Annotated in this window: 46 protein-coding genes and 1 tRNA gene; 23 read left to right on the top strand and 24 right to left on the bottom strand. The window is 68.2% G+C overall.

Annotated features, from left to right (window positions below; genetic code table 11):
- Positions 1-556 precede the first annotated feature (556 nt).
- Positions 557-775, top strand: a complete 219-nt coding sequence (locus ACFE71_RS06600; RefSeq protein ID WP_375428015.1) for a hypothetical protein — start codon at positions 557-559, stop codon at positions 773-775.
- Complete coding sequence (locus tag ACFE71_RS06595; protein WP_375428014.1) at positions 772-1,032, top strand: type II toxin-antitoxin system RelE/ParE family toxin; 261 nt, start codon at positions 772-774, stop codon at positions 1,030-1,032. Before ACFE71_RS06600 ends, ACFE71_RS06595 begins: the two co-directional genes overlap by 4 nt.
- Positions 1,033-1,042: 10 nt before the next feature.
- Here the strand turns inward: ACFE71_RS06595 and ACFE71_RS06590 are convergent, their stop codons facing one another.
- Both ACFE71_RS06590 and ACFE71_RS06585 read right to left on the bottom strand, forming a co-directional pair.
- Positions 1,043-1,342, bottom strand: coding sequence for a BrnA antitoxin family protein (locus tag ACFE71_RS06590; RefSeq protein ID WP_375428013.1), 300 nt, complete (start codon positions 1,340-1,342; stop codon positions 1,043-1,045).
- 66 nt (positions 1,343-1,408) lie between these two features.
- Positions 1,409-1,618, bottom strand: coding sequence for a DUF433 domain-containing protein (locus ACFE71_RS06585; RefSeq protein ID WP_375428012.1), 210 nt, complete (start codon positions 1,616-1,618; stop codon positions 1,409-1,411).
- A 225-nt stretch (positions 1,619-1,843) separates the two neighbouring features.
- Here ACFE71_RS06585 and ACFE71_RS06580 point away from each other — a divergent pair, with 225 nt between their 5' ends.
- The 8 genes from ACFE71_RS06580 to ACFE71_RS06545 all read left to right on the top strand — a co-directional run bounded on the left by ACFE71_RS06580 (position 1,844) and on the right by ACFE71_RS06545 (position 9,864).
- Entirely contained in the window at positions 1,844-2,923 is a 1,080-nt protein-coding gene (locus ACFE71_RS06580; RefSeq protein ID WP_375428011.1) for a hypothetical protein, read from the top strand.
- A gap of 234 nt (positions 2,924-3,157) precedes the next feature.
- The gene (locus ACFE71_RS06575; RefSeq protein ID WP_331005116.1) at positions 3,158-3,367 is read left to right on the top strand and encodes a cold-shock protein; all 210 of its coding nucleotides are present in this window, start codon (positions 3,158-3,160) and stop codon (positions 3,365-3,367) included.
- A 104-nt stretch (positions 3,368-3,471) separates the two neighbouring features.
- A complete protein-coding gene (locus tag ACFE71_RS06570) occupies positions 3,472-3,720 on the top strand; it encodes a hypothetical protein (protein ID WP_375428010.1) in 249 nt (82 codons plus the stop codon).
- A gap of 295 nt (positions 3,721-4,015) precedes the next feature.
- Positions 4,016-6,826 (top strand): VCBS domain-containing protein, encoded by a 2,811-nt coding sequence (locus ACFE71_RS06565; protein WP_375428009.1) that lies wholly within the window; start codon positions 4,016-4,018, stop codon positions 6,824-6,826.
- A 499-nt stretch (positions 6,827-7,325) separates the two neighbouring features.
- Complete coding sequence (locus ACFE71_RS06560; RefSeq protein ID WP_375428008.1) at positions 7,326-8,132, top strand: PA2169 family four-helix-bundle protein; 807 nt, start codon at positions 7,326-7,328, stop codon at positions 8,130-8,132.
- Between the two features lie 82 nt (positions 8,133-8,214).
- Positions 8,215-8,982, top strand: a complete 768-nt coding sequence (locus tag ACFE71_RS06555; RefSeq protein ID WP_375428007.1) for a hypothetical protein — start codon at positions 8,215-8,217, stop codon at positions 8,980-8,982.
- Complete coding sequence (locus ACFE71_RS06550; protein WP_375428006.1) at positions 8,979-9,410, top strand: hypothetical protein; 432 nt, start codon at positions 8,979-8,981, stop codon at positions 9,408-9,410. Before ACFE71_RS06555 ends, ACFE71_RS06550 begins: the two co-directional genes overlap by 4 nt.
- Positions 9,411-9,420: 10 nt before the next feature.
- Positions 9,421-9,864: a DUF3597 domain-containing protein gene (locus ACFE71_RS06545; RefSeq protein WP_375428005.1), complete on the top strand. Its 444-nt coding sequence runs from the start codon at positions 9,421-9,423 to the stop codon at positions 9,862-9,864.
- Positions 9,865-10,001: 137 nt separating this feature from the next.
- On the opposite strand, the gene ACFE71_RS06540 is transcribed toward ACFE71_RS06545, so the two are convergent.
- From ACFE71_RS06540 to ACFE71_RS06485, 12 genes are all read right to left on the bottom strand, one after another.
- A complete protein-coding gene (locus tag ACFE71_RS06540) occupies positions 10,002-10,196 on the bottom strand; it encodes a hypothetical protein (protein ID WP_375428004.1) in 195 nt (64 codons plus the stop codon).
- Positions 10,197-10,411: 215 nt separating this feature from the next.
- Positions 10,412-13,240, bottom strand: coding sequence for a M16 family metallopeptidase (locus ACFE71_RS06535; RefSeq protein WP_375428003.1), 2,829 nt, complete (start codon positions 13,238-13,240; stop codon positions 10,412-10,414).
- Positions 13,237-13,440 (bottom strand): hypothetical protein, encoded by a 204-nt coding sequence (locus ACFE71_RS06530; RefSeq protein ID WP_375428002.1) that lies wholly within the window; start codon positions 13,438-13,440, stop codon positions 13,237-13,239. Before ACFE71_RS06530 ends, ACFE71_RS06535 begins: the two co-directional genes overlap by 4 nt.
- Positions 13,421-14,584 carry a tRNA guanosine(34) transglycosylase Tgt gene (gene tgt / locus ACFE71_RS06525; RefSeq protein WP_375428001.1) on the bottom strand — a complete coding sequence of 388 codons (1,164 nt, stop codon included), beginning with the start codon at positions 14,582-14,584 and terminating at the stop codon, positions 13,421-13,423. Before tgt ends, ACFE71_RS06530 begins: the two co-directional genes overlap by 20 nt.
- A gap of 21 nt (positions 14,585-14,605) precedes the next feature.
- Positions 14,606-15,088, bottom strand: coding sequence for an EF-hand domain-containing protein (locus ACFE71_RS06520; protein ID WP_375428000.1), 483 nt, complete (start codon positions 15,086-15,088; stop codon positions 14,606-14,608).
- 298 nt (positions 15,089-15,386) lie between these two features.
- Positions 15,387-16,412, bottom strand: coding sequence for a tRNA preQ1(34) S-adenosylmethionine ribosyltransferase-isomerase QueA (gene queA / locus ACFE71_RS06515; protein ID WP_375427999.1), 1,026 nt, complete (start codon positions 16,410-16,412; stop codon positions 15,387-15,389).
- 172 nt (positions 16,413-16,584) lie between these two features.
- On the bottom strand, positions 16,585-17,310 hold the full coding sequence (locus ACFE71_RS06510) for a peptidylprolyl isomerase (protein WP_375427998.1): 726 nt from the start codon (positions 17,308-17,310) through the stop codon (positions 16,585-16,587).
- A gap of 47 nt (positions 17,311-17,357) precedes the next feature.
- On the bottom strand, positions 17,358-17,900 hold the full coding sequence (gene coaD / locus ACFE71_RS06505) for a pantetheine-phosphate adenylyltransferase (RefSeq protein ID WP_375427997.1): 543 nt from the start codon (positions 17,898-17,900) through the stop codon (positions 17,358-17,360).
- A complete protein-coding gene (locus ACFE71_RS06500; RefSeq protein WP_375427996.1) occupies positions 17,897-18,790 on the bottom strand; it encodes a polyprenyl synthetase family protein in 894 nt (297 codons plus the stop codon). Before ACFE71_RS06500 ends, coaD begins: the two co-directional genes overlap by 4 nt.
- A gap of 4 nt (positions 18,791-18,794) precedes the next feature.
- On the bottom strand, positions 18,795-19,034 hold the full coding sequence (locus tag ACFE71_RS06495) for an exodeoxyribonuclease VII small subunit (protein WP_375427995.1): 240 nt from the start codon (positions 19,032-19,034) through the stop codon (positions 18,795-18,797).
- Between the two features lie 101 nt (positions 19,035-19,135).
- Entirely contained in the window at positions 19,136-21,475 is a 2,340-nt protein-coding gene (gene clpA, locus ACFE71_RS06490) for an ATP-dependent Clp protease ATP-binding subunit ClpA (RefSeq protein ID WP_375427994.1), read from the bottom strand.
- A 132-nt stretch (positions 21,476-21,607) separates the two neighbouring features.
- Positions 21,608-21,802, bottom strand: a complete 195-nt coding sequence (locus ACFE71_RS06485) for a DUF1192 domain-containing protein (RefSeq protein WP_375427993.1) — start codon at positions 21,800-21,802, stop codon at positions 21,608-21,610.
- A 96-nt stretch (positions 21,803-21,898) separates the two neighbouring features.
- Here ACFE71_RS06485 and ACFE71_RS06480 point away from each other — a divergent pair, with 96 nt between their 5' ends.
- Entirely contained in the window at positions 21,899-22,876 is a 978-nt protein-coding gene (locus ACFE71_RS06480; RefSeq protein ID WP_375428016.1) for an NAD(P)H-quinone oxidoreductase, read from the top strand.
- Between the two features lie 46 nt (positions 22,877-22,922).
- On the opposite strand, the gene ACFE71_RS06475 is transcribed toward ACFE71_RS06480, so the two are convergent.
- The gene (locus ACFE71_RS06475) at positions 22,923-23,201 is read right to left on the bottom strand and encodes a hypothetical protein (RefSeq protein WP_375427992.1); all 279 of its coding nucleotides are present in this window, start codon (positions 23,199-23,201) and stop codon (positions 22,923-22,925) included.
- Positions 23,202-23,413: 212 nt separating this feature from the next.
- Between ACFE71_RS06475 and ACFE71_RS06470 the strand changes: the two genes are divergently transcribed.
- The 4 genes from ACFE71_RS06470 to ACFE71_RS06455 all read left to right on the top strand — a co-directional run bounded on the left by ACFE71_RS06470 (position 23,414) and on the right by ACFE71_RS06455 (position 27,149).
- Complete coding sequence (locus ACFE71_RS06470; RefSeq protein WP_375427991.1) at positions 23,414-24,250, top strand: UDP-2,3-diacylglucosamine diphosphatase; 837 nt, start codon at positions 23,414-23,416, stop codon at positions 24,248-24,250.
- On the top strand, positions 24,247-25,281 hold the full coding sequence (locus ACFE71_RS06465) for a glycosyltransferase family 4 protein (protein WP_375427990.1): 1,035 nt from the start codon (positions 24,247-24,249) through the stop codon (positions 25,279-25,281). The genes ACFE71_RS06470 and ACFE71_RS06465 overlap by 4 nt, the downstream gene beginning before the upstream one ends.
- A 115-nt stretch (positions 25,282-25,396) precedes the next feature.
- Entirely contained in the window at positions 25,397-26,080 is a 684-nt protein-coding gene (locus ACFE71_RS06460; RefSeq protein ID WP_375427989.1) for a cell cycle transcriptional regulator TrcR, read from the top strand.
- A gap of 19 nt (positions 26,081-26,099) precedes the next feature.
- Entirely contained in the window at positions 26,100-27,149 is a 1,050-nt protein-coding gene (locus tag ACFE71_RS06455) for an MBL fold metallo-hydrolase (protein ID WP_375427988.1), read from the top strand.
- Between the two features lie 10 nt (positions 27,150-27,159).
- On the opposite strand, the gene ACFE71_RS06450 is transcribed toward ACFE71_RS06455, so the two are convergent.
- Positions 27,160-27,504: a hypothetical protein gene (locus ACFE71_RS06450; RefSeq protein ID WP_375427987.1), complete on the bottom strand. Its 345-nt coding sequence runs from the start codon at positions 27,502-27,504 to the stop codon at positions 27,160-27,162.
- Positions 27,505-27,517: 13 nt separating this feature from the next.
- On the bottom strand, positions 27,518-29,566 hold the full coding sequence (locus tag ACFE71_RS06445) for an NAD(+) synthase (RefSeq protein ID WP_375427986.1): 2,049 nt from the start codon (positions 29,564-29,566) through the stop codon (positions 27,518-27,520).
- Between the two features lie 86 nt (positions 29,567-29,652).
- Between ACFE71_RS06445 and panB the strand changes: the two genes are divergently transcribed.
- The 5 genes from panB to ACFE71_RS06420 all read left to right on the top strand — a co-directional run bounded on the left by panB (position 29,653) and on the right by ACFE71_RS06420 (position 34,551).
- Positions 29,653-30,513, top strand: coding sequence for a 3-methyl-2-oxobutanoate hydroxymethyltransferase (panB, locus tag ACFE71_RS06440; RefSeq protein WP_375427985.1), 861 nt, complete (start codon positions 29,653-29,655; stop codon positions 30,511-30,513).
- A 69-nt stretch (positions 30,514-30,582) separates the two neighbouring features.
- Entirely contained in the window at positions 30,583-31,284 is a 702-nt protein-coding gene (locus ACFE71_RS06435) for a tetratricopeptide repeat protein (RefSeq protein ID WP_375427984.1), read from the top strand.
- A complete protein-coding gene (locus ACFE71_RS06430; RefSeq protein WP_375427983.1) occupies positions 31,281-32,600 on the top strand; it encodes a PQQ-binding-like beta-propeller repeat protein in 1,320 nt (439 codons plus the stop codon). The genes ACFE71_RS06435 and ACFE71_RS06430 overlap by 4 nt, the downstream gene beginning before the upstream one ends.
- 31 nt (positions 32,601-32,631) lie before the next feature.
- On the top strand, positions 32,632-34,005 hold the full coding sequence (gene der, locus ACFE71_RS06425; RefSeq protein WP_375427982.1) for a ribosome biogenesis GTPase Der: 1,374 nt from the start codon (positions 32,632-32,634) through the stop codon (positions 34,003-34,005).
- A 105-nt stretch (positions 34,006-34,110) separates the two neighbouring features.
- Complete coding sequence (locus tag ACFE71_RS06420; RefSeq protein ID WP_375427981.1) at positions 34,111-34,551, top strand: Hpt domain-containing protein; 441 nt, start codon at positions 34,111-34,113, stop codon at positions 34,549-34,551.
- Here ACFE71_RS06420 and ACFE71_RS06415 read toward each other — a convergent pair.
- The 3 genes from ACFE71_RS06415 to ACFE71_RS06405 form a co-directional block, all read right to left on the bottom strand.
- Positions 34,542-35,741, bottom strand: a complete 1,200-nt coding sequence (locus ACFE71_RS06415; protein ID WP_375427980.1) for a DUF418 domain-containing protein — start codon at positions 35,739-35,741, stop codon at positions 34,542-34,544. The genes ACFE71_RS06420 and ACFE71_RS06415 overlap by 10 nt on opposite strands.
- On the bottom strand, positions 35,738-37,396 hold the full coding sequence (gene recN, locus ACFE71_RS06410) for a DNA repair protein RecN (RefSeq protein WP_375427979.1): 1,659 nt from the start codon (positions 37,394-37,396) through the stop codon (positions 35,738-35,740). The genes ACFE71_RS06415 and recN overlap by 4 nt, the downstream gene beginning before the upstream one ends.
- Positions 37,397-37,596: 200 nt before the next feature.
- Positions 37,597-38,565 carry an outer membrane protein assembly factor BamD gene (locus ACFE71_RS06405; RefSeq protein ID WP_375427978.1) on the bottom strand — a complete coding sequence of 323 codons (969 nt, stop codon included), beginning with the start codon at positions 38,563-38,565 and terminating at the stop codon, positions 37,597-37,599.
- Between the two features lie 95 nt (positions 38,566-38,660).
- Here ACFE71_RS06405 and ACFE71_RS06400 point away from each other — a divergent pair, with 95 nt between their 5' ends.
- Entirely contained in the window at positions 38,661-39,482 is an 822-nt protein-coding gene (locus tag ACFE71_RS06400; protein WP_375427977.1) for a class I mannose-6-phosphate isomerase, read from the top strand.
- A 381-nt stretch (positions 39,483-39,863) separates the two neighbouring features.
- Here the strand turns inward: ACFE71_RS06400 and ACFE71_RS06395 are convergent, their stop codons facing one another.
- The 4 genes from ACFE71_RS06395 to yajC are packed head-to-tail and all read right to left on the bottom strand — an operon-like array spanning position 39,864 to position 43,153.
- Positions 39,864-40,232 carry an Mth938-like domain-containing protein gene (locus ACFE71_RS06395; protein ID WP_375427976.1) on the bottom strand — a complete coding sequence of 123 codons (369 nt, stop codon included), beginning with the start codon at positions 40,230-40,232 and terminating at the stop codon, positions 39,864-39,866.
- Positions 40,232-41,209: a protein translocase subunit SecF gene (gene secF, locus ACFE71_RS06390; RefSeq protein WP_375427975.1), complete on the bottom strand. Its 978-nt coding sequence runs from the start codon at positions 41,207-41,209 to the stop codon at positions 40,232-40,234. Before secF ends, ACFE71_RS06395 begins: the two co-directional genes overlap by 1 nt.
- A 10-nt stretch (positions 41,210-41,219) precedes the next feature.
- The gene (gene secD / locus ACFE71_RS06385) at positions 41,220-42,818 is read right to left on the bottom strand and encodes a protein translocase subunit SecD (RefSeq protein ID WP_375427974.1); all 1,599 of its coding nucleotides are present in this window, start codon (positions 42,816-42,818) and stop codon (positions 41,220-41,222) included.
- Positions 42,818-43,153, bottom strand: a complete 336-nt coding sequence (yajC, locus tag ACFE71_RS06380; protein WP_375427973.1) for a preprotein translocase subunit YajC — start codon at positions 43,151-43,153, stop codon at positions 42,818-42,820. Before yajC ends, secD begins: the two co-directional genes overlap by 1 nt.
- A gap of 124 nt (positions 43,154-43,277) precedes the next feature.
- Here yajC and ACFE71_RS06375 point away from each other — a divergent pair, with 124 nt between their 5' ends.
- The gene (locus ACFE71_RS06375; protein WP_375427972.1) at positions 43,278-43,586 is read left to right on the top strand and encodes a putative quinol monooxygenase; all 309 of its coding nucleotides are present in this window, start codon (positions 43,278-43,280) and stop codon (positions 43,584-43,586) included.
- Positions 43,587-43,773: 187 nt separating this feature from the next.
- Positions 43,774-43,850, top strand: a tRNA-Pro gene (locus ACFE71_RS06370).
- Positions 43,851-44,345: the final 495 nt, after the last annotated feature.

Here is a 44,345-nt window from a genome sequence, read left to right as displayed (position 1 = left end):
GGCGTGGCGCTCGCCACCGCGCTCGCGTTCTGGCTGTGAACGAGTCTGGAGCCTACAAAGCTTGGCCGACCCCGGGCGGCAGCAGCACTTGGCTGCTTATGTCGCTGAGCTTAAAATGCGAAACGAGATTGCATCCGCCATACCAAGCCGAGACGATATGATCCAAGCTGGAAACGGCCAGATTAACTTACAGGTAACGTCGCCTTTTCAAGATGAGCTTGTACGCTTACAAGGTTTAATTACGAGTAGTGATTTAACGGCAATAATCGCTAAGTATCCAGTGCGAGAAAGTCCAGTACTTTCCGCTATCGCAGCAGCTTTGCGGTTTAGAGATCGCGGTGATTATGAGCGCGCGGTCTTAGCCCGTGTTGGAACGGATCAGAGTTTCGCAATGGCTATGAAGAACCGATTGCAACCACTCACCAGCGCCCTAGAGTAGTGCAAGAAAACGGTTGTTTGGCGAGAATGACACTAAGATGCAAAGGAATTGTCCACTACGCGCATTATACAATGCGGGTCTAGCGATGATTGTCTTTGTACGATAAGTTACTAGTCTGTGCCTGACCTTCTTCTCACCACCGAACTCGAACTCACCCTCGCGGCTATCGCCGCGCGCATTGGCGACGCGCCGGGCGACCTCGCCCGTGCGGCGCTCCTGAAATGTCTTGAGGATTTGGAGGATTACGCTGTCGCCGCTGAAGGCTGGCGCGCGAACAATCCGGCGCGGAACATATCCAGCGAGGAGATGCTGCGTGAGCTCGGCCTGGACGGTTGAGTACCAGCCCGGCGCGCAAAAGCAGCTCAAAAGATCGACCGAACCGCCGCCGAGCGGATCGTCCGTACGCTGCGAAGCAATCTGGAGCGCCACGGCGCCACGGCGCCCCGCGCGCCTTCGGCGAGGCGATGGTCGGCGACTGGACCGCCTTCTGGCGCTACCGCGTCGGCGACTACCGCGCGATCCGCCGCATCGAGGACGCGCGCATCACCGTCGTCGTGATCGAGGTCGCGCACCGCCGTGAGGTGTACCGCTAGCGGCGGGTGCTCATCCCAACCCCACCGCCTTGCGCAGCGCCTCGTTGATCCGCCCCTGCCACCCCGGCCCGTCCGCGCGGAAACGGTCGATCACCTCCACGTCGAGCGCCAGCGTCACTTTCTCGCCCGTCTGCGATCGCGACGGCGGCGTCCCGTGCACCACGCCGTCCGGGCCGAGATAGCCCGTCGCCGGACGGATCACCTTGCCGCCGATCGCGATCTCGGCGGCGTCGAACATCTCGTCCGTCCACTCCGGCGCGTCGTCCGGATCGATCCAGTTGCCATCCGCGTCGCGCTCGATTTCCGCCATTACCGTGCCTCCGCCACCCGCTCGCTTGCATAGGGAAGTAACTCACCCGGCGGCGAGCGCCACTGGCTAATCAGCCAACGCCACCGCGTAGGCCAACATAGCGCGCACGTCTGGTTCACCGACATACGGAAAATCCTCCACGATCTCCGCCGCGCTCGCGCCGCCGGCGAGCATCTCCAGCACGTCGGCCACGCGTAGCCGCGTGCCCGCCACCACTGGACGACCGCCGCACACCGCTGGGTCGATCGCGATACGGGAGTGGCCGAGTAGGGTCACATCCGTAGGGTCACATCCGTAGGGTCTCGGAAATTCCCGGAACGGTCAATCAGGCAGCGCCGCGGCAAAGCCGCGTCGTCGGACGGGGCTTGAGCCCCGCCGGGCGGCCCCGCCTAGTTCGCTCGAAATCTGCTCCGCAGATTTTTTCGCCGGCGGGGCTGTCCTACAAGCCTCCTCCCTGCATAAACCCCCAGTCACCTTTTGTTCTCGCATCGGGAGACGCCCATGTCCGACTCGCACGCCCTCGCCCCCGCCGCCGACGAGCAGTCGATCCTCGACCACTTCGCCGACTTGGTCGTCCCCTCCACCCGCATCGACGGCTGGACCGGCGCCAGGCAGAAACGCTTCCTAGAGGCGATCGCCGACGGCTCCACCGTGACGGACGCTTGCGCCCTCGTCGGCATGTCCGTCCCGTCCGCCTACGCCTTCCGTCGGCGGGCGCGGGGTCAGGCCTTCTCGCTCGGCTGGCGCGCCGCCGACCTCCTCGCGCGCGAGCGGATCGCGGGCGTGCTCCTGTCGCGCGCGCTGCAAGGGCAGGAGACGCGGATCACCCGTCCCGACGGGTCGGAGCTGGTCAGGCACGGGCTCGATAATCGCCTCGCGGTGCAGATGCTGAACCGGCTCGACCGCTATGCCGACGCGTCAGATCGCACCGCCCCCGGCCAGTCCGCGCGCCTCGTCGCCGCCGAGTTCGATGCCTTCCTCGACTTGGTCGGCGCGGAGGGCGGGCCCGCCCGCGCGGGCCTGTTCATGCTCGCGCGCGAGGCGGGGGAGGATGCCGCCGCCGAACTCGCGCCCGTCATCGCGCTCGCCCGCGCCGATCGCCTGATCCGCTGCGGCACCGCGTTGGGCGGCGACGTGCCGACGGCCGACCTCGATCTGGAGAAGCGGCACGAATGGACCGGCGAGCAATGGGCCAGGGCCGAGGCCGCGGGGCTGGTCGCGCTCGCCCCGGCACCCACGCCCGTCAAGCCCGAAGCGGACGAGGCCGAACCCGCGTCCACGCCTATACTTCCCTCAACTTGTTCATCTTCGGAGCCCGATCCGCTCGTGAATCCGCCCGTCTGGTGGGACGAGGATGCATACGAATGGCGAACCCACTTCCCACCGCCCAACGACTTCGGCGGTTACGAAAGCCACGACTCCGATCGCTGCGGCTATGAGCGCGCCCTCACGTCCAAGGAAGCGAATATCGCGATTGAGCGGCTGGGCGAGGTCTTCGGGCTGCAAACGGTGGAGGACGCGGAAGCCGAGCGCGATCGGTGGTTCGGCTTCGCGCAGGCTGAGCCGGTGGATGGGGAGTAGGAGAGGCGGGAGCGCCGCGGGCAAAGCCCACGTCGTCGGTCGTCGCCCCCGGCGACGCCGGCCGGCCCGTCATATGTGGGGTTGCGCGCTTGCGCGCTCCGCCCCACATATGACGGGCTAAGTCGCATATCGACGGTCTACGGCGCTTTGCGGCACCTTCTTCCTCCGGTCTCTGCTGCCACGGCACCAGGCTATCCGACACGCGGGCAGCCCCTGATCAGAAGGAACATCATCATGACCATCGGCACCGTCAAATTCTTCAACGCCGACAAGGGCTATGGCTTCATCGCCCCCGATGACGGCGGCAAGGACGCGTTCGTTCACATCACCGCCGTCGAGCGCGCCGGCATGGTGACGCTGCGCGAGAACCAGCGCGTCGGTTACGAGCTCGAGGAGGATCGCCGCGGCAAGATGTCGGCGATCAATCTTCAGCCGCAGGACTAACGGTCCGACCGTGGGGCGGCTCCGACCGGGGCCGCCCCGTTTCGTTTCGCGCCTGGAACCTTTCGGCTTCCCGATACGTTGCGATGGTTAAAGGGAACCATTTCATGCGCGAATCCGAATTCTTCGCTGCCCGTGCCGATGCCGCACAGGCGGAGGCCGATACCGCAGTCCTCGACAATGTCCGCGAGCGTAGCCTACGCGCGCAGCAGGCCTGGAACACCATGGCTCAACGCTCGCTTCGTTCCGAAGGCGCGCGCGACGCCCGCGAAGCCGCTTCCGCCTCCGCGCAGGCCGCCGCCGCCGACTCCTCCCGCCCCGACTTCATGCTCGGCGTCGGCGACCCCGCCGCCTGATCGTCGTCCCCTTATTGGGACCATGCCGTCGATCCTTCGGCGGTCGATCCGTTCGCCCTCGGGAACTTGGCCGACCTGACGGCAAAGGATTGGATCCATAGGTGCTGGATACCTGATCTCCGATCCCATCGTAACGCCAGCAAGATTGATCCTTAACGATTACATCAGACCGCCCACGGTAAGTGACGAATCGCGGAAACTGTATCGTTTCGGGTCTGAAGAACTGATTGCGTAGGGTCAGTTTTCAATGGATGTCCCGCCCCGGGGTTACTGGTTTCTTGGGGGGTAAGGCACGATGGCGAACTACAATGGCGGCGCGGGCAACGATGTCCTGCGCGGCGGCGGCGGCGCGGACTGGATGAACGGCGGCGCGGGCGACGATACGCTTCACGGCATGGGCGGCAACGACGCGCTGTTCGGCGGTGCGGGCCGTGATACGCTCGATGGCGGTTCGGGCGGCGACTATTTGGATGGCGGCATCGGCGACGACCTGCTGGTCTACCGCGCGTTTGAGAACCGCGGCGTCTACGACGTCTATAACGGCGGGGTCGGCGCCGACACGCTCCGCCTTGTCCTCACCGCCGCCGAGTGGGAGCAGGGCGCCGTCCGCCAGGACGTGCACCGCTTCCTCGCCTACCTGCCCGATTATAACGAGCCGCTGGGCTGGATCACGAACCCGGTCTTCGCCTTCCAGGCGCTCGGCCTCGCGGTGGTCGGGATCAACAAGCTCGAGGTCGTGGTCGACGGCAAGCTCGTCGACCCCGCCGACCGGCCCGTCATCCTCGCCGGCGACGCGGTGGGGACAACCGAGAACGAGGGCGTCACCGTGGACGTGCTCGCGGGCGACCGCATCGCCGACGGCGTGCGCTCGGTCAGCGTCACCCAACCCGCCCGGGGTTCGGTCGAGCTCGTCTCCACCGACTTCGCCGCCGTTCCGCCCTCGGCGGTCTTCCGCTTCCTTCCCGGCACGGCCTTCGACGCCCTGGGCGAAGGCGACACCGCGACGCAGGTCTTCACCTACACCGTCACCGACAAGGACGGCGACAGGAACACGGCGACCGTTCAGGTGACGATCACCGGCACGAACGACGCGCCGGTCGCGGTGGCCGACATCGCCGCGGGTTCGGAGGACGGCCTGATCTCCGGCGACGTCGCCCGCAACGACTCCGACATCGACGGCGGCGACTTCCGGTTCTTCGCGACCAACTCCTTCGACGCTGCCGCCGGGTTCCAGATGAACGACGACGGAACCTGGACGCTCGACCCGGCCGCCGCTGGCCTGGACGTACTTGCCGCGGGCGAGACGCGGACGATCGAGATCGCCTACGCCTATTACGACGATCGGTTCGCCGTCTCGCGGTCGACGCTCACCATCACCGTCACGGGCGTCAACGACGCCGCGACGATCGCCGCGCTTTCCGGCGACACCCTGTATGAGGATGAGTTCGAAGGATCTTCCGCCGCCATCCTGTCCCAGGACGGTGTGATCGGGCTGTCGGATCCGGACGGCGCGCCCGGCGACGCGGTGGTCACGCTCAAGGCGCCGCCCGCCGGCCACCTCGGCACGTTGACGCTGACCGGCTGGAACCCCGAGCGCGAGGGGTACGGCTTTCGCTTCGAAGTCGACGCCGCCGCCGTCCGCGCGTTGGGCGAGGGCGAGACGATCGTCCAGACCTACGAGGTCGTGATCGACGACGGCGCGGGCGCGGTCACGACCGAACGCTTCGACGTCACGATCGTCGGCGACGGCGAGGATCCGGTCACGGACGACGGATATTACCAGGGCGAGGGCCCGTTCGACGTCGACGGATTCCGGACGGGCACGTTCCGGCTGTATTTCAACGATCAGGACGCGAACGATACGCACGCGGCGACCGTCGAATGGATCAGCGATCGGCCGCTGGGCGACATCGCCGTGACCGAGGTGGGCCGCGACGACGAGGGTCGCCGCTTCGCCGAGGTCGCCTACCGCGTTCCGCTCGAGGTCATCGACGCGATCGAGTCGGGCGACGTGCGGCAGGCGTTCCGCGTCACCGTCTCCGACGCCGCCGGCTCGTTGATCGGGATCGAGGAGGAATTCACCTTGTTCAGCGACGCTTGGCACGTGTCCGGTGCCGCGGGCAACGTCGTGTTCGGTTTCAGCGGGGCGTCGGGCCGTGACGTCATCGTGGGCGGCTCGGGTTCGGACCGCCTTGTCGGCGGCGACGGCCGCGACCGGCTATTCGGCGACGAGGGACCGGCTCTACCGGCGGATGAGGACAACAACCTGTTCGAGGAGAATATCTGGAGCGAGCCGGTCGCCGGTTTCGATGACGAGTTGAACGGCGGCGCCGGTGCGGACCGCTTGACGGGCGGCGCGGGCGCGGACCGCTTCGTCTTCGCCGTCGGCGAGGCGGACGGCGACGTGGTGGCGGACTTCGGTCGCGCGGACGGCGACAAGCTGGTCTTCTTCGAATGGGGACCGGGCGCGATCCTCACCAATGTCGAGGGCGACAAGTGGCGGATCGCGACCGCCGACGGAAAGGTCGCCCAGACGATCATCGTCGCGGGCGCGACCGACCTCACCGCCGCCGACCTGATCTTCGAGGAGCGCCAGGTCGACTGGCTGATCGGCGACGACGGCGACGGGCCCATGCGGGGCACCGCGTTCGGCGACTCCGATCACGCATTCGTTCTTGTGGGCAACGGCGGGCGCGACAGGCTCCGCGGTGGCGATTTCGCCGACCGGCTCTATGGCGACGAAGGGCCGCCGCTGCCCGCCGATGAAGACAACCTGTTCCCGTCGAATTTCCAGGATCCGTCCGACGGATCCTTCGACGACGAATTGGACGGCGGCCTCGGTGCCGACCTGCTGGTCGGTGGCCGCGGCGCGGACGTCTTCAGGTTCGCGCCCAGGGAGGCCGACGGCGATGTCGTGCGCGACTTCAACGGCGCGGAGGGCGATCTCCTCGACCTGAGCAACTACGGACCGTTCGCCGTCCTCACGCGGATCGACGGGAGTCGCTGGTCGATCGACGCCGGCGACGGGCTGGAGATCATCACCTTCGCCAACGGCGCGGAGATCAGGCCGGAATACCTCATCTTCGCGGGCGAGATCGTGATGTAGCGAAGCGGGCGGGCGGGCGCCTGCGTCATAGCGGCCAGGGGCTCGGACCGGCGTCCGGGTCCCGTTTCCCATGATCGTAGCGGGTCCGCGCGGATCGTCCGCCCCGCGCCGCCTCCCCGATCGGGCGACCACCATCCGGCAGCATGATCGTCGCTGCGGCCGCGTCGAAAAAGACCGCTGTCCTACAGTCCGCGGCCCGGCATACATCATCGGTTCCCCCCTAATTCCTTCGGGAGCGAATCGAGGATTTTCTCACCTATTGATCAAGATCTCGACCCGCTCGCCGACCTGGCGGCCGATGGAGCCCCCATGCCGCGCGGCCCGCGCGTGGCTCTGCCGATCCGGTCCGACGGCTGGACCAGCGAGAAGTGATGCGGCATGGCGTTGCGCTGGCGGGCGACGTAGCCCAGGGGCGATCTCGATCCTGCCCACCGCGAACGCTGGACCGTCGAGCAATGGACCTGCGCCGACGCCGCCGGCTTACGGCTTCCTCGGTCTGATGGAGGGCGAACCCGGCGAGGACGATTACTTCCGCTTGCTTTCCGATGAGGAGCAGGAGCTCGTCGGCGAGCCGGAACGGCGCGACCTCGTCGCGCAGGTGGCGTTGGACATGATGGCGCGTGACCGGTGGTTCGCGGAGTTGCGGGCCGAGCTGGACGGCGATGACGGCCTGAAGACGGCCAAAACAAGCTTCGGCCGTGATGCCGAACGGGAAGAGTCGACCGGCGTCGTCGCGCCCCTCGGCCGGGTCGGCGCTCCGTCGCCGCGCGACCGTACTGACCCATGCACCCTTCCACCGACTCGCGCGTTCCGGGGGTTCCAATCTGACGATAGGGAGCATCACATGGCCGACACCGGCAATGACGTCACGGTCCTCAACTCACTGATCAAGACGATCAACGACTCGATCCAGGGTTATCAGGAGAGCGCCAAGGACATCGGCAACCAGCGCCTCGCCTCCATGTTCCAGGACCGCGCGATGGAGCGCCAGAAGGTCGCGACCCAGCTGCAGGCGGAGGTCGGCCGGCTCGGCGGCGATCCGTCGGACGGCGGTTCGATCCTGGGCTCGGCGCACCAGATCTTCCTCGATATGAAGTCGGCCATCACCGGCAAGGATGACGACGCCATCCTCGCCGAGGTCAAGCGCGGCGAGGAGTATTTGCGCGACAAGTTCGATACGGCGCTCGCCGAGACCAACCTCGGCGCGTCCACGCGCGAGGTCGTGAACCAGGCCGCGCAGTCGGTCCGTCAAGGCGCGGACTCGGTAAGGGGCTTCAGCACCGCGGGTGCCACGAACGCGATGTGACCGATCAGGAGCGCGGGCCGGCACGGTCCGCGCTCCACCCACCCCAGCAGCGGCCGCGTCCATGCGGCGAGGAACCAGCGTCATGACCAGCCGACCTACCGACAGCGACAGCGTGGCGCTCGACTCGACGCCCCCGACGGGTGGTGCCGCCGTCGACGACACCAGGGTGGTCCCCGCCACGCGGACGGAGACACAGGCGACGGAGACACAGGCACCGACACGCATCCGGCTCGGCCGCGACCGTCATGTGGAGGTCGATTATCGTGGTCCCGCGATCGCCGCCGGGGTGCTCGGCTTGGGTGTGCTCGCCTACAAGGGCGTGACTGCCATCCTCGGTCGCCGATCGAAGGACGGCGGGATCGCCAAGAGCGCGGCCGAGCCGTTCCAGCGCGATGACGGCACTAGGACCGCGCCCGCCGCCACCCGACCCGCTCCCACCTTCATCCCGGCCGACACTGGTGCCGAGTTCATCGGCGAGCCGGCGCGCGCGCGATCTGATACGCCCTTCGTCGCCGCTTCCGGAGCCGATGACACCGCGGGCCTGCTCGTCGATGTGACGGAGATCGACATCGTCACGATCACCCCGGTCGGCGGCGCATCCGCCGATACCGTCGACGGCGATGCCGACCGCAGCGTGCTCAGCCCCGAGCATGTCCCGACCGACCTGATGGGCGATGCGGCCCCAGGAGCGGGCGATCGCGCGATCGACGCGTTCCGCCCCGACCCCACCGCATCTGTCCCACCCGAGATGCGCGACTCGTTGCGTCCCGCCACGGGTCCGGCGACCGGCTTCGCGGGTAATCGCGGCGATTTCGCCTCGGGTCTCAGCCAATCGGACGGTTCGAAATGACCAACACCACGATGACGGTCTCCGACAAGCAGGCCACCGACAATGGCGGCCTAGTCTGGAAGAAGGTCAGCTACGGACTAGGTATCTTCAGCTTGGTACTCGGCGCGGCCGAGCTCCTTGCGCCCAAACGGATCGCCAAGGCGCTATCCTCTCAGGGTCACGAAGGCCTGATCCGCGGATTTGGCGCGCGCGAGCTAGTCGCGGGTGGCGGGCTCGTCACTGACCAGGGTCATGGCCTGCGCGTCTGGAATCGCGTCGCGGGCGACGCGATGGATTTGACCGCGCTTCACTTCGCCCGGGTACGTGCGCCCGACAACCGCACCATCTGGGGCGCGATCGCCGCGGTCGCCGCCGTCACCACGCTTGATATCTGCACCGCGATCGGCCTCGATCGCCGCACGGGCAAGTCGCTCCCCATCGGCCGCTAGGAACACCTGCATGAGCATCTTCGGCAAGATCAAGTCCGCCATCTTCGGCAATAACGGTCCACTCGGCGGCGGCGTGTTCGGCGGCTCCAAGCCCGCCGCGCCTGCGGCTCCGCAAACGACGCAGGCCCAGCCTCAAGTCGCCCCGCGCACGCCGCAACCCCAATCCGTGCCGGCCCAGGTGCCTGCCGCTCAGCCGGTCGATGTGGAGCAGGTCCTGACCGGCATCGCGAGCGGGAAGGGAAATCCCGACCTGAACTGGCGCACCAGCATCGTCGACCTGATGAAGCTGCTCGACCTGGACTCCAGCCTGACGAATCGCAAGGAACTGGCCACCGAGTTGGGCTACACCGGCGCGAAAGACGGCTCGGCCGAAATGAACATATGGCTGCAAAAGGCTGTGATGCGCGAGCTGGAAAAGAGCGGCGGCAAGGTACCGGCCGGCTTGAAGGACTAGCCGAACTTCCCGTCGCCCCGGGTTTGATCCGGGGTCCCGCTTTCTCCCACTCAAACACTACCTGATCCGGTAAATAAGAAGAACGCCCGCGATGTTGGAAAACGCCCGTTATCCTTCATTGGATAACGGGCGTTCCTTCACTCCCCAAACAGCAGCGAGGACTTGCGCCCGCCGTCATCCTGCGGCGCGTCCTGTTCCTTGTCGAGCGTCGCAGGCGCGTCGGCCGCGTTACCCTTCTTCAGATGCTGCATCGACATCGTCTGTGGCTCCTTGTCCACATCAAGCCGTGGCTCCGTGCTCTTGTCCATCTTGGGCTGAATATCGTCGTTCATGGCGCATTCTCCTTATTCGGACAGAACGTGATCGCCGGGCGGGGGTTGCACCTGCTCCAGCGCAGTCCCCGAATCCTTCCAACAATCCAGGACCGTCGACGCGGGCGCGAGAAGCACTGGCGATATCGCCAGTGCGTCGCCGGTCCGACCGGCGCATATACCCCGCTGGCCAGCGCCCCCGCAGCGCTACCTGTCGCCCGCGCCCACCCGATCGTTCACCTGAGCGTCGGACTATCTAGGTTCAGCTCGGAAGCGGGGATCACCTCCAGTTTAGGGTAGCGCCGGCGGAGCGCGGCGGCGAACTGGCGGGCATCGCCGACCACCACCACGCTGGCGCGTGCGGGGTCGAGCAGCTCGACGGCCGCAGCCCGCACTGCGCGCGGACTTACGCCCTGCACCAAATTCGTGTAGTGGCCCAGTTCGGACAGCGGCACCGACTGGACGATGTACTCGCCCAATATGTCAGCGATTCCGTTGGTCGTCTCGATCGTACGGCCGAACCCGCCGATCAGTGACGCCTTGCGCGTCTCCAGTTCGGCGGCGGAGGCGGGAGCTTCGCCCAGCTTGCGCATCTCGTCGACGATGATCGCGACCACGTCGGGCGCTGTCGGGTTCTTGGTCTGAGTCCGCGCCTCGACCATGCCGCCCAGGAGCCTTGCCGACAGGCCGCTGCTCGCGCCATAGGCCAGCCCGCGCTTGATCCGGATCTCCTGGTTCAGTCGCGACGAGAAGCCGCCGCCCAGTATGGTATTCGCGACCGCGAGCGAGTAAAAACGCGGGTCGATTCGCGCGACCGCCGGCCGCGCGACGATCACGGCTGCTTGTCCGGCATCTGGCATGTCGACCAGCACGACCCGCGGCACGGCGGCCGCGGCGGTCGTCGCCGTAGGAGCCTGCGCCGGTCCGGTCGTGCGCCATGCCCCGAAACTTCGCTCGGCCAAGGCCTGAGCAGCGGCGGGCGCGATGTCACCCACCATCAGCAACGTCGCCGAGGCCGGGCTCCAGGTCGAGCCATAGGACCGCTGCACGTCCGCTCGCGTGATCGCCTTGAGCGAAGCGGGTGTCCCTTCGGCGGGCGCGCCGTAAGGAGCCGACCCGAATACCGCACGCGCAGCGACCAGACGGGCGAGCTGGGCCGGACTCTTCAGCTCCACGGTGACCGCGTCGGACGCCTGGGCGCGCGCGCGCTCGATCTCGTCGGGCGCAAAGGCGGGGTTAGCCGCTACATCGGCCAGAATCTCGATCGCCGGGGCGATCTGGTCCGATTTGACCGTCACGTCGATTGACGCGCCGTCGTGGCTCGACCCGCTCTCGATCGACCCACCAAGCGACTCGACAGCCCGCGCGATCTGTGTTGCCGAGCGCGTCGTCGTGCCCTTGGTCAGGAGCGTGGAGGCGAGCGCGCCCGTCCCCGCACGCTCCTCGACATCGAGCGACGCGCCGCCGGTCGCGACCAGCGAGGCTGTGACGATCGGCAGGTCGTGCCGTTCGACCGTGACCACGCGCATTCCGTTGGCGAGCCGGGTCTCGATGGGTCGGGGCAGCGCCGCTGCGATCGGCGCGGCAGGCGCCGGCGGCAAGATGCGCTGCCCGACAGGCGCGGGCGTCACGACCTGAACATCGTTCGGGGCGCGCAGATCGGCGACGCGGACCGTCGCCGAGACCGGCACCGCCTCGCTGACGGCATTCACCGGCTTGGATTCGATGGGCAGGTAGCGGATCGTCGCCGACTGTTGGTCGCCCAAATACTTGGCCGCGACGCGCCTGACGTCGGCGGCGGTGACTCGCGACACGGCCGTGAGTTGCCTTTGCGATGCGTCCGGATCGCCGTCGACGATGGTCGAGCTGGCGAGCACGAAAGCCTTGCCCTCGGCCGTCTCGCGTTGCCGGATCGCGGCGGTCAGAATTTCGTTTCTCGCTTCCGCCAGCTCGGCTTCGGTGACGGGCTCGGTCCGAAGCCGCGCAATTTCATGCTTCAATGCCGCCTCGCCCTGCTCCACGCCCTTTCCACCCGCGACGATGGCATATGCGACCAGGTTGCCCGTCGACTGCTTGGTGTCGAGGAAAGCCGCCGCGGATTGCGCCACCTGATCGCGGTAAACTAGGCTTTGGTACAACCGCGAGCTCTCACCCGTTGCCAGGATCGCCTGGAGCACCGTCAGCGCGGGCGTATCGGCGTCGCGGTCGGGCGGGACATGATAGCTGACGAGCACAGCCGGAAGCGGCGTGTTGGGCTCGTACACCGTCCGCGCGACCGCACGGGTCCGTGCGGGTTCGGCGACGGTGACGCGAGGGATAGGCCGGTCCGGCTTCGCGATCGGGGCGAAATAGCCGTCGACCCAACGGTCGAGCTGCGCGGGATCGAAGTTCCCCGACACGACCAGGATCGCGTTGTCGGGACGGTAGTAGGTCGCATGGAACGCGCGCACGTCGTCGATCGACGCGGCTTGCAGGTCGTTCAGGCTGCCGATTCCCGGCCGGGCATACGGATGGACGCTGTAGGACAGCTGTGGATAGTAGATTGAATAGAGCTTGCCATAGGGGCTGGCGAGCGTGCGCTGGCGCAGTTCCTCCTTCACCACATCGCGCTCCGACGCGAAACTCACCGGCTCGACCACCAGGCTCGCCATCCTGTCCGCTTCCGCGAACAGCAGACGCTGAAGGTGGTTGGCTGGCACGACCTCGAAATAATTGGTGTAGTCGTCGCCGGTGGACGCGTTGTTGTAGCCACCGACGTCTTCCGTCAACCGGTCCACCTGTTCGGGCACCAGGTTGCGCGTCGCCTTGAACATCAGGTGTTCAAACATGTGCGCGAAGCCGGACTTGCCTTTGGGGTCGTCTTTGGATCCGACATCGTACCAGACTTGGACCGAGACGTTGGGGGTCGAATTGTCCCGGATCGCGAAGACGCGCAGGCCGTTCGCCAGCGTGCGCTGGGTGTACACGATCGGCTTCACCGTCGCGGCGGTCGGCGCGGCTTGGGCTAGGGCGGAGGCGGGGAGGCCAACCGTCCCGAGCAGCAGCGCCATGCGGACGAAGCTCATTCGCCGCCCTTGGAACGGGTGGCGTAGATCACGGCGGCGGCGATCGCCGCGGAGCCGATGCCGACGCCCACCCCGATCGCGCCGAGCGGCCAGCTCTTGGCGCGCGCGGTCATGCTGCGCGCGGCGGCCTCGCTGCGTTCCTTGGCGGCGCGCGCCACCGCCACGATCTCGTTGGGCTCGTCATCCTGAGACTGGGTCATTTCCGCTCTCCTTTTTCTTGGCATAGCGCGCGCGGAAGGCGTTTGCGAAGGCCTGCAATCGCCGAGCCGCGATCGCCGCGCGCAGATCGGCCATCAGCGTCTGGTAAAACCAGATGTTATGTTCCGTCATCAGCATCGCGCCCAAGATCTCGCCCGCGCGGACGAGATGGTGGAGGTAGGCCCGGCCCCAAGTCCGGCATACGGGGCAGGGGCATTCGGCGTCGAGCGGTCCCTGATCCTCCGCGAACCGGGCGTTGCGCAGATTGAGCGGACCGTCCCGCGTGAACGCCTGGCCGGTGCGGCCCGAGCGGGTGGGCAGCACGCAGTCGAACATGTCGATACCGCGCTCCACGGCACCGACGATGTCGGTGGGCTTGCCGACGCCCATCAGATAGCGCGGCTTGTCGGCCGGCAGCTGGCCGGGCGCGAAATCGAGACAGCCGAACATCGCCTCCTGGCCTTCGCCAACCGCGAGCCCGCCCACCGCATACCCGTCGAAGCCGATATCGATCAGCGCATCGGCCGACGCCCCGCGAAGCCCTTCGTCCAGCGCGCCCTGCTGGATGCCGAACAGCGCCGCACCCTCGGCATGCTCATGCCCCGCGTCGAAGGAGGCGCGGCTGCGCCTGGCCCATCGCATCGAGCGTTCCATCGCGGCCGCTTGCACCGCGGGCGTCGAGCTGGTCGGCACGAGCTCGTCGAAAGCCATGACGATGTCGGACCCGAGCAGTCGTTGGATCTCCATCGAACGTTCGGGCGAAAGCAGGTGACGCGTCCCGTCCAGGTGCGACTTGAACGACACGCCCTCCTCCGACCGCTTGGTCAGGTCGGCAAGGCTCATCACCTGGTACCCACCCGAGTCGGTCAGGATCGGCCGCTCCCAGCCAGAGAAGCGATGGAGCCCGCCCAGCCGCGCCACCCGCTCCGCGCCGGGACGGAGCATCAGGTGATAGGTGTTGCCCAGGATGATGTCGGCCCCGGCCGCGGCGACGTCGCCCGGCTTCATCGCCTTGACGGTCGCGGCGGTGCCCACGGGCATGAAGGCGGGTGTGCGAATCACGCCCCGCCGCAACGTGATCTCCCCGGTCCGCGCGAGGCCATCGACGGCGTGGATCGTGAAGCGGAAGCGAGGTGGGATCGTCATGAAGGCCGACCGGTGCCGTGCTCAGCGCTGTCCGCGCGGCGCGCGGTCACCGCGACGACCGCCGCGCGGGTCCCCCGCCTGGAACACTGCGGCGCGGATGGTGACGAGCTCCGCGCGGGTGAGCGACCCGTCCTTGTTCAGGTCGTACCGATCGAACAGCGCCGTGAAGCGGCGGGTCAGCTCGGCCAGCGAGATGCGATTGTCGCTGTTTCCATCGACCTCGTACGGGCTGGGCAATGCGTTCCGGTCACCCAGCCAGCGCCCCGCCCAGTCGGCATAGGCGATATAGCCGACCCGTTCCGCCGCCGCGCCGTCGGCGGTGGCGAAAGCGCGCGCGAGACCCGCATCGCGCTCCGCGCGGGTGACCAGCGCATCGCCGTTCGTGTCGCACGCGGCCAACAGCATCGCGGCGGGTTCGACGAGGATGGTGGCGGGCGGCTGCGGGACCGGAGGAAGCGGCGTGGGCGCGGCGGCCTGGACGAGGAGGACGATCGAGAAGAGCATGGATCTCCAATGGCAGCAGCATGAAGAGGCCGCCATAGTCGAAAAGTCCGCGGCATCGAGTATGGCGGATCAACCTGCGTTGACGTTCGCTCGACGCGGATGGCGGTGGTCGTGGAGGACGGGGTGATGGAAGTCGGCGAGCGGCGCGAGAGAGCATTGGTCATCGCGGCCCTGGTCGCGACGGCGATTGCGTGACGATGGCGAGTATCGAGCTTGCATCGAACAATTCAAAACCGCGCAGAGGATCGCATGGCGAGCGCTGCGGGATAGAGCCAAGGTGGAATAGATCGCGCTCGCGTCACGGCAAGAGCAGCGAGGCGTCGCCATAGCTGTAGAAACGGTACCCCTCCGCGATCGCGTGTGCGTAGGTTTCGTGCATGCGCTCGCGTCCCATCAGCGCGGAGACGAGCATGAACAGGGTCGAACGCGGCAGGTGGAAGTTCGTCAGGAGACCATCGACCGCGCGGAAGCAATAGCCCGGAGTAATGAAGATCGCCGTGTCGCCCTCGAACGGCCGAACCCGGCCGTCCTCGCCGCACGCGCTTTCGAGCAGTCGTAGCGAGGTGGTGCCGACGGCGATCACGCGCCCGCCGCGCGCGCGCGCCGCGTTCAGGCGGTCGGCGGTGGCGGGGTCGATGCGGCCCCATTCGGCGTGCATGCGATGCGCGTCCGTATCGTCCGCCTTGACGGGCAGGAACGTTCCCGCGCCGACATGGAGCGTCAGCGTAGCGCATCCGACGCCCGCCTTGGCGAGACGCGCGATCAGATCGGGGGTGAAATGCAGGGCGGCGGTGGGCGCGGCGACCGCACCGGGTTTGGCGGCGAACATCGTCTGATAATCGTCGGCGTCGCGCGCGTCGGTCGGACGGCGCGCGGCGATGTAGGGGGGAAGCGGCATGACGCCCGCGCGATCCAGGAGCAGCTCGACCGGTTCGTCGCCCAGGAAGTCGAGCGCGAGGGAGCCGTCGGCGGCGCGGTCGGTCGCGATGGCGGCTACGTCGCGGCCGAACTCTATGCGGTCACCCTCGCGCAGGCGTCGGGCGTTGCGGACGAAGGCACGCCAGCGGCGAGATCCCTCGCGTTTGTGGAGGGTGGCGCCGATCCGGGCGTCGCCGCGTCTTCCCTCCAGCCGGGCCGGGATGACGCGTGTGTCGTTGAAGACGAGGAGGTCGCCCGCGCGAAGCTGATCGGCCAGCTCGCGGACCTGGGCGTCGCGGCGCCCTTGCTCGTCGATGATCAGCAGGCGGGCGGCGTCGCGCGGGACGGCGGGGCGCAGCGCGACGCGATCCGGTGGAAGGTGGAAGTCGAAAAGGTCGACGTTCATGGTTGGATCGTCCTCGGTCCCAAGCCGTCGTTCCACCCATCCGTTATCCCGGCGGAGGCTGGAATCTCGTCGTCCGGATAGCCTGGCTTCGAAGGGAAGCCGCATCGTGGGGCTATACCCGCCTTCGGCTCCGCCGGGATGACGGACTTGGGCCAGGCGCGACGTAGCGGGGTCAGCGCCTGGTCGGTCGCCTGGTGATGGAGGAGCGGGCGGGTCGGCGGGCCGGAACGGGCGCGGCGCGCGGGATGGCGGCCGTCGTGCCGGGCAGCGTCGCCGGCTCGCCGAGGCCGGCGGTCGCGGCCGCGACCGGCGCTGGCTGGAACGCGGGCGGGTCGTCGCTGGCGATGTAGGCGCGCACGATGCGGGACGGCGCGGCGGGCGGCTCACCGCGCTCGATCAGGTCGACGTGACTCATGCCGTCGATCACGCGGCCGAAGACCGTATAGTCGCGGTCGAGCTGAAGGCGCGGCTGGAAGATGATGTAGAATTGGCTGTTGGCGCTGTTCTTGTCCTGAGCGCGCGCCGCGGACACCGCGCCGCGGACGTGGGGCAGGTAGTTGAACTCGGCCTCCAGGTCGGGGAGCGTCGAGCCGCCGGTGCCGTCCCCCTTGGGATCGCCGCCCTGCGCCATGAAGCCGTCGATCACGCGGTGGAAGGGTAGCCCGTCATAGAAATGCTGGCGGGTGAGCGTCTTGACGCGTTCCACCATCTTGGGCGCGACATCGGGGCGCAGCAGGATCGTGACGCGCCCGCCGGTCGACAGGTCGAGCACCCAGATGTTTGTCTTGTCGGTCGGCAACGGCGGCGTCGCCCGAACGGCGGGCGTGACCAGCTGGGCAGCGGCGGGCGGCGCGAACAGGCAAGCTAGCGCGGCGGCGACGCGGGCGAAGAAACGCATGAGCGGGTCCTGGATTACGGGTTATGCTAGTGGTCGGTCGGGGCGACTTAGACCGGATCGTCCGTGTCGCCAATCTGAACGGATCGGACGCGCGCGACCTTGGCGAGCATCGCGTTCCGCACCGCGGGAGTGACGAAGGGCGCAATCTCGCCGCCATACATCGCGATCTCCTTGACCAGCTTCGATGCGATCGGCTGGAGCGCGACATCGGCCATCAGGAACACGGTCTCGATATGGCGCGCGATCTGCTGGTTCATGCCCGCCATCTGATACTCATACTCGAAGTCGGCCACCGCGCGCAGGCCGCGTATGATCACCTCCGCGCCTTGTTCCTGCGCGAAATGCATCAGGAGCGCGTCGAACGGCACCACCTCGATCGCGCCGTCGATCCGTGTCACCTCGTCCTCGACCATGGCGAGGCGTTCGTCGACGGAGAACATGGGCGATTTGGACGCGTTGGTCGTGACGCCGACCACCAGCCGGTCGACGAGGCGGGCTCCGCGCCGGATGATGTCGACATGCCCGAGCGTGATCGGATCGAACGTGCCAGGATAGACGCCGATGCGTTCCCGAGGGAAGGCGGGGGTCACCGGTCGCGGTCCAGCACGAACCGGGCAACCTCGCGTAGCAGGTCGGCCTCCGGCCCATAGGCGTGGAGGTGCCGTATCGCCTGATCGACCAGCATGGTCGATTGCGCGCGGGCGCGATCGGGGCCCAGAAGCGACAGGAACGTCTCCTTGCCCGCCGCGCCGTCCTTGCGCAGCTTCTTGCCGACGGCCGCCTCGTCGCCGTCCGCGTCGAGCAAATCGTCGACGATCTGGAAGGCGAGCCCCAGATCGTGCGCATAGCCGCGAAGGCCCAGGCGACCCTCGGGCGGCACGCGGCCGAGGATCGCGCCCGCCTCGACGCTGGCGGAGATGAGCGCGCCCGTCTTCATCCGCTGAAGCCGGGTGACGGTCGCTAGGTCGAAACCCGCCTTCTCCGCGGCCAGGTCCATCGCCTGTCCGCCCGCCATGCCCGACGGTCCGGCGGCGCGCGCGAGATCGAGCACCAGCTCAGCGCGGACATACGGGTCGCCGTGCGTGTCGGGATGCGCCAGCCATTCAAAAGCGAGCGCGTGGAGGCAGTCGCCCGCCAGGATCGCGGTCGCCTCCCCGAACGCGCGGTGAACGGTCGGCTTGCCGCGACGGACATCGTCATCGTCCATCGCGGGCAGGTCGTCATGGACCAGCGAATAGACATGGACCGCCTCGATCGCGGTGGCGACGCGGACGGCGGCATCACGGTCGACGAGGTGCAGGTCGGCGACGGCGAGGACCAGCAGTGGGCGGAGCCGCTTGCCCCCGCCGATCGCGGCGTGGCGCATCGCCTGGTAAAGCGGCGCGCGCGGGTCGTCGGGCACGGCGAGGAGCGCCGCGAAGCTCCGGTCGATCGCCTCGCCGGTCTCGGCGAGCGCGTCGGTCAGGGACCGGGTCGACACCGCCTCAGCCGGCGGCGAAGGGGCGCGTACCGGCGGGCCGGCCCTCGGCGTCCAAGCGGATCGCCTCGATCCGCGCCTGCGCCGCATCCAGCCGTTCGGCGCATTTGGCGCGAACCCGGTCCCCGCGCTCATACAGGTCGATCGACTCGTCGAGCGACGCATCGCCGCTTTCCAGCCGGCCGACGATGCGCTCCAGCTCCTTCAGCGCATCCTCGAACGACAGGTCCTGGGTGGAGGTCTCCATACCCCTGCTATGGCGCAGGGCCGCGCAAGGGGTCAAGGACGCGTCCTCCGGCTTAGTCGATCGCGATCTCTTCATGCCCGCGACCGATCTATGACGTCTTTCTATTCGGTGACGTCCGCCGCGTCGGCGGTGGGCTCCGGCTCGGCCTTGCCGCCCTTCTTCTTCGTCTTTTTGGGGGCACCCGGCTCGATCTCGAACGACAGCGCCCCATCCTTCATCTTCACCGTGACCTCGCCGCCATGGACGAGCTTGCCGAACAGCAGCTCCTCGGCGAGCGGCTGCTTGATCTTTTCCTGGATTAGGCGGCTCATCGGTCGCGCGCCGTACAGCTTGTCGTATCCCTTGTCGGTGAGCCACTTCTTCGATTCGTCGTCCAGGCGGATATGGACCGACCGATCCGCCAGCTGGAGCTCGAGCTGCAGGATGAACTTGTCCACCACCCGCGCGACGACCTCGGGCGGGAGATAGCCGAACGGCACGATCGCATCGAGGCGGTTGCGGAATTCGGGCGTGAACATCTTCTGCACCGCCTGTTCGTCCTCGCCCTCGCGGGTCAGCTGGCCGAAGCCCAGCGTCTCGCGCGCCATGTCGGACGCGCCCGCGTTGGTGGTCATGATCAGGATGACGTTGCGGAAATCGACCGACTTGCCGTGCTGGTCGGTGAGCCGGCCGTTATCCATCACCTGGAGCAGGATGTTGAACAGGTCCGGATGCGCCTTCTCGATCTCGTCGAGCAGGAGGACGCAATGCGGGTTCTGGTCGACCGCGTCGGTCAGGAGCCCGCCCTGATCGAATCCGACATAGCCCGGGGGCGCGCCGATCAGGCGGCTGACCGAGTGCCGCTCCATATATTCCGACATGTCGAACCGCTGGAGCGGGATGCCCAAAATCGACGACAGCTGCTTGGCCACCTCGGTCTTGCCGACGCCGGTCGGGCCGGTGAACAGGTAGTTGCCGATCGGCTTCTCGGGTTCGCGCAGGCCCGCCCGGGCGAGCTTGATCGCGGAGGAAAGCTTCTCGATCGCCGAGTTCTGGCCGAACACGACGCGCTTCAGATCGGTCTCCAGGCTGGCGAGCGCGGCCTTGTCGTCGGTCGACACCGACTTCGGCGGGATGCGCGCCATGGTGGCGATGACCTGTTCGATCTCCTTGGGCGTGATCACCTTGCGGCGCTTGTTCTCGGGCACGAGCATCTGCATCGCGCCGACCTCGTCAATGACGTCGATCGCCTTGTCGGGAAGCTTCCTGTCGTTGATGTAGCGCGCCGACAGCTCGACCGCTGACTTGATCGCGTCAGGCGTGTACTTGACCGAGTGGTGCTCCTCGAAGGCGGATCGCAGGCCGGCGAGGATTTTGATCGTGTCCTCAATCGTCGGTTCGTTCACATCGATCTTTTGGAACCGGCGCAGCAACGCACGGTCCTTCTCGAAGTGGTTGCGGAACTCCTTGTAGGTCGTCGACCCGATGCAGCGGATCGAGCCGCCCGACAAAGCAGGCTTCAGGAGGTTGGACGCGTCCATCGCCCCGCCCGAGGTCGCGCCCGCGCCGATCACCGTGTGGATCTCGTCGATGAACAGCACCGCGTGCGGCAGCTTCTCGAGCTCGTTGACGACCGCCTTCAGCCGCTCCTCGAAATCGCCGCGATAGCGCGTGCCCGCGAGCAGCGCGCCCATGTCGAGCGAATAGATGACGGCGGGAAGCAGCACCTCGGGCACCTGACCCTCGACGATCTTGCGCGCGAGCCCCTCCGCGATCGCGGTCTTGCCGACGCCGGGATCGCCCACATAGAGCGGGTTGTTCTTCGACCGGCGGCACAGGATCTGGATCGTGCGGTCGACCTCGGGCCCGCGGCCGATCAGCGGGTCGACCTTGCCGGCCTTGGCCTTCTCGTTCAGATCGACGGTGAACTGCTTGAGCGCGCTCTCGCTCTTGCCTTTCTCGCCGGGCTTGGCTGGCTTCTCATCGTCCGCGCCCTTGGGAGCCGACGCCTCGGTCTGCGCGCCGCCCTTGCCGACGCCGTGCGAGATGAACGATACCGCATCGAGGCGGCTCATATCCTGCTGTTGCAGGAAATAGACCGCATAGGACTCCCGTTCGGAGAAGAGCGCGACGAGGACGTTGCCGCCCGTGACCTCGTCGCGGCCGGACGACTGGACGTGCAGGATCGCGCGCTGGACGACGCGCTGGAAACCGCTGGTCGGCGAGGGATCGGTCGCCTGCTCGACTTTCAAGGCGTCGAGCTCGGTGTCGAGATAATGCGCGACGGTGGTCTTGAGATCGCCGAGATCGACCTTGCAGGCGGTCATTACCTTGGACGCATGCTCGTCATCGATAAGCGCGAGCAGCAGATGCTCAAGCGTGGCGTATTCGTGACGGCGCGACGACGCGGCCTCGAGCGCCTTGTGGAGGGTGGTCTCTAGGGCTGGGGCGAAGGAAGGCATGTAATCACTCCATCCGGGCCACGTGCGACGACCCGTTTACCGATATGTCGGAGGTCGCGACCTCCGCATCAAGCACTTGAATGTCCGCGCTCCCGGTCCCGGCTTCAAGCGTCACGGGAAGAGCGGCGATGTTCACCGCCTGAACAGCGCGTCGGCGCTCGCGCGGTGGCTGACGGCGTGATCGATTCGGCGACGCGCGCGGGCGATCTCTCCCTCCAGCGTCGCCACCCGCGCCTCTAGCTCGGCGACCGAGAGCGGGTCCAGATCCTGGACAATGAGCTGCCTCAGCACGTCGTCGGCGCGCAGCGGCGGATCGTCCGGCTCCATGGAAATGAACGTTGACCGAGTACGCCGCGCTGTCAATGAGGGCGTGGTACCCGGCGCAGTGAGCCCAGGAGGGAATTTGTGACCATCCCGGTAACCATGCGCGCGATCGACCCCGCCACGCCCGGCGGACCGGAAGTGCTGGAGGTGGTCGAGCGTCCCGTTCCCGCCCCCGGCGCGGGCGAGGTCCTGGTCCGAGTCGCCGCGGCCGGGGTGAACCGACCGGACATCCTGCAGCGGCTGGGCGGCTATCCGCCGCCGCCGGGCGCGCCGACGATCATGGGGCTGGAGGTCGCGGGCGAGGTCGTCGGCGTGGGTGCGGGGGTCGGCGCGATCACGGTCGGCCAGACCGTCTGCGCGTTGCTGGCGGGCGGCGGGTATGCCGAGTACGCGGTCGCGCCCGAGGGGCAGTGCCTGCCGGTCCCCGCTTCGTTGACGGCCGTCGAGGCGGCGGCGATGCCCGAGACGCTGTTCACGGTGTGGACCAACCTGTTCGAGCGCGCCTACGCGACCGAGGGTGATACGGTGCTGGTTCATGGCGGTACGAGCGGGATCGGCACCATGGCGATCGGCTTGTGCGGCCTGTTCGGGATCGGGATCATCGTCACCGTCGGCTCGCCGGAGAAGGCGCATGCCGCACGCGAACTCGGCGCGACGCATGCGATCGACTACAACGCCGAAGATTTCGTCGAGCGCGTGCGCGAGATCACGGGCGGGCGCGGGGTGGCGGCTGTGCTCGATATGGTTGGGGGGGATTATGTGGGGCGGAACCTACAATGTCTCGCCGACGATGGGCGGCACGTTTCGATCGCGGTGCAGCGGGGCGCGGTCGCGACCATCCCGGTCTTTGAAGTGATGCGCCGTCGCCTGACGTTGACCGGATCGACGCTCCGGCCCCGCGACGCCGCGTTCAAGTCGCTGGTCGCCGACGAGCTGTCGCGTACCGTTTGGCCTCATGTCGAGGCGGGGCGCCTGAAGCCGGTGATTGATCGGACGTTCGCGCTGGAGGACGCCCCCGATGCGCACCGCCGCATGGAAGCGGGGACGCATGTCGGTAAGATCGTGCTGACGATGTGAACGGCGCGCGGTCCCGCCCGAAAGGAGTCGGGACCGCGATGGACGCCTAGTTGCTATCGGCGTCGTCGTCGCCGCCCGTGGTCGTCGCGACCAGCACGCCGGCGACGATCGCCGCGAAGATGCCCAGGTTTATCAGCGTCGCGTTCCCGCCGCGAAGCCGGCTTACGTTCGTCGGCGCGGAACCGGTGCGCGCGCCCGCGATCGACAGCTTGGCGGCCGGGCCGGACGAGGCACCCCGAGCCGGACGGGCGCTCGCCGCCACGGGCGTCGCCATCATCGCGAGCGCGGCGACGCCGGCGGCCAGATGCTTGAACGAAGAATTCATTGAACGCGCTCCCTTTGACGTTGCCGGCGATGCGGGGCGGCTTCACCGCCCCTCGATATGGCCGATGCCTCCAAAGCACGGCTATGTGTCTAATTCGTTGCAGTCCGCGCTTCTTGCATCGCGCCAGCCGTTCGATGACGCTGTTCCGTCACGCGTCCGCGATGCGGGCGTCACAATCGGCTGTCATGGCATTCGGGCGAGGGAGTGCCGCCATGCCCGAGCCGACCGACATCGCCGAATACGTCCAGCGCCGCCCAACCCAGCCGGTCGTCAAGCGAGTCCGATATCGCACGATCTGGATCTCCGACGTCCATCTCGGGACCCGTGGCTGCAACGCCGCGATGCTTCTCGACTTCCTGGACCACGTCGACAGCGAAACGCTCTATCTGGTTGGTGACATGATCGACGGATGGCGGCTGAAAAAGCGGTTCTACTGGCCGCCGCTCCATAACGACGTGGTCCGGCGGCTGCTGAAGCGGGCGAAGCGCGGCACGCGGGTCGTGTATATCCCCGGCAACCACGACGAAGTGTTCCGTCAGTTCTCGGGCATGGATTTCGGCGGTGTCGCGATCCGGCGCAAGGCGATCCATCTATGCGCGGACGGGCGGCGGTTGCTCGTGCTGCATGGCGACGAGTTCGATGCGATCACGCTCGCCCATCGCTGGCTCGCGCATCTGGGCGACACCGCCTATACACTGCTGATGATCGCCAATCGCTGGGTGGCGGGCGCGCGACGGCGGGCGGGGTTGCCTTATTGGTCTTTGTCCAAGCACGCCAAGGCCAAGGTCAAGAACGCGGTCGCCTTCGTATCGCGCTTCGAGGAGGTGGTCGCGCAGGCGGCGGGGTCGCGCGGGGTGGACGGCGTGGTCTGCGGCCACATCCACACCGCCGAGACCCGCGAGATCGGCGGCGTCGCCTATTATAACGATGGCGATTGGGTGGAGAGCTGCACCGCGCTGGTCGAACATACCGACGGGCGCATCGAGCTGCTCCATTGGGCGGACGAGATCGCCAAGCGGTCCGCTCCCGTCGCGGCGCTCGCGGCGTGACCCGGCCGCGACGGATCGCGATCGTCACCGACGCGTGGAGCCCGCAGGTCAACGGCGTGGTCCGGACGCTCGGGGCGGTCCGCGCCGAGCTGGAGGCGATGGGGCACGTGGTGCTCGTGGTTGCGCCCGACGCGTTCCGATCGGTGCCGTGCCCGACCTATCCGGAGATCCGGCTGGCCTGGGCGTCCTCGGCCAAGGTCGGCGCGCTGGTCGAGACGTTCGGGGCGGATGCGATCCACCTCGCCACCGAGGGGCCGCTGTGCCTGGCCGCACGACGATGGTGCCGGGCGCATGGGTTGCCCTTCACCACCGCGTATCACACGCAATTCCCCGATTACGTCGCCGCGCGCACGCCGCTGCCCGCGTCGTTGGTCTGGCAATACATCCGCTGGTTCCACCAGCCCGCCAGCGCCGTGCTCGCCGCCACGCCGACGATCGGCGCGACGTTGCGTGCGCATGGATTGCGGCAGGTACGGCCTTGGGGACGAGGGGTCGATCGCGGGCTGTTCCACCCCGACGGGCCGCTCGATCCCGCGATCCTGGCGCTTCCCCGTCCGATCCGGCTGTATGTCGGGCGGGTCGCGGTGGAGAAGAACATCGAGGCGTTCCTGGAGGTCGCCTCGCCCGGCGCGAAAGTGGTGGTCGGGGACGGGCCCGCGCTCGCGTCGCTCGCCCGCCGGTTCTCGGACGTGCATTTCCTTGGCGCGCGGTCGGGCGAGGCGCTCGCGGCCGCCTATCGCTCGGCGGACGTGCTGGTGTTTCCCAGCCGTACGGACACGTTCGGCCTCGTCATGGCGGAGGCGCTGGCCTGCGGGTTGCCGGTCGCCGCCTATCCGGTGACCGGGCCGATCGACGTGATCGACGAGACGGTGGGGGCGCTGGATGCCGACCTGGACGCCGCGATTACCCGTGCGCTCACCCGCGACCGGGACGCGTGCACCGCCTATGCCCGGCAGTTCGACTGGCGGGCGAGCGCGAAGCAGTTCCTGGCGGCGCTGGCGCCGCTCGCGCGGGACCGGCTGGCCGCCTGACTTCCGCGCGGCCGAGCCCGCTTGCCGTTCGGGGGTTATTAGCCTACGTCGTGGGTATGCGCGGCCGCTCCGGTGAGGGGCGGCCCTTTCTGTTTTCGACGGAGTTCCCCACGCCGTGGCCCAGCCGCTCATGCCCCATGCGACCGCCTCCTGGATGGTCGACGAGACCGCCTTGTCCTTCGAGCAGATCGCCGAATTCTGCGGTCTTCATATCCTGGAGGTGCAGGCGATCGCCGACGATACCGCCACCTCCAAGCTGACGGGCCGCGATCCCGTCCGCGCGCACGAGGTGACGCAGGAGGAGATCGACCGCGCGCAAGCCGACCCCGCCTACCGGATGAAGATCATCAAGGGTCCCGAGCAGATCCGTCGCACCAAGGGCCCGCGCTATACGCCGGTATCCAAGCGTCAGGACAAGCCCGACGGCATCGCCTGGATCATTCGCAATCACCCCGAGATCACCGACGGCCAGATCGGCCTGTTGATCGGCACCACGCGCACGACGATCGCCGCGATCCGCGATCGCAGCCATTGGAACATCGCCAACATCACGCCAAAGGATCCGGTGACGCTGGGGCTGACAACGCAGCGAGACTTGGACGCCGCCGTCGCCAAGGCGGTCAAGTCGGCGGGACAGGAGATGCCGGCCGATACCCGGCTGGAGGGCGACCGCGAGGCACTAATCGATCAACTCCGCGCCGAACGCGCCGCCGCGATCCGGGGCGCGGACACCGAGGGTCAGGCGAGCGCCGCCGAGGCGGACGCGCGCGCGCTGTTCGGGGACGTGTTCAAGCGGTAGTCCGCTTGGACGTCGGCCGATGATCGCACCCGCTGCCGATCCGCGCGTCCGCGCCGGGCTGACCTATCCATTCAGCGGTATCGAGGACGGCGCGCCGTTTCCCGTCGCGCCCGGGGTGACGCTGGTGCGGCTCTCGGTTCCGGGGCCGCTGCGGCATGTGAACTGCTACTTGCTTAATGATGAGGGCGGGGTGGCGCTCATCGATACGGGCATGAACACCGACGCGGCGCGCGAGACGTGGAAGTCCGTGTTCGACGGTTCCTACGCCGGCGTGCGCGTGACGCGGATGATCGGGACGCATTTCCATCCCGATCATATCGGCTTGACGGGTTGGATGTGCGATCATCACGACGCGCCATTGCTGATGACGCGCGGCGAGTGGCTTACCGCGCGCATGTTGATCGCCGACGCGCGCGATGCCGCGCCGCCCGAAATGATCGCCTGGTGGCGCGGCGCGGGCTGGTCGGAGGAGCAGGTCGCGCATGCGTCCGAGCGCGGTTGGGCGGGGTTCAAGAAGATCGTCCAGCCCCTGCCGCTTGGTTTCACCCGGCTACAGGACGGCGACACGCTCCGCATCGGGGCGATCGATTGGCGCGTCGTTGTCGGGTCGGGGCACAGTTTGGAGCATGCCTGCCTGCTCGACGAGCGGGGTGGCGTGCTTATCGCGGGGGATCAGGTGCTGCCGCGCATAAGCCCGAATGTCTTGCTCGGCGTGACCGAGCCCGACGCCGATCCGTTGGGCGAGTGGTTCGCCTCGATCGAGAAGCTGCGCAACCTTGACGCCGACCTCCTCGTATTACCCGGACATGGCGACCCATTCACCGGGATCCATGTCCGCCTGCACCAGATGGACACGGAGCATCGCGAGCGGCTCGACATGCTCGAACGGTTCCTGGCCGAGCCCGCGCGCGCGGTCGACAGCTTCCCCGTGCTGTTCCACCGCCGGGTCGGGCCCGACATGCTCGGCATGGCGACGGGCGAGGCCCTGGCGCATCTCCGCCGGCTGGAAGTGGAAGGCCGCGTCCGCCGCGAGGAGCACGACGGCGTGTGGTGGTGGCGGGCGGCCTAACGGTCGCGGGTCAGCCGCGCACCCGGTCGCCGGAGACCTTGGTCACCTGCGCCACGCCGTCGGCACCGATCGCGATCATATAAGCCGACCCTTCGGTGCAGCGTGAGGACCAGACCGGGCGACCGTCCTGGTCGGCCTCGCGCGCGGTCGCGGCGACGCCCTGGCACTCGGCCCCGCCATCGCGGATCGCGCGGAACAGTACTCCGTCGCGAAGCTGCGGCGACAGGTCGATCACGCGTTGCTGGACGGCGCTGAGGCGGGCCGGGGCGTCGGCGTTCGCGGCCGCAGCCGCATTCGTGTCCATCGCCTGGTCGCAGGCGGCGAGCACGAAGGGGAGCATGATCAGGGCGCGCATCGGTGATCTCCAATCAGGGGACATTGGCGTTCAGTTCGTCGAGATAGACGCGCGCGGTCGCGTCGGAGGGCGCTCGCCAATCGCCGCGCGGCGACAGCGCGCCGCCGGGCGACACCTTGGGGCCGTTCGGCATCGCGGTCCGCTTGAACTGGTTGGCGAAAAAGCGCTCGAGGAAGCGACCGAGCCACAGCTTGATCGTGGGCAGGTCGTAGCCGGTGCGCGCGTCCTCCGGATAGTCGGCTGGCCAGCGTCCGGCCTCCACGTCGCGCCACGCGTGCCAGCATAGGAACGCGATCTTGGACGGGCGCAGGCCGTGGCGGATCAGGTAATGCGCGAAGAAGTCGTTGAGCGGGTAGGGGCCGACCTTCTCCTCCGTGCTTTGAAGGTTGCCGCCTTCGTCGGCGGGCACCAGCTCGGGGGAGATCTCCTGCGCGAGGATCGCGAGCAGCACCCGGTCGGTGGCCTCGTCATACTGCTCCGACCGGACGCACCAGCGGATCAGGAACTGGATCAGCGTCTTGGGGACACCGGCGTTGACGCCGTAATGGCTCATCTGGTCGCCGACGCCGTAGGTGCACCAGCCCAGCGCCAGTTCGGACAGGTCGCCCGTGCCCAGCACGATCCCGCCGCGCTGGTTCGCGAGACGGAACAGATAGTCGGTCCGCAGCCCCGCTTGGACGTTCTCGAACGTGACGTCGTACACCGGCTCGCCGCGCCCGAACGGGTGACCCATGTCGGCGAGCATTCGCGTCGCGGCCGGACGGATGTCGATCTCCTCCGCAGTCACGCCCAGCGCGCGCATCAGCGCCCAGGCGTTGGCGCGCGTGCCCTCACCCGTCGCGAAGCCGGGCAGCGTGAAGCCGAGTATTTCCGAACGCGGACGGCCAAGCCTGTCCATCGCCTTGGCCGCGACGATCAGGGCGTGGGTGGAGTCGAGCCCGCCCGACACCCCGATCACGAGCGTCTTCGCATGCGCGGCGACGAGGCGCTTGGCGAGTCCCTCAACCTGGATGTTGAACGCCTCGAAGCAATCGGCATCACGCTTGGCCGGGTCATTCGGGACGAAGGGGAAGCGGCGGACGGCGCGCTCCAGGCCGATGTCGGCGCGCGTGAGCCGGTGCTCGAACGCGATCCGCCGGAATTGCGTTTCGGGTTGGCCGTGAAGCCGGGCGGCGTCGTTGAAGGTGCCCACGCGCATCCGCTCCTGCTCGATCCGCTCAAGATCGATGTCGGCGACCGCCAGCTCGGGCTCGCCCGCGAACCGGCTTGACTCGGCGAGCAGTTCGCCCAGTTCGTACACGCTGCCCTGGCCGTCCCATGCGACATCGGTCGTGCTCTCCCCCGGGCCCGACGCCGAATAGACATAGGCGCACAGTGCGCGCGCGGATTGCGAGGCGGAAAGCAGCGCCCGCTCGCGCGCCTTGCCGATGACGATGTTCGACGCCGACAGATTGCAGCAGACGGTCGCTCCGGCAAGCGCGCCCAGCGTCGACGGTGGGAGCGGCGCCCAATAGTCCTCGCAAATCTCGGCATGGATCACGAAGCCGGGCAGGTCGGCAGCGGCGAAGATCAGGTCGGTCCCGAACGGCACCTCCCGCCCCGCGACGGTGATCGAGAGGCCGGTCAACCCGGCCCCCGGCGCGAAATAGCGCTTCTCGTAATATTCGCGGTAGTTGGGTAGGTAGGTCTTGGGCACCACGCCCAGCACGCGGCCGCGCGCGACCACGGCGGCGCAGTTATAGAGACGGCCATTCCGCGGCAGCGCCACGCCCATCAGCAGCACGGGCGACAGGTCCGCGCTCGCCGCGACCACCCGCTTCAGCGCGGCGAGGCTTGCATCCTGCTGCGCCGATTGCAGGTGCATGTCGTCGATCGCGTAGCTCGTCAGGTTTAGCTCGGGATAGACGACCAGGTCGACCCCGCGCGCGTCCGCCTCCCGCGCCAGCGCGATCGCCGCGTCGGCGTTGGCGGGCGCGTCCCCGACCGTCCCGATCGGCGTGGCGGCGGCGACGCGCGCCATGCGGTGCGTGTGGAACGCATGAAAGGGATGCGGGTCGGTCATCCATCGATCATAACGCGTGCGACGTGAAACGGTGGCGAAAAGCGCCTGTTCTTGGCGCATCACCGAGATCGGCGTAGAGCGCGTCCATGTCCACCACCTTTACCGTCGACAGCGCGACCAGCCGCGCGACCCCGGTCTCCGCGCCGATGAAGCGGCTGACGATCCCCGCGATCCGGCGTGCCAAAGGCGGAACGCCGCTTGTCATGCTCACCGCCTACACGGTCCGAACCGCGCAGCTGCTCGATCCGCATTGCGACCTGCTCCTGGTCGGGGATAGCCTGGGGCAGGTGGTCTACGGCCTTCCCTCGACGGTGCCCGTGACACTGGAGATGATGGCGGCGCACGGGGCCGCCGTGGTCCGGGGAAGCCATCACGCGGTCGTCATCATCGACATGCCGTTCGGAAGCTACGAGGCGTCGCCCGAGCACGCTTTCGCCAGCGCGTCGCGGCTCCTGAAGGAGACGGGCGCGGCGGGGGTGAAGATGGAGGGCGGCGAGGCGATGGCCCCGCAGGTCCGCTTCCTGTCGGAGCGCGGGGTTCCGGTGATGGGGCATGTCGGGCTGACCCCGCAGGCGGTGAACATACTCGGCGGCTACGGCGCGCGCGGGCGTACTCAGGAGGAGGCGTCGCGGATCATCGACGATGCGCACGCGGTATCGGGAGCGGGAGCCTTCAGCATTGTTGTCGAGGGCGTGGTCGAGACGATCGCGGCCGAAATAACCCGGATGATCGACGTCCCGACGATCGGCATCGGCGCGTCGGCGACGTGCGACGGCCAGGTGCTCGTGACCGAGGACATGCTTGGGTTGTTCGAGCGCACGCCGCGCTTCGTCAAGCGTTACGGCGACATGGCGGGCCAGATCTCGACGGCGGTGGAGGCCTATGCCGACGAGGTCCGGTCGCGCGCCTTTCCGGGCGCGGACCAGGTCTACGCGCCTAAGTCCTGACACTTCCGTTTCGGTGCGCGTCCGGCTAAGTCCCCGCATCACCCGCAATCCTGCGTTCCGGAGCGAAGCTTGGCAGTTCCCCCCGCCACCGACCAGGAGTTCCTGCGCGAAGTCGACGACGAGCTTCGCCGCGACAAGCTGACGGGCGTCTGGTCGCGCCACGGCCGCTGGATCGTCATCGGCGTCCTCGCGGCGCTCGCGCTGCTCGGCGCGTACCTGTTCTGGCGCAATCAACAGGAGAACGCCGCCGGGCGTGAGGGCGAGCAGCTCCAGTCCGCCTATGACGCGCTCGGCGCGGGCAGCACCGCCGAAGCCGCCGGTCCGCTGGAGGCCCTGACCAAATCGTCGAGCGAGGGCAATCGCGCGCTGGCGCTGTTCACCCAGGCCGACGTCCTTTTGCAGCGCAACGACTATAAAGGAGCCGCCGCGAAGTTCGGCGCGATCGTGGGCGACGACGGGGTGGCCCCGCCCTTTCGCGACCTGGCGCTCGTGCGTCAGACCAGCGCCGAATACGACACGCTTGCGCCGCAGGTGGTGATCGACCGCCTGCGCCCGCTCGCGGTGCCCGGCAATGCCTATTTCGGCAGCGCGGGCGAGATGGTCGCCACCGCATACCTACGCACCGGTCGCCGCGATCTCGCGGGCCGGATGTTCGGGCAGATCGCCCGCGACGGGACCGTGCCCGCCACGATCCGTCAACGCGCCGTTCAGATGGCCGGCCTACTCGGGGTCGACGCGGTCGTGCAGAATGAGGACCAGAAGGCTCGATGAACAAATTCCGGACCGGCGTGGCGCTCGCCGCGCTGATGTCGCTTAGCGCCTGCGGCGTCTTCAGGGGCGGGCAGAAGCGCACCCCCACCGTCGGTGAGCGCATCCCCATCCTGGTATCGGAGAACGCGGTCGAGGCGGACGCGGAGATCGCCGCCGTCCCCGTCGCGGTTCCCGCGCCGACCCCCAACGAAAGCTGGACCCAGCCGGGCGGCAACGCCGAGAAATCGGTGCCGCATCCCGCGCTTGGGGCCTCGCCGGTGCGCGTCTGGGCCGCGCAGATCGATGGCGGCTCGAACCGCCAGCGGCTCGCCTCGCCGCCGGTGATCGCCGAGAACAAGCTGTTCGTCATCGACGTGACCGCGACCGTTCACGCGTTCGCCGCCGACACCGGCGCGAAATTGTGGAGCAAGCAGATCGCCGAGGGCGACGAGAACCGCCCCGCGCGCTTCGGCGGCGGCGTGTCGTACGATGCGGGCCGCGTGTTCGCGACCAACGGCGTGGGCGATGTCGTCTCGCTCGCGGCCGCCGACGGTGCGGTCGGCTGGCGCGCCAAGCCGGGCGGTCCGCTTCGCGGCAGCCCGACGGTCGCGAACGACACGGTTTATGTGCTGACGCAGGACAACCAACTCTTCGCGCTCGGCCAGGCCGACGGCAAGGTGCGTTGGGCGCAATCCGGTACGTTGGAGAGCCAGGGCGTCTTCGGCGTCGCCGCCCCCGCGTCCGCGCGCGGCACGATCGTCGCGGGCTTCTCCAGCGGCGAGCTGAACGCCTACCGGTACGAGAACGGCCGCGTATTGTGGCAGGACGCGCTGTCGCGCACCTCGATCTCGACCTCGGTATCGAGCCTGGCGGACATCGACGCCTCGCCGATCATCGCCGACGATCGCGTCTATGCGGTTGGCGAGGGGGGCCGCATGGTCGCGCTCGACCTGACCACTGGTCAGCGCGTATGGGAGCAGAACCTGTCGGGCATCTCAACCCCGGCGATCGCGGGCGAGTGGCTGTTCGTCATGACGGGCGATGCGCGCCTCCTATGCATCTCGCGCGCGACGGGCAAGGCGCGGTGGATCACCCAGCTGATGCGGTACAGGAACGAGAAGAAGCGGTCGGGCGCGGTCACGTGGTTCGGTCCGGTGCTCGCGGGCGGGCGCCTTGTGATCACCAACTCGCGCGGGGAGATTACCTACGCGAACGCTGTCGACGGCAAGGTCGCGGCGACCGTGAAGGCGGGCGATCCGTTCGGCCTGCCCCCGGTGGTGGCGAACTCGACGCTTTACACGCTCGACGGGAAAGGCCGGATCGCGGCCTATAGGTGACGTCCCGGCCCGCATGGCGTAAGCGGCGACCATGTCCCGCCTCCCCGTCATCGCCATCGTCGGCCGTCCCAACGTCGGCAAATCCACGCTGTTCAACCGCCTGGTCGGCAAGAAGCTCGCGCTCGTCGACGATCGGCCGGGCGTCACGCGCGACCGGCGCGAGGGGGACGCGCATCTGGTCGGGCTCGATTTCCGCGTGATCGACACGGCGGGCTATGAGGACGAGGACCCCGATACGCTTCCCGGCCGGATGCGCCAACAGACGGAGGCGGCGGTCGGGCAGGCGGACGCCGCGCTGTTCATGATCGACGCGCGCGTGGGGCTGGTGCCGCTGGACGAGGAGATCGCCCGTTGGCTGCGCGCGTCCGACACGCCCGTCATCCTCGTCGCCAACAAGGCCGAGGGTAAGGCGGGCGAGCAGGGCATCCTGGAATCGCTGTCGCTCGGCTTTGGCGACCCGGTCGAGCTTTCGGCCGAGCACGGCGAAGGCATGGTGGAGCTGTTCGAGGGCATCCTGCCCCACATACCCGAGGAAGTCGAAGTCGAGCCCGTGGGCGACGACGAACACCCCAACGCGATCCTGAAGCTCGCGATCGTCGGCCGTCCCAACGCGGGCAAGTCGACGCTGATCAACCGCATCTTGGGCCAGGAACGGCTGATCGTCGGGCCGGAGGCGGGGATCACGCGCGATTCGATCGCGGTCGATTGGGAATGGCGCGACCGCGAGGGGCTGGTCCGCCCGGTCCGCCTGATCGACACGGCGGGGATGCGCAAGCGCGCCAAGGTGCAGGACAAGCTGGAGAAGTTGTCGGTCGCCGACGCGCTCCGCGCGGTCGATTTCGCCGAGGTCGTCGTGCTGCTGCTCGACGCGACGTTGGGGCTGGAGGCACAGGACCTGCGGATCGCGGACCGCGTGCTCGAGGAGGGCCGGGCGCTCGTCATCGCGCTCAACAAATGGGACGTGGCCGAAAACGCGTCGTCGTTGTTCAACGGCGTGAAGAAGGCGCTCGAGGACGGGCTGAGCCAGGTGAAGGGCGTGACGGTCGTCACCGTGTCGGGCGCGACCGGCAAGGGCATCGACCAGCTGATCGGCGCGGCGTTTCAGGCGCGCGCGGCATGGTCGAAGCGCGTCGGCACGGGCGAGCTGAACCGCTGGTTCGAACGCGCGATCGACGCCAACCCGCCGCCCGCGCCCGGCGGCAAGCGCGTGAAGCTGCGCTACGTCACCCAGGTCAAGACGCGGCCGCCATCGTTCGTCATCTTCGGCACGCGCGTGGACCAGCTACCCGCTGCTTACGAACGCTATCTACTGAACTCGATGCGGCGCGACCTCGATTTCGACGGCGTCCCACTTCGCCTGACGATGCGCGCGCCCAAGAACCCGTTCGACCAGGACCGGAACTGAGCATCCGGACCGTCATAAAAGCCGCCGTTCGCAACACCCTGTTTACCTCGTAGGCGTAAAGCCGGGGCAGGGACCGCCGCGCAATCCGAAGCCGGCGGAGGGGAGATGCTGGTGTCGTTCGAGGGAAGCACGCTGGTCGACTGGACCGTATACGCCAAGGCGCGCGGCGAACTCGGCTCGGGGTTCGTCCGCATCTTGGGCTATTTCCGCGAGGACGGGGTCAAGTCGGTCGGCGCGATCGAGACGGCGATGCGCGCGCAGTCCGCCGCGCAGATGGTGATCCCCGCCCATACCCTGAAAGGGGAGGCGCGCCAGTTCGGCGCGGAACCGCTCGCCGCGCTGGCCGAGGAGATTGAGACCATCGCGCGCGATTGCGTGGAGACGCGCGATACGCCCAGCACGGCGCTTCCCCTCGTCGTCAAGCTGCGTCCTCTGTTCGACGGGACGCTCGCGCTGCTTGACCGCGAGGCCAGTCCGCTTGCCGAACGTCGTCCCGCCGTGGGCGGCTTCGGGCGCCGCACGCCCACGATGTTCGGTCAGCGCTGACGCCGCAGCGGTTGCCGCTCCAGCCGCGCCAGGCTGCGCCACAACCATTCGAGCGGGCCGTAGCGGTAGCGGTCCAGCCACGGTTTCGACCACCACAGCATCAACCCCCAAGCGAGTGGGACCAGCCAGTACATCTCCGCGCGCCCGATCCGCCCGAACCGCCCCAGCCCCCAACCATGGAAGATCGCGGTCATCACGATGCTGGTACCGAGATAGTTGGTGAACGCCACCCGCCCGGCCGCCGCGATCCGATCTGTCAGCCACCCGCCCGGCCGCGCCGCAAGGATCACGAGGCAGGCATAGCCGACGACCAGCACCGCCCTCACCGGCGTCGCGAGCACCAGCGACCCCAGCGCGACGAAGCGCCAGTCGAACCCGCGCGCTAGGATCATCGCGGCTAAGACGGCGTAGAACGGCAAGCCGATCGCCAGTGCCGTCGTCGCCCACCTCCGATAGCGCGCACGTTCCCAAGCGCCCGTCAGCAGTCCCGATCGCAGCCCAGCCATCCCCCACAGCATGTATCCCAACGTCTCCGCGCCCGTCGCCATCAGCAGCTGGAGCGGATTGGTATTGGTCGCGGCGCGGTAGGCGATGCCCTGCGCCAGGGTGCCCCGAAGCGCCGTCAGCTCCGCCGTCAGCTCGGCGCGTGGCGGCATCCCGAACACCGCCACCAGACCCGACCCGCCGGGCAGGAACACCGCAAGCCCGATCATCGCGCCGATGATCAGCTGCACCCCGACCAGCATCAGGCCGACTAGAAGCAGCGAACGGACCGGCAGCCCGACGAACAGGAACGCGACCGCGCCGACCAGCGCGTAATGGGCCAGGATGTCGCCCCACCAGATCAGGTAGGCGTGAACCATTCCGATCGCGAACAGCCAGCCCATCCGTGCGAAATGGACGCGCGCCGGGTCCTCTCCCGCCACGCCCGCGCGGTCGATGACGAGCAGCATCGACGCCCCGAACAGGAAGGAGAACAGCCCGCGCATCTTGCCCTCGACCAGCACGAAGTTGATCGCCCACACCGCCCGGTCCGCCGGCCCGGTCCCGCCCCAGGCGACCGGCGAGAAATAGGCCGCGTCGGGCAGCCCGAAAGCGGGAAGGTTGGCGACGAGGATGCCCATCACCGCCACGCCCCGGATCACGTCGAGCATCCCAATGCGCCCGGTGCCCACCCCGCCTTGCGTCACGCCGTCTCCAGCAAGCGCCCGGCCTGCGCGCGCGCCTCGTCGGTGACGGTCGCGCCCGACAGCATGCGCGCGATCTCCTCGCGGCGTTCGGCCTCTTCGAGCGCACGGACGCCCGTGCGCGTCACGGTGCCCTGGCTCGATTTGGCGATCAGGAAATGCCGGGCACCACGCGCCGCGACCTGCGGGCTGTGCGTCACCACCAGCAGCTGCGTGGTCTCCGCCAGCCGCGCGAGCCGCTCGCCGATGGCCGACGCCACCGCGCCGCCGACGCCCCGGTCGATCTCGTCGAAGATCATCGTCGCGGCGCCGCCCTTCTCCGCCAGCGCGACCTTCAGCGCCAGGATGAAGCGCGACAGCTCGCCCCCCGACGCGATCTTGGTCAGCGCCCCGAACGGCGCGCCGGGGTTCGTCGCGATCTCGAACTCGATCCGGTCCTTGCCCGCCGCGCTCCACCCATCCGGCGTGGTCGCGGCCACCGCCGTCCGGAACCGCGCCGCGTCGAGCTTTAACGGCGCGAGCTCGCCCACCACCGCCTTGTCGAGCGCCTTGGCCGCGGCGGTCCGCCGTTTGGTGAGCGCGTCGGCCGCCTTGTCGTATTCCGCCCGGGCGGTCGCGAGCGCAGCCTCCAGTGCGCCGATGCCCTGCTCGCCCCGCTCCAGCCGCTCCAGCTGCCCGGTCAGCCGCTCATGCAGCACGGCCAGTTCGTCGGGCTGGACGCGGTGCTTGCGCGCCATCGCCCGAAGCTCGAACAGCCGCGCCTCGTCCGCCTCCAGCTCGCGCGGGTCATAGGCCAAGGCGACGCGCGCCTCGCGCAGGCGCTCCTCCGCGACCGCCGCCTCGATCACCGCGCGATCGACCGCCGCGAGCGCCTCGCCGAGCGCTTCGTGATCGGCCGCGACCCGCTCCAGCACGCGCGCCGCCTGGCGCAGGCAGGAGAGTCCGCCGGTCGACCCTTCCAGGCACTCCTCGATCGTGGAAAGCTCGGCCGCGACCTTCTCGGCGCGCTGCATGCCCCGGCGTTTGTCGGCCAGCCCTTCCTCCTCGCCCGGCTCGGGCCGGAGCGTCGCCAGCTCGCCGACAGCGTATTCCAGCCATTCGCGGTCGCGCGCGGCCGTGTCGATCTCCACGCGCGCCGCCGCCAGCGCCGCCTCCGCCGCGCGCACTCGCTCCCACGCGCGCGCCGTCTCCGCCACCTCAACGCGCCCGAACAGGTCGAGCAACGACCGGTGCCCGCGCGGGTTGAGCAGCCCGCGATCGTCATGCTGCCCGTGGATTTCGACGAGCAGCGGCGCGAGTTCGCGTAGCAGCCCGGCGGAGGCGGGCTGGTTGTTGACGAACCCGCGGCTGCCGCCGTCCGCCTTGACCACGCGCCGGATCAGCAGCGGTTCGCCCGGCTCGACCTCGACGCCGTTCTCGTCGAGCATCGCGGTCAGGACGGGGGTGGGCGGATCGAAGGTCGCGGTCACCACCGCCTGCGGGGCACCGTGGCGCACCAGCCCGCTATCGCCCCGCGCCCCGAGCGCGAGACCCAGCGCATCGAGCAGGATCGACTTGCCCGCGCCGGTCTCGCCCGTCAGCACGTCGAGGCCGTCGCCGAACTCCAGGTCCAGCGCCTCGATCAGCACCACGTCGCGAATGGAAATCCCGGTCAGCATCCAGGCCCATGTAGACGCTTGGCGAGCGGAAGTGATCCCCTTTTGTCCCGCTAACCCTCTCCCGCTTTCGCGGGAGAGGGAAAGACGCGGCGTAGCCGTGGCGAGGGTGAGGGACGGGCCTGTCCGGGCGAGGTCCGGCCCTCACCCTGGCGCTCACGCGCCTGTCCCTCTCCCGCGAAAGCGGGAGAGGGTGGGAACCATCAGGTTCCCGGCGTCACGCCGCCCGGCGTGGTCGTGGTCGACCCGCCGCCCGGGCCCACCGTTCCGGGCCTCATCGGCGCCGCCGCTGCCGGGGCGCCGCCGCTCGCCTCGCCGGTCGGGGCGCTGTTCCCTTGCGTCCCGGCCGCGCCCGGCGCGATGATCTGAACGCCCGGGGCGACCGGCGCGATCGGCGTGGCGGGGTTGTCGCCGACCAGCTTGTAGGCGCGCTGGTACCAGTCGGTGCCCGGATAGTTGCGCCCGAGCACCGCCGCCGACTTTTGTGCCTCCACCCGGACGCCGAGCGCCAGATACGCCTCGGTCAGCCGCATCAGCGCCTCGGGCGTGTGCGTCGTCTGCTGATAATCGTCGATCACCTTGCGGAAGCGGAGCGTCGAGGCGAGCCACTGGCGACGCGTCTGGTAGAAGCGCCCGACCTCCATCTCCTTGCCCGCGAGATGGTCGTTGACGAGATCGACCTTCAGCCGCGCGTCGGACGCATAGCGCGTGTTCGGGTAGCGGCGCGACAACTCGCCCAGCGCGTCGAGCGCCTGGCGCGTGATCTTCTGGTCGCGTGTCACGTCGCTGATCTGCTCGTAATAGCACAGCGCGATCAGGTAGTAGGCGTAGGGCGCGTCGCGGTTGCCCGGATGAACCGACAGGAAACGCTGCGCCGACTGGATCGACTCGGTATAGTCGGTGTTGAGGTAATAGCTGAACGCGCTCATCAGCTGCGCGCGCCTGGCCCAAACCGAATAGGGGTGCTGCCGCTCGACCTCGTCGAACAGCACCGCCGCCTCCTTATATTGCTTGCGGTCGAGCCGGGTCCGCGCGGCCGAATAGAGCGTGCCGACATCGCGCGCGACATAGGGCGTGTCGCCCTTGGCGCGGCTGCCGGCGCAACCGGCGAGGGGCAGGGCGGCGGCCGCCAACAGGGCGAGCAGGACGGGCTTGGACTGGGTGATACGCATGGCCCAAGTCCCTAGCCGATGGCGCGGACCCGTTCTAGCCCCGCGCGCCCGGGCGTTGTACGGCGTGCGCGATCGAACCATCGGAGACCTCGCCCATGCCCGCCGTCAAGCTCCAGACCCACCGCGTCGACAAGCCCTGGGGCCGCCACACGCTGTTCCCCGGTTTCGCCGATCCGGCCCCGGGGGCGCCGCCGGTGGGTGAGGTGTGGTTTCAGCAGCCGGGCGACACGACCCCCGACCTGCTGATCAAATACCTGTTCACCGGCGAGAAGCTGTCGGTCCAGGTCCATCCCGACGATGACCAGGCCCACGCCCGGGGCCTACCGCGCGGCAAGGACGAATGCTGGACGGTGCTGACCGCCGAGCCCGGCGCGGTGATCGCGCTCGGCACCAAGCGGCCGGTGGGCGAGGACGAGTTGCGCGCGGCGGCGCGGGACGGGTCGATCGAGGAACTGCTCCATTGGCAGCCGGTGAAGGCGGGCGACTTCTATTACTGCGCGTCCGGCACGATCCATGCGATCGGCGGCGGGCTGACGGTGATCGAGATCCAGCAGAACTCCGAGACCACCTACCGCCTTTATGATTACGGCAGCGACCGCGAGCTGCATCTGGAGGACGGCGTCGCGGTCGCCCATCGCGAGCCCTACCGCCCGATCGCCGCCCCCGCCCCGGCGGAGGACGGCCGCACCGTGCTGGTCGAGGGGCCCAAATTCGTCCTCGAACGCTGGTCGGCGGGTCGCGAGGTGACGCTGCCGGAGGGCGCGACCGGCTGGCTGGTGCCGGTCAAAGGCACGGGCGAGGTCGCGGGTGTGCCCTTCCACGAGGGCGAGTGCGTGACGGTGACCGGATCGGAGCGGGTGACGGCGGGGGAGGGCGCGGACCTGCTGTTCGCCTATCCGGGGACGAGGCGGGTGTGACAAGCCGAGGATGGGGATCGGCAGGCGGAAGTTCACTAAAGTTCACGCCAAGAACGTCTGTTCGCCGGTTCCGGCCCTGACTCGCATCACCGCATCGCCGGCACGTCGGTCGACACGCTTGACACCGCGACGCGAACAGTCGGGTGAGATGGTTTCTGTTTTGAACTTATGTCAAAGAGTGCTGGAGCGTGATGGCTCCGAGTCGCGGCAACCCTGACATAAAGCGGCGTTTGTAGGACAGCCATTTCCGGCGATGTTAGTTCTCGCCAGCTTACTATTCTCGACGATCATATGAAGGAACTCGCCCGCGATCGTGCCGCGATGTGGGGATCAAATGACATCGGGCCAAGGTCGGCTACCGCTCCGCCTCGCCGCGCTCGTTCAGTCGAAGGGATAGAGCGCGGCCCCGATCCGTCGACCCTCGCCGCGCAGCACGCCCCAGGCGCGGGCGGCGGCGCGGCTGTCCATCGCCTCGAGCCCGATCCCGGCCGCTTCCAGTTCGCGTGTGAGCGCGGGCGCGGGTCGTTCGAGCGATGCGCCGGTGCCGAGCAGGATGAACTCCGGCCCGCTATCGACCAGCATCGCCAGCGCGTCGGCGCGCAGGTCGGCGAGGGGCGGGGGCGTCCAGGGCCGCGCCTGCGTTTCGGTCAGCAGCAGCGCGTGGTGATGCTCGTCGCCCACCCGGAAGCCGCGCGGGCCGAAGCCGGCGACGATCGGGCCGGGGGAGGCGGCGTTCCGCTCGACGTGCATCAGGATTTGGAACGCGGTCCGACGCGCTCCGCCCCGGCGGCTGGCCCGGTCGCCGCCCGGTCCGTCACGAACGTCGCGCCGGTCACCCCGGTCCAGATCAGGATCGGGTTGGCGATGTAGATCGACGAATAGGTGCCGATGACGATGCCGAGCAGCATGGCGAGCGAGAAGCCGAAGATCACCGCCGGCCCCAGCACGACCAGCGCGGTCAGCGCCATGATGAGCGACAGGGAGGTGACGATGGTGCGCGACAGCGTCTCGTTGGTCGACAGGTTCAGGAGCGGGACGATCTCCATCCGGCGATATTTGCGCAGGTTCTCGCGCACCCGGTCGTAGACGACGATGGTATCGTTCAGCGAATAGCCGATGATCGTCAGGATCGCGGCGACGATGTTCAGGTCGAACTCGAGCCAGGTGAGCGAGAAGAAGCCGAGCGTCAGCGCCACGTCGTGGAACAGCGAGAACAGCGCGCCGACGCCGAACTGCCATTCGAACCGGAACCAGATATAAAGCGACACGCCCAGCATCGCGAGCGCGAGCGCCCAGGCACCCTTCGAGAACAGCTCGCCCGACACCTTGCCCGACACCGTGTCGACCGACGCGATCTTCGCGCCCGGAAAGGCGCGCGTCAGGGCCGCGCGCACCCGGTCGGCGGCGGCGTTGGCGGCTTCCTCGCCGCCGGTCGCGGGCAGCGGCAGCCGGATCGACACGTCGCGCGGCGACCCGAACTGCTGCACCGCCGCGTCGCCCAGGCCGAGCGCGTCGACGCGTCGGCGCACCTCCTCCACCGCGACCTGCCGGGGCAGCGTGACGCGCACCACCTGCCCACCGAGGAAGTCGACGCCCAGATTGAGCCCGCGCGTGGCCACCAGCGCGATCGAGGCGATGATCAGCAGGACCGACACGCCCATCGCCAGCGTTCGCCAGCGCAGGAAATCGAGGTTGGTGTCGTCGGGGATGAGTTTCAGCGGACGCATCGGGGTACCTTCAGATCACCAGTTCGCGCGGGCGTGTCTTCAGCCAACCGGCCACCATCAGCCGGGTGACGGTGACGGCGGAGAAGACCGATGTCACGATCCCGATCGTCAGCACCACGGCGAACCCGCGGATCGGCCCGGAGCCGAAGAAGAACATAATGACGGCCGCGATCACGTTGGTCACGTTCGCGTCGAAGATCGCGCGGCTCGCCTCCTTATAGCCGAGCTCGACCGACTGGATGATGGAGCGCCCGCGCCGCTGCTCCTCGCGGATGCGCTCGTTGATCAGCACGTTGGCGTCGACGGCCGCGCCGATCGTCAGCACGAACCCGGCGATCCCCGGCAGCGTCAGCGTGGCGTTGAACAACGCCATCGCGCCCAGGATCATCAGGATGTTCAGGACGAGCGCCGCCGTCGCGTACACGCCGAAGCGCCCATAGGTGAGCAGCATGTACCCGATCACCAGCGCGGTCGCGATCAATCCCGCGATCGCGCCCTTGTTGATCGAATCCTGCCCCAGATCGGGGCCGACCGTCCGCTCCTCGACCACCTTCAAGGCGACGGGCAGCTTGCCCGACCGCAGCGCGATGGCGAGCTGGTTCGCGCTCTCGACGGTGAAGGAGCCCGCGATCGACGCGTTGCCGCCCAGGATCGGCTCGTTGATGTTAGGTGCGGAGATCACCTGATTATCGACGATGATCGCGAACGGCTTGTTGACGTTCGCCTGCGTGACGCGCGCGAAGCGGCGGCCGCCCTCGTTATCAAACGAGATCGAGACGTTGGGCGAATTGTCACGCGGGTCGAAACCCTGACGCGCGTCGATCAGCTGGTCGCCCGACAGGATCGTCGAGCGCTTGACCGCGATGAAGGGCGAACTCCCCTGGTTGCCCGGAAATGGCAGCACTTGGCTCCCGATCGGGGCGCGGCCCTGCGCCAGTTCGGCCGGGTTCGCGGTCTCGTCGACCAGCTTGAACTCAAGCCGCGCGGTGCGGCCGAGCAGGTTCTTGAGCGCCTCGGGATCCTGGAGCCCGGGCACCTGGACGACGATGCGGCTCGCGCCCTGGCGCACGATCGTCGGCTCGCGCGTGCCGAGCTCGTCGATGCGGCGGCGGACCACGTCGGTCGCGTCGCCCATCGCCTGGTCGACCGCCTGCGCCAGCCCCGCGGCGGTCGGGCGGATCACGAAGCGGCTCTGGTCCACGACCGAGATGTCGTATTCGCGCTGCCCGGTCATCCCCGCGCCGGAGCCGGTGATCCCCAGCAGCCGCTCGCGCGCGGCGTCGACCTGCGTCGGGTCGCGGAGCATGAAGCTGATCTGCGCCCCACGCGTCGAGATGTCGCCGACATCGATGCGCGGACGCTGGCGGCGCATCTCGGTCTGGACCTGGTCGCGTAAGGACTCGATGCGCGTGTTCGCCAGGTCCTGCGTGTCCGCCTCGAGCAGCAGGTAGCTGCCGCCCGCGAGGTCCAGCCCCAGATTGATACGCGGAAGCCGGTCGGCCCAGCCGCCCAGATACCGCTCGGGCACGAAGCTGGGGACGGCGAGCAGGCAGAACAGCGCCAGCGCGCCCCCGATCAGGAGCGTCTTCCAGCGGGGCAGGTCGAGCATCAATCGTTCGCCGGCTTCGCGTTCGGTCCCACGATGTCGGTCAAGGTCGCCTTGACGACGCGCACCCGCGTGTTGGGCGCGATCTCCACCTCGACATGCGCGTCCTCGACCCGCGTCACGCGCCCGACGATGCCGCCCGCGGTGACGACCTGATCGCCCTTCTTGACGGCGGCGACGGCGGCCTGGAGCGCCTTCACGCGCCTTTGTTGCGGCCGGATCATCAGGAAGTAGAAGACGATGAAGACCAGGATGAGCGGCGCGAGGCCGAGGATCGAGCCGAGGCCGCCCGGGCCGGCGGCGCCGGCGGTCTGGGCATGGGCGGGTGTGATGAGCATGATGTATCCGGTCAGGCGGGCGAGGAAAGCATCGCCCGACGAAGCGCCGCCCGCTATCACCGGCCGGTCGCGCGCGCAATGTTCACGGACTCGCGCGGCGTTGGGTTCGAGCGGGAGTGCGACGATGATTCTGGTGACCGGACATATCAAGCTGGGCGCGGGCGAGGGCGAAAAGGCGCGCGCGCTCCTGGTCAAGCACATGGCGGATTGCAATGCGGAGGAGGGGTGCGAGTTCTATTCCTTCGCCTATGACGTGACCGATCCCGACCTCGTCCGCATCTCCGAGAGCTGGGCGAGCCCGGAGGCGATTGCCGCGCATGGCGAATTGCCGCACCAGAAGGCGTTCGGCCGCGCCCTCCAGGCGCACGGGGTGCAGGACGTGCGCGTGGAAGGGTGGAACGCCGAGCATTGGCGGACGCTGATCGGGGGGTGAGGGGAACCCATTGCTTCCATCGTCATGCCGGACTTGTTCCTGCATCCATCGTTGCGCGCACCCGGCGAGCTTAGGGGATGCGCGACGATGGACCCCGGAACAGGTCCGGGGTAACGGCTTGGGGTCGACGCGATCGCCCCCGCCCCTTGCATGACCGCCGCCGCGCGCGTATCCGCCCGCATTCGGTCGGGGCGTAGCGCAGCCTGGTAGCGCATCACACTGGGGGTGTGGGGGTCGCAGGTTCGAATCCTGTCGCCCCGACCAATAAATCAATGACTTAGTGGGGGCTTTTTGCACCCTTAGTCTCCAAGGTTTATCTGGTGGTGCGCTGGTGGTGCAGGGTAGCCAACCATCTTCTCACGAAAGACTCGAATCACTCACTCCAAACTGTAATGTGTTGAATGCCCGTCAGGCGGGCTAACAAACACGCTGGGGCGCTCGTCGAAATCGGGCTCGATCCATTAGGCACCATACGCATCGAGGGCGTGCTTCGCGAACTTAAGCGCGCTGAAATGGTGCGCATGGGTGGGAATCTGAGCGTCTACAGTCGGGCCTTGAAAGGTTCGCTTGAAATCGCAAGCGCCAACTCAATGCCTACCGGAGCCAAACGAGCTACTGTGGATCGATCTGTGGCTGTATATCTTCCGAGGGTTGATCTTGATTAGCGGCGTGGGCCACGCCGTAGAGATAATATGTTCCGTGATCGCTAGGCTCCAGACTCGTTCACAGCCAGAACGCGAGCGCGGTGGCGAGCGCCAC

It is taken from the genome of uncultured Sphingomonas sp. (assembly GCF_964237155.1).
GTDB lineage: Bacteria > Pseudomonadota > Alphaproteobacteria > Sphingomonadales > Sphingomonadaceae > Sphingomonas.
The sequence above is the reverse complement of the archived record's forward strand: the minus strand, read 5'-3'. Positions and strand labels throughout refer to the sequence as shown.

What these genes read in the sequence shown, in the direction of transcription:
- ACFE71_RS06520 (WP_375428000.1), bottom strand. Translation starts at nt 15,088, where the DNA reads ATGCTCTTCTCGATCGTCCTCCTCGTCCAGGCCGCCGCGCCCACGCCG.
- ACFE71_RS06445 (WP_375427986.1), bottom strand. Translation starts at nt 29,566, where the DNA reads ATGACCGACCCGCATCCCTTTCATGCGTTCCACACGCACCGCATGGCG.
- ACFE71_RS06480 (WP_375428016.1), top strand. Translation starts at nt 21,899, where the DNA reads ATGCGCGCGATCGACCCCGCCACGCCCGGCGGACCGGAAGTGCTGGAG.
- ACFE71_RS06535 (WP_375428003.1), bottom strand. Translation starts at nt 13,240, where the DNA reads ATGAGCTTCGTCCGCATGGCGCTGCTGCTCGGGACGGTTGGCCTCCCC.
- ACFE71_RS06450 (WP_375427987.1), bottom strand. Translation starts at nt 27,504, where the DNA reads ATGCGCGCCCTGATCATGCTCCCCTTCGTGCTCGCCGCCTGCGACCAG.
- ACFE71_RS06405 (WP_375427978.1), bottom strand. Translation starts at nt 38,565, where the DNA reads ATGCGTATCACCCAGTCCAAGCCCGTCCTGCTCGCCCTGTTGGCGGCC.
- ACFE71_RS06510 (WP_375427998.1), bottom strand. Translation starts at nt 17,310, where the DNA reads ATGCGTTTCTTCGCCCGCGTCGCCGCCGCGCTAGCTTGCCTGTTCGCG.
- ACFE71_RS06455 (WP_375427988.1), top strand. Translation starts at nt 26,100, where the DNA reads ATGATCGCACCCGCTGCCGATCCGCGCGTCCGCGCCGGGCTGACCTAT.
- recN (WP_375427979.1), bottom strand. Translation starts at nt 37,396, where the DNA reads ATGCTGACCGGGATTTCCATTCGCGACGTGGTGCTGATCGAGGCGCTG.
- ACFE71_RS06420 (WP_375427981.1), top strand. Translation starts at nt 34,111, where the DNA reads ATGCTGGTGTCGTTCGAGGGAAGCACGCTGGTCGACTGGACCGTATAC.
- ACFE71_RS06575 (WP_331005116.1), top strand. Translation starts at nt 3,158, where the DNA reads ATGACCATCGGCACCGTCAAATTCTTCAACGCCGACAAGGGCTATGGC.
- ACFE71_RS06540 (WP_375428004.1), bottom strand. Translation starts at nt 10,196, where the DNA reads ATGAACGACGATATTCAGCCCAAGATGGACAAGAGCACGGAGCCACGG.
- secF (WP_375427975.1), bottom strand. Translation starts at nt 41,209, where the DNA reads ATGCGTCCGCTGAAACTCATCCCCGACGACACCAACCTCGATTTCCTG.
- der (WP_375427982.1), top strand. Translation starts at nt 32,632, where the DNA reads ATGTCCCGCCTCCCCGTCATCGCCATCGTCGGCCGTCCCAACGTCGGC.
- ACFE71_RS06550 (WP_375428006.1), top strand. Translation starts at nt 8,979, where the DNA reads ATGACCAACACCACGATGACGGTCTCCGACAAGCAGGCCACCGACAAT.
- ACFE71_RS06400 (WP_375427977.1), top strand. Translation starts at nt 38,661, where the DNA reads ATGCCCGCCGTCAAGCTCCAGACCCACCGCGTCGACAAGCCCTGGGGC.
- ACFE71_RS06580 (WP_375428011.1), top strand. Translation starts at nt 1,844, where the DNA reads ATGTCCGACTCGCACGCCCTCGCCCCCGCCGCCGACGAGCAGTCGATC.
- ACFE71_RS06570 (WP_375428010.1), top strand. Translation starts at nt 3,472, where the DNA reads ATGCGCGAATCCGAATTCTTCGCTGCCCGTGCCGATGCCGCACAGGCG.
- tgt (WP_375428001.1), bottom strand. Translation starts at nt 14,584, where the DNA reads ATGACGATCCCACCTCGCTTCCGCTTCACGATCCACGCCGTCGATGGC.
- ACFE71_RS06565 (WP_375428009.1), top strand. Translation starts at nt 4,016, where the DNA reads ATGGCGAACTACAATGGCGGCGCGGGCAACGATGTCCTGCGCGGCGGC.
- ACFE71_RS06395 (WP_375427976.1), bottom strand. Translation starts at nt 40,232, where the DNA reads ATGCACGTCGAGCGGAACGCCGCCTCCCCCGGCCCGATCGTCGCCGGC.
- ACFE71_RS06590 (WP_375428013.1), bottom strand. Translation starts at nt 1,342, where the DNA reads ATGGCGGAAATCGAGCGCGACGCGGATGGCAACTGGATCGATCCGGAC.
- panB (WP_375427985.1), top strand. Translation starts at nt 29,653, where the DNA reads ATGTCCACCACCTTTACCGTCGACAGCGCGACCAGCCGCGCGACCCCG.
- clpA (WP_375427994.1), bottom strand. Translation starts at nt 21,475, where the DNA reads ATGCCTTCCTTCGCCCCAGCCCTAGAGACCACCCTCCACAAGGCGCTC.
- ACFE71_RS06560 (WP_375428008.1), top strand. Translation starts at nt 7,326, where the DNA reads ATGGAGGGCGAACCCGGCGAGGACGATTACTTCCGCTTGCTTTCCGAT.
- ACFE71_RS06485 (WP_375427993.1), bottom strand. Translation starts at nt 21,802, where the DNA reads ATGGAGCCGGACGATCCGCCGCTGCGCGCCGACGACGTGCTGAGGCAG.
- ACFE71_RS06475 (WP_375427992.1), bottom strand. Translation starts at nt 23,201, where the DNA reads ATGAATTCTTCGTTCAAGCATCTGGCCGCCGGCGTCGCCGCGCTCGCG.
- ACFE71_RS06545 (WP_375428005.1), top strand. Translation starts at nt 9,421, where the DNA reads ATGAGCATCTTCGGCAAGATCAAGTCCGCCATCTTCGGCAATAACGGT.
- ACFE71_RS06555 (WP_375428007.1), top strand. Translation starts at nt 8,215, where the DNA reads ATGACCAGCCGACCTACCGACAGCGACAGCGTGGCGCTCGACTCGACG.
- ACFE71_RS06375 (WP_375427972.1), top strand. Translation starts at nt 43,278, where the DNA reads ATGATTCTGGTGACCGGACATATCAAGCTGGGCGCGGGCGAGGGCGAA.
- ACFE71_RS06530 (WP_375428002.1), bottom strand. Translation starts at nt 13,440, where the DNA reads ATGACCCAGTCTCAGGATGACGAGCCCAACGAGATCGTGGCGGTGGCG.
- queA (WP_375427999.1), bottom strand. Translation starts at nt 16,412, where the DNA reads ATGAACGTCGACCTTTTCGACTTCCACCTTCCACCGGATCGCGTCGCG.
- ACFE71_RS06430 (WP_375427983.1), top strand. Translation starts at nt 31,281, where the DNA reads ATGAACAAATTCCGGACCGGCGTGGCGCTCGCCGCGCTGATGTCGCTT.
- ACFE71_RS06470 (WP_375427991.1), top strand. Translation starts at nt 23,414, where the DNA reads ATGCCCGAGCCGACCGACATCGCCGAATACGTCCAGCGCCGCCCAACC.
- ACFE71_RS06495 (WP_375427995.1), bottom strand. Translation starts at nt 19,034, where the DNA reads ATGGAGACCTCCACCCAGGACCTGTCGTTCGAGGATGCGCTGAAGGAG.
- secD (WP_375427974.1), bottom strand. Translation starts at nt 42,818, where the DNA reads ATGCTCGACCTGCCCCGCTGGAAGACGCTCCTGATCGGGGGCGCGCTG.
- yajC (WP_375427973.1), bottom strand. Translation starts at nt 43,153, where the DNA reads ATGCTCATCACACCCGCCCATGCCCAGACCGCCGGCGCCGCCGGCCCG.